Source organism: Tepidimonas thermarum (genome assembly GCF_007556705.1).
In the GTDB taxonomy this organism is placed as follows: Bacteria; Pseudomonadota; Gammaproteobacteria; order Burkholderiales; family Burkholderiaceae_C; genus Tepidimonas; species Tepidimonas thermarum.
Genome location: NZ_VJOL01000020.1, coordinates 1 through 43,025 on the forward strand (window position 1 = coordinate 1; position 43,025 = coordinate 43,025).

Here is a 43,025-nt window from a genome sequence, read left to right on the forward strand (position 1 = left end):
ACGGCCGCCAGCGCCTCGGCCAGCGTCTTGGCCGCAAAGCCTTCGCGGCCCGCCGCCAGCGCCTGCTCAGCCGTCACCACGCCCAGCGACACCAGCGTCGCCAGCGCCCCACCGGCCTTGAGCACGGCACGGCGGTTGGAAAGTTCAGTCATCATCGTGCGCTCCTTGGTGATGCGTTTCGGCAGCGGACCCCCACTTGTGTGGCCCGCCCATTCCAGGAACCGATTTTGGGCGTCAGACGCCCGAGGGGCATCGGTATTTCCCCTAAAAATTCAAATATTCTTTGGCTCTGATAGACAAGACCTATCACGAAGCCCTTTGCCCCACTACGCGTGGGGCCGCCCCCGTCACTTCAACAGCGCCAGTGCTTCCCGGAACCGCGGATGGTCCGCGTCGCGCAGCCACTCGAAGCCCACCATCTCGGTGGTGACCAGCTCCACACCATTGGCGGCGAGCCGGTCCAACGCCGCGTCGCGGTCGCGCTCGTGGCGTGACCCGCAGGCGTCCGTCACCACCCAGACATCGAAGTCGTGCTCCAGCAGGCCAAGCGCCGTCTGGAGCACGCAAACGTGCGCCTCGCAGCCCGCCAGCACGACGGTTTGGCGCGCCGGGGCTGGCGGTTTTTGCAAATGTTTGGGCAGGCTGCGGGCATTGCCCGCGGGACGGGCCGGCCCGCGCAGCGCCCCCAGCAGCCCACTGCCGCAGGCGTCAAACGCGGTTTTGGCAAAGACCTGCCGGCAGCGCGGGCGCAGCGCCGCCACCAACGGCCCAAGCCGTTGCGGGACCTGCTCGGTGCCCCAGACCGGCACCTCCAGCAGCGCGGCCAAACCTGCCAGCACGTGCGCACGCTGCAGCACCTGCGCGCCCTGTGCGATGGCCGGCATCAGCCGTTCCTGATAGTCCACCAGCACGAGCTGGCAGTCGTGTGCATCCAACAACATCCAAATGTTCGCTTCATTGTCGCCGCCGCCGGTTGACGCGGACCGACCAAAGTGCGTATCGTATCCGCTGTCATGATCGCGATGGCACGACTCGGGTCTGCAACGCGGGCTTTACGCGCCGCGGGGTTGGCCGCCACGCTCGTGGGGCTGGTCGGCTGCGCCAGTGCGCCCGTGGCGCACGATGCGGGGGCGCGCGCGGCACCGTCTGCGTCCGTCCGGCATCCGCTCCCGCAGGCCGCGGCGGCGGATGACCCGATCGCGCAATGGCTGGCCGGCCAGCACACCGCCCCCGCGCCGCCGGACGATGACAAGCGAACCGAGGTGCTGGCGGTGGCCTTGGCGTACGTCGGCGTGCCCTACCGGCGCGGTGGCAGCGATTACGCCGATGGCGTGGACTGCAGCGGCTTCGTGCAAGTGGCGTTTCGGGATGCCCTGGGTGTACGGCTGCCACGCACGGCGTCGGAGCAGGCCGAAGCCACGCGCCCGATCGACCCAGCGGCCCTTGCCGCGGGCGATCTGGTGTTTTTCAACACGCTGGGGCGCCCCTACAGCCACGTGGGGATTTACGTGGGCCAGGGCCGCTTCGTGCACTCACCGCGGGCGGGGGCACGGGTGCGTTTGGAACGCATGGACAGCGCCTACTGGCGTAACCGTTTCGACGGCGCGCGGCGCATCGATTTCGCGCCCAACGATCTGCAGGCGCGCGCCGACGGTGGTGGCCCAGGCACGGGCGGCGTGCAGCGCTGATCCGTCCCCCCGGGCGTGGCCACGCCACAGCGAGTGACCTCGCCCAGCTGATCAGGCGGTTGCCGCTTTGCGCAGGATGTCGTAGAGCTGGTCCTTGAGCAGCAGTTTTTCTTTTTTGAGCGTTTCGATCTGCTCGTGGCTGCCGGGCTCGATGCCCTGTTCCATGCGCTGGATGCGCTCATCGAGCTCGTTGTGCTTGTCGAACAGGCGCTGGAAATGATGGTCGCGGGTTTTGAGCTGGCTGATGAGGTCGCGATACTCGGGGAACATGGTCTCTCCTGTGCTAACGATGTCGTGACGACACCACCACTGTAACCGACGGCGTTGGCCGACCGCAGCGGCGCGCCGCCGCCAGCGGCCCGCGTTTGCGCTGGGTCAAACGCGGCATGTCGTGTTCAGCCGCGCTTGACGCAGTCGGCGTAGTAGCGCCGACTGCCATCGAGCCCCTCTTCCACCACCAGGCCGTGGATGTCGGTCTCGAAGCCGGGGCAACGGGCGTTGAACTCACGTGAAAACTTGAGGTAGTCCACGATCTTGCGGTTGAACACCTCACCGGGGATGAGCAGCGGAATGCCCGGCGGATACGGCGTGATGAGCGCGGTGGTGATGCGCCCTTCCAGCTCGTCGATGGGGACGCGCTCGGTGTTGTGACGCGCGATCTGCGCGAAAGCGTCGCTGGGCTTCATGGCCGGGGTCAGGTCGCTGAGGTAAATCTCGGTGCTCAGGCGCGCCACGTCGTACTTGGCGTACATCTCGTGCACGAACTGGCACAGATCGCGCAGGCCCATGCGCTCGTAGCGCGGCTGTTTGCGGCAGAACTCCGGCATCACGCGCCACATGGGCTGGTTGCGGTCGTAGTCGTCTTTGAACTGCTGCAACGCCGTCAGCAGCGTGTTCCAGCGGCCCTTGGTGATGCCGATGGTGAACATGATGAAAAACGAGTACAGGCCGGTCTTTTCGACCACCACGCCGTGCTCGGCCAAAAATTTGGTGACGATGCTGGCCGGAATGCCGGTGGGGGCGAAATCGCCCTTGAGGTTGAGGCCGGGCGTGATGATGGTGGCCTTGATCGGGTCGAGCATGTTGAAGCCCGGCGCCATGTCGCCAAAACCATGCCAGGCGTCTTCGCCATCGGCGGTTTGCACGCCGTCGGCATCGGTGCGTTTGAGCACCCAGTCGCTGGCACGGCCTATCCCCTCCTCGGCCAGCTCCTCGGGGCCCCAGACCTGAAACCACCACTCCTGGGGGCCAAATTCGGCGTCCACTTTGCGCATGGCGCGCCGAAAGTCCAGCGACTCGGCAATGCTTTCTTCCACCAGCGCGGTGCCGCCGGGCGGCTCCATCATCGCCGCCGCCACGTCGCAGCTGGCGATGATGCTGTACTGCGGGCTGGTCGAGGTGTGCATCAGGTACGCCTCGTTGAACAGATGCCGGTCGAGCGCCTGCGTCTGCGAATCCTGCACCAGCACCTGCGAGGCCTGGCTGATGCCTGCCAGCAGCTTGTGGATGGACTGCGTGGAATACACCACCGAATGACGCGGGCGTGCGCGTTTGCGCCCCATGGCGTGGAAGGTGCCATAGAACGGGTGGAACGCCGCGTGCGGCAGCCACGCCTCGTCGAAGTGCAGGTTGTCGACGTAGCCGTCGAGCAACTGCTTGATGGTTTCGGTGTTGTAGAGCACGCCGTCGTAGGTGGACTGCGTCAGCGTCAGGATTTTGGGCCGCACCGATGGCGCATCCACCCCCTGCAGCAACGGGTGCGCGGCGATTTTGGCGCGGATGCTGTCGGGCTCGAACTCGCTTTGCGGGATCGGGCCGATGATGCCGTAGTGGTTGCGCGTCGGCTTGAGGAAAACAGGAATCGCGCCCGTCATGATGATCGAGTGCAGGATGGACTTGTGGCAGTTGCGATCCACCACCACCACGTCCCCCGGCGCCACCGTGTGGTGCCAGACCATCTTGTTGCTGGTGCTGGTGCCGTTGGTGACGAAAAAGCAATGGTCGGCGTTGAAGATGCGCGCCGCGTTGCGCTCGCTCTCGCCGATGGCGCCGTTGTGGTCGAGCAGCTGCCCGAGCTCCTCCACCGCGTTGCAAACGTCGGCGCGCAGCATGTTCTCGCCAAAGAATTGGTGAAACATCTGGCCCACCGGCGTTTTGAGAAACGCCACCCCGCCCGAGTGACCAGGGCAGTGCCATGAGTAGGAGCCGTCTTCGGCATAGTCGAGCAGCGCCTTGAAAAACGGCGGCTGGATGTACTCCAGGTAGGCTTTGGCCTCGCGGATGATGTGGCGCGCCACGAACTCCGGCGTATCCTCGAACATGTGGATGAAGCCGTGCAGCTCGCGCAACACATCGTTGGGCAGGTGGCGGCTGGTGCGCGTCTCGCCATAGACGTAGATCGGCACCTCGGCGTTGCGCCGTCGCACCTCCTGCACGAAGGCGCGCAGGTTTTGCACCGCGGGGTCGTCTTCGGGATTGTCGCTGACCTCCTCGTCATCGATCGACAAGATGAACGCGCTGGCCCGGCTTTGCTGCTGGGCAAACTGCGACAAATCGCCGTAGCTGGTCACGCCAACGACCTCGAACCCCTCGTTCTGGATGGCCTGCGCCAGCGCCCGAATGCCCAGCCCAGAGGTGTTGTCGGAACGGTAATCTTCGTCGATGATGACGATGGGAAAGCGGAATTTCATGGTCCGCGAGTGTATGCCAAGGGGGTGAACCATGGATGACGCCACGCTGTGGTGGGTGCTGGCCGGGCTGGCCGTGGTGGCCGAACTGGCCAGCGGCACGTTTTTTCTGTTGATGCTGGCCGTGGGGGCCGCGGCAGGCGCGGTGGCGGCGCACGCCGGGTTGGCGCTGACGGGGCAGCTCGTGGCCGCCGCCGCGGTCGGCGGTGGCGCGGTGGCGCTGTGGGCGCGCTGGCGCCGCCACCACCCCAAGGCGCCGCCCCCGCAGGCCAACCCCGACGTGGTGCTGGACGTGGGACAGGTGCTGCACATTACCCAATGGGCGGCCGATGGCACGGCGCGGGTGCGCTACCGTGGCGCCGACTGGTTGGCCGAGGCGGCACCTGGCCAACCCCACACGGACGGCGCCTGGCGCATCACCGCCGTCGTGGGCAACCGCCTCATCGTCGAGCCCGCCCACGCCTGACACCCCGGTTTTTGATCCCCATTCGTCGCCACTGGAGCCACCATGGAAATCGCCTTTGTCCTGTTCGTCATCGCCGTCGTGTTCGTCGTCAAGTCCATCAAGGTGGTGCCCCAGCAAACCGCCTGGGTGGTCGAGCGCCTGGGCCGCTACGACCGCACCCTGGCGCCCGGGCTGAACTTCGTCGTCCCCTTCATCGAGAAGGTGGCCTACAAGCACAGCCTCAAGGAAATCCCGCTCGACGTGCCCGAGCAGATCTGCATCACCAAGGACAACACCCAGCTCAAGGTCGATGGCATCCTGTACTTTCAGGTCACCGACCCGATGCGCGCCAGCTACGGATCGTCCAACTACGTGCTGGCCATCACCCAGCTGGCCCAGACCACGCTGCGCAGCGTGATCGGCCGGCTGGAGCTGGACAAAACGTTCGAAGAACGCGAGATGATCAACGCGCAGGTGGTCAACGCCATCGACGAGGCGGCGCTGAACTGGGGCGTCAAGGTGCTGCGCTACGAAATCAAGGACTTGACGCCGCCGGCCGAAATCCTGCGCGCGATGCAGGCCCAGATCACCGCCGAGCGGGAAAAGCGCGCGCTCATCGCTGCCTCCGAGGGCAAGCGCCAGGAGCAGATCAACCTGGCCGAAGGCGAGCGCGCGGCGTTCATCGCCAAGAGCGAAGGGGAAAAGCAAGCCGCGATCAACCAGGCCCTGGGCGAAGCTGCCGCCATCCGCGAAGTGGCCGAAGCCACCGCGCAGGCGATCGAGCGGGTGGCTGCTGCCATCCGCCAGCCTGGCGGCGAGCAGGCGGTGCAGCTCAAGGTGGCCGAAAAGGCGGTCGAGGCCTACGCGCGCGTGGCCCACGACGCCACCACCACACTCATCGTGCCCAGCAACATGGCGGAAGTCTCGGCGCTGATCGGGTCGGCCATGCACATGATCGCCACGGCCAAGAAGGCGTGAACGGCGTTGTACAATGGCGTGCTCCCGGAGAGATGGATGAGTGGTTTAAGTCGCACGCCTGGAAAGCGTGTAGGGGTTAACAGCCCCTCGGGGGTTCGAATCCCCCTCTCTCCGCCACCATCGAGGGCCCCCCAAGGACCGGTCGCTGCTGCGCTGCGCTGACACCGTCGCCGGGCCGTGTCCCCGCAGGCACGCTGCACGAAGGCCAGCGGCCACTACGCCATTGGCAATGCCCGCTGCAAGATCGCGTCGGTGGCGTGGGTACGGGCGTCGAGCACGCCAAATGTCAGGCCAGGCGAGGGCCCCAAACGGCTGGCGATAAACGCATCCGCCACTGCCTGTGGCGAGCGGGTGCGCAAAAGCACCGCCTGTGCCAACAATGCCAGTTGCTGGGTTATCTCGCGGGCCTGCGCCTGCAGCGCGGCTGGGTCGCCCTCTTTTAGCGTCACCGCCAAACGTTGCAGGGCGTGCCGCGCAGGCGCGTCGTCGCGCAAAGTCTGCGCCCAGTCGCGTAACAAGGCCTGGGCGCCCTCTGGGTTGCTGCGCAACGCGCGCAGCACGTCCAGCGTCATCACATTGCCCGATCCCTCCCAGATGGCGTTGACGGGCGATTCCCGCAGCAGACGCGGCATGACACCCTCTACCACATAGCCATTGCCGCCGAGCACCTCCATGGCCTCGGCGGTGGCGGCGATGGTGCGCTTGCAGACCCAGAATTTGGCGGCCGGGGTCAGAATGCGCCGCCACGCCTGATCCAGCGGATCGTCGGATTCACACGCCTGCGCCAACCGCAGCCCAAGCTGCAGGGCGGCTTCGCTTTCCAACGCGAGGTCCAGCAGCACGCCGCGCATGACCGGTTGGTCTTGCAAGCGGCGCCCGAACGTGTGGCGGTGACGCGCCGCGTGGATGGCCTGGACCAGCGCGGCCCGCACAATCGCGGCGCTGCCAAGCACACAGTTGATGCGGGTGTAGCTGGCCATCTCGACCAGCGTGGCCAGGCCACGCTCTGGCGGGCCGATCAAAATGCCCCAGGCGTCCTCGAACTCGACCTCACCACTGGCGTTGCTGCGGTTGCCCATCTTGTCCTTGAGGCGCTGCAGACGCACGGCATTGCGCGTGCCGTCCATCCACCAGCGCGGCACAAAAAAGCAGCCAATGCCGTCTTCCCCGGCGATCCGGGCGCTGACCAGATGGGCGTCACTGGTGGGTGCGGAGTAAAACCATTTGTGCCCGCGCAGCCGGTAGACGGCACCGCGCCCCTGACCCTGCACGGGCCAAGCGGTGGTGGTGTTGGCGCGCACGTCCGATCCGCCTTGTTTTTCTGTCATGCCCATGCCGATCCAGACGGCGCGTTTGCGCGTCAGCGGTGCGTCTTGTGGGTCGTCGTCGAGGCAAAGCAACTGGCTTCCCAGTAGCGACCACAGCCCGGGTTCGCGCTGCAGAATCGGGATGGCCGCCTGCGTCATGGTGGCGGGGCACAGCGTGCCCTGCTCCACCTGCCCGTGCAGGTAAAACAGCGCGGCCCAAGCGGTCCAGCGCCCTGGCTGCGCGTCGCGCCACGGCCCGCTGACGCCGCCCGCGGCACGCAGCTGGCCCAGCAACCGGTGCCAGCCGGGATGAAAGACCACCGCATCGATGCGGTGCCCGCGCGCATCGAATGGCCGATGCCGTGGAGGATGCTCGTTGGCCGCCACCGCATCCGCACGCGCGTCGGCCGTTGCGATCGCGCGTCCATAGGCCTGCAGGGCCGGTACCGCCCACCCGGCGCCGGCATCCGCCACGGCCTGCTGCAAGGCTGCATCGGCCGCCCAAAGGTCTGGTCCCGCCCATTCCGGCACCTGGTTGAGCACCTCGTGGGTACGCCAGCCGGCGCCGGGCGACGATGGCACGTGGTCGGTGGCCGGTGTTTCGATGTTCATGGCTTTGCTCCCGATGCGGTCGCGGTGCGCCAGCGCTGCAGCACCGCGGGCGGCGCGGTGGGGTGTCCATCTGCCCAGTAACCCTGGTAGCGGTCGCACCCCATCGCGCGCAGGGCTTCGAGCTGGGCGGCCGTCTCCACCCCCTCGGCCACCACCGACAGCCCCAGGTGGTGGGCCATGGCGACGATGGCAGCACACAGCCGGTGGCTGTCGCCGCCGTTTTCGACGCCGCGCACGAAGCTGCGATCGATCTTGACCGTATCCACCGGCAGGCGCTGCAGATAGCCCAGCGACGAATACCTGACGCCAAAGTCGTCGATCGCCACCGCCACGCCATGGGCGCGCAAGCGGGCCAGCGCGCCGGCGGCATCGGCCCCTGGATCCAGCAAGGCCGACTCGGTCACCTCCAGCTCCAACGCCGCGCCCGGCAGCCCGCGTTGCGCAAGCGCCGCCAGCACCTGGTCGGCCCAATCGGCATGCGAAAACTGCCGCGCCGAGACGTTGACCGCGATGCAGGCATCGCGCCAACCGGCGGCCCGCCAGCCGGCCACGACGTCGAGCGCCTGCTCCAGCACCCAGCGGCCCATCGCCTCGATCAGGCCGCAGGACTCGGCCACCGGGATGAATTCACCCGGCGCCACCGGCCCCAATTGCGTGTCCTCCCAGCGCAGCAGGGCTTCGGCGCCGCAGGGGGCGGGCTGGCCAAAACCCAATTGCGGCTGGACCACGACCGACAACGCCTGCTGCCGCACCGCGTGCCGCAGCCGCGACTCGAGCTGCATGCGACGCGCCGCCATGTCGGTCAGATCCTGGCTGAAGAAGGCAAACGTCCCGCGCCCCAACGCTTTGGCCCGGTACAGCGCCGCGTCGGCCGCCCCCATCAGGGCCTGGGGGTCTGTCCCATGATGGGGCACGAGCGCGATGCCCACGCTGACGCCGATTTGCAATTCCTGCCCACTGGGGCTGGTCCATACGCCCGCGAGCGTTTCGATCAGCTCCCGCGCGAGTGCGGCGGCGTCCGATGCCGCACGTACGTGGCGCATCAGCACCACGAATTCGTCGCCGCCCAGCCGCGCCAGCGCATCGCCCTGGCGCAGACGTTGGCGCAACCGCTGTCCTACGCTGGCCAGCAGCGCATCGCCGGTGCTGTGGCCCAGGGTGTCGTTGACGTCCTTGAAGCGGTCCAGGTCCATCATCAGCAACGCCAGCTGCTCGCCGTGGCGCTGCGCTTCGGCCAGCGCGGCTTGCAGCCGCTCGTTCCACTGCAGGCGGTTGGGCAACCCGGTCAACGGGTCGTGGCGCGCCAAGTGCGCCATGCGCCGCTGGCTGCGCCGCAGCTGCAGCTGCTGACGGTACGCCTCCTGCCAGTCGAACAAGATACCGCTGAAATGGCGCGGCTTGCCTTGCACGTCGCCTATCGCCCGGCCACGCCCACGAAACCAATGCCAGCGCCCATCGAAGCAGCGCAGGCGGTAGGCTTCGTCGAACACCTCACCGCTGCTCAGCGCCTTGTGCACCGCCGCCAGCGTGCGCTTGCGGTCGGCCGGGTGCAGGCGATCGCGAAACGAGAAGTCGCGGTGAAAATCATCCCCCTGGTACCGCAGCAGACGCGCAAAACCGGCCGAATACTCGACGATGTCGGTCTGCAAGTTCCAGTCCCAGGTACCGGCGCGGCTGCCCTCGAGTGCCAGCTGCACCTGGCGCTCGCCGCGCTGCAAGGCCTCCAGCGCCGCGCTGTCGTGCCCCACCTCACGCGCGAGCACCAGCAGCCAGGGGGCCGGCACCGGCGTTGCGCTGCCCGGGTCCATCCAGGGCCGGTGCACGTTCAAACGCGCCCACACGATGCTGCCATCCGGGCGCACGAAGCGCTTGTCCACCTGCATCCAGCGCACCTCGGCCGCGATCAGGCGGCCGATGCGCTGGCGGTCACCTGCCTGATCGTCCGGGTGCGTCAGGGCCATGAAGGTCGAACGCAGCAGCGCCCCGGCCGGGCGGCCAAACAATGCCTCACAGGCGGCGTTGACCCAGACAAACCGGCCATCGAGCGCCAAGACGTAGGCGGCCTGGTCGGCACCGGTCATGGCGTCCACCCAGGCGGCCACGGGGGCGCACGCGCCCCACGCCGGCGCCCATTCCGGGGCGCCGGGTGTACCATCCATGCGGGTGTCGGCGTCCTCCATGGCGCTATCGTAGTCCATGGCGCCGGGTCTGGGCGCCGCAACCCGTTGGCCAGTGGGATCAGGTCAGGGCCGTGTCCACGTCGCGCCGCTGCAGCGCCAGGTATTCCTTGGACTGCATCTCCTGCAGGCGCGAGACCGTGCGGGGGAATTCGTGTGCCAGCGGCCCCTCGGTGTAGAGCCGCTCCGGGGGCACGGCGGCCGAGACGATGAGCTTGACCCGGCGGTCGTACAACACGTCCACCAGCCAGGTAAAGCGCCGCGCCGCGGACGCCATGTTGGGCGGCAGCTGCGGCACGTTGCTCAGCAGCACGGTGTGGAATTGGCTGGCCAGCTCCAAATAGTCGTTTTGCGAACGCGGCCCGCCGCACAGCGTGCGAAAGTCGAACCACACCACGCCGCCAGCACGGCGGATGGCGCGGATTTCTCGCCCCTCGATGCGCAGCACCGGGTCTTCATCCTGGGCTTCGGCCAATTGCCCAAAGATGGTCTCCATCTCCTGCTCGGTGGCCTCGCCCAACGGTGTCAGGTACAGGCGCACGTGCTCGAGCGCGCGGCGGCGGTAGTCCACCCCATGATCGACGTTGACCACCTCCATGGTGCGTTTGAGCAATTCGATCGCGGGCAGAATACGGTCCCGGTGCAGTCCGTCGGGGTAGAGCCCGTCCGGGTGGAAGTTGCTGGTCGTGACCATGCCGATGCCGTATCTCTGCATTGCCTCCAGCAGGCGGTGCAGAATCATGGCGTCGGTGACGTCGGCGACGTGAAACTCGTCGAAGCAAATCAGGCGAAAACGCTCGGCCATGCGCCGCGCCAGGGCGTCCAGCGGGTTGACCGTGCCCTGCAAAGCCGCCAGCTCGCGATGCACCTCACGCATGAATTCGTGAAAGTGCAGGCGCGTTTTGCGCCGCAGCGGGACGGCGTTGTAGAAGCAGTCCATCAAAAAGCTCTTGCCGCGCCCCACGCCCCCCCACAGGTACACCCCGCGCGGTATGGGCAAGCGATGGATGAGCTTTTTGAACGCGTTGGAGCGCCGTTGTTTGAAGTGCGACCACTCGGCAGCGCAGCGCTCCAGCGCTTCGACCCCGCGCAGCTGGGCGGGGTCACTGGCAAAGCCGTGGGCGGCCAGCGCGGCCTCGTAGGCGCGCCGCACCGGCCCCCACGCGGCATCGGCCGCTGCAGCGGCCGATGCCATCACCACGGTCGGCGGCGAAACGGTCACGGCATCAGAAGTTGAGCGTGCGCCTGTCCACCGCCAAGGCCGCCTCCTTGGTCGCCTCGGACAGCGACGGGTGGGCGTGGCAGATGCGCGCGATGTCCTCGGCGCTGGCCTTGAACTCCATGGCCATGACGGCTTCGGCGATCAGCTCGGACACCATCGGCCCGACCATGTGCACGCCCAACACCTGATCGGTTTGGGCGTCGGCCAAGATCTTGACCATGCCGGTGGTGTCGCCCAAGGCACGCGCACGGCCATTGGCCATGAACGGGAAGGTGCCCGCCTTGTAGGCGCGGCCGGCGGCCTTGAGCTGCTGCTCGGTCTGGCCAACCCAGGCGACCTCGGGGCTGGTGTAGATCACCCACGGGATGGTGTTGAAGTCCACGTGCGGGTGTTGGCCGGCGATGCGCTCGGCCACGGCCACGCCCTCCTCCTCGGCCTTGTGCGCCAGCATCGGGCCCCGCACCACGTCGCCCACCGCCCACACGCCGGGCAGGTTGGTGCGGCATGCGTCGTCCACCACGATGGCGCCGCGCTCGTCGAGCCGCAGGCCCACCGCCTCGGCGTTGAGCCCGGCGGTGTTGGGCACCCGTCCGATCGAGACGATGAGCTTGTCCGCCTCCAGCGTCACCGCCTCGCCCTTGGCACTGGTGTAGGCGATGCTGACGCCCTTCTTGGTGGTCTTGACCTCACCGACCTTGACGCCCAGCTCGATCTTCAGGCCCTGCTTGTCGAAGGCTTTTTTCGCCTCCTTGGCGATGTGCTCATCCACCGCGGCCAGGAACGTGGGCATCCCCTCGAGGATGGTGACGTCCGCCCCCAGGCGGCGCCAGACGGAACCCATTTCCAGCCCGATCACGCCGGCGCCGATGATGGCCAGTTTCTTGGGCACGGCGCCCAGGCGCAGCGCGCCGTCGTTGGAGAGCACCTTGTCTTCGTCAAAGGCCACGCCGGGCAACGCACGCGCCTGGGAGCCCGTGGCCACCACCACCTGCTTGCCCACCAGCGTCTCGGGTTTGTCGCCGCTGACGGCGATCTCGTAGCCGCCCTCCACCGCCTTGACGAACGAGCCGCGGCCATGGAAGAAGGTCACCTTGTTCTTCTTGAACAGGTAGAGGATGCCGTCGTTGTTTTGTTTGACCACCGCATCCTTGCGGGCGATCATCTTGGCCACGTCGATCTTGACGGTACCGGTGCTGATGCCGTGGTCGGCAAAGTGGTGTTGCGCGTGCTCGAAGTACTCGGACGACTGCAACAACGCCTTGGACGGGATGCAGCCCACGTTGGTGCAGGTGCCCCCCGGCGCCGGGCCACCGGCGGCGTTCTTCCATTCGTCGATGCAGGCGACCTTGAAGCCGAGCTGCGCCGCGCGGATGGCGGCGATGTAGCCACCCGGGCCGGCGCCAATGACGACGACGTCAAATGTTTGTGCCATGGGGTTGACTCCGTCGCCTCAGATGTTGAACAGCAGCCGCGCGGGGTCTTCCAGCGCTTCCTTCATCGCCACCAGGCCCAGCACCGCCTCCCGGCCGTCGATGATGCGGTGGTCGTACGACATCGCCAGGTAGTTGATCGGGCGAATGACGATCTGGCCGCTTTCCACCACGGGGCGCTCCTTGGTCGCGTGCACACCCAGGATGGCCGACTGCGGCGGGTTGATGATCGGGGTGGACAGCATGGAGCCGAACACGCCGCCGTTGGAGATGGAAAACGTCCCGCCGGTCATCTCGTCGATGCTGAGCTTGCCCTCCGCCGCGCGCTTGCCAAAGTCGGCAATCTTTTTCTCGATGTCGGCAAAGCTCATTTGGTCGGCGTTGCGCAGGATGGGCACGACCAGGCCACGCGGCGAGCCCACCGCGATGCCGATGTCGAAATAGCCGTGGTAGACGATGTCGTTGCCATCCACGCTGGCGTTGAGGATGGGGAACTTCTTGAGCGCGTGCACCGCCGCTTTGACGAAAAAGCTCATGAAGCCGAGCTTGACGCCATGCTCCTTCTCGAAGCGCTCTTGGTACTTCTTGCGCAGCTCCATGACCGGCGCCATGTTGACCTCGTTGAAGGTGGTCAGGATGGCATTGGTCGCCTGCGATTGCAGCAGCCGCTCCGCGATGCGGGCGCGCAGACGCGTCATGGGCACACGCTGTTCGGGCCGGTTGGCCAGCTCCGCCGGCAAACCGACGGGCGCGCTGACCTGCGGCAGCACGCGCGTGGGTGCCCCGGTCGGGATGGCGGCGGGCGCGCTCGCCGCGGGCTTGGGCGCGGCCACCGCCGCCAGCACATCGCCCTTGGTCACCCGGCCATCTTTGCCGGTGCCGGCCACCGACCCGGGCGCCAAGCCGTGGTCAGCCATGAGCTTGGCGGCCGCCGGCATGGCCACACCAGCCATGCTGCCCGCCGCCGGTGCCGGGGTTGCCACAGCCGGCGCGGTGGCGGGTGCGACGGGCGCAGCAGGCGCCGCCGCGGCCACGGCCTTGCCCTCGGTATCGACCTTGGCGATGACCTGCTCGGACACCACCGTCCCACCGTCGCCCACGACGATCTCGGCCAGCACGCCAGCGGCCGGCGCGGGCACTTCCAACACGACCTTGTCGGTCTCGATTTCGATCAGGATCTCGTCGGCGGCAACCGTGTCGCCGACCTTCTTTTTCCATTGCAGCAGCGTGGCTTCCGCCACCGACTCGGACAGCTGCGGCACTTTGACTTCAACGATGGCCATGGTGTGTTCTTCCTCAACGAATGCGTGAAAAGGGGGGTGCGGCACGGCGGGCGCACGGCCCATCGCGTGCGCCTACCGTGCACAGGTATCACTTGGACAGGATGAAACCCTTGAGCCGGCCGAAGGCAGCCTCCACCAGCGCCTTTTGCTGCTCCTGGTGCAGGTGCGCGTAGCCCACCGCCGGCGAGGCGGATGCGGCACGCCCGGCGTAACCCAAACGCTGGCCATCGAGCATGTTTTCGTGGATGTTGTGCTGGACGAAGAACCAGGGCCCCTGGTTTTGCGGTTCGTCCTGGCACCACACGATGTCGGTGGCGTTGGGGTAGCGCTTCATCTCAGCCGCAAAGGCCTTGTGCGGGAACGGATAGAGCTGCTCGATGCGCACGATGGCGACATCGTCGGCCCCCTTTTCCTCGCGCTTTTTCACGAGGTCGTAGTACACCTTGCCCGAGCACACGATGACGCGCTTGACGCGCTGGGCGTTTTTCACGACGTCGGCGTTTTGCTCCGGGATCACGGTCTGGAAGCTGCCCTTGGTGAATTCGGACAGCGGCGAGGTGGCATCCTTGTTGCGCAGCAGCGACTTCGGCGTGAAGACGATGAGCGGCTTGCGCAGGTTGCGCACCATCTGGCGGCGCAGCACGTGGAAGATCTGGCTGGCCGTCGTGGGCTGCACGATTTGCATGTTGGTGTCGGCCGCCAGCTGCATGAAGCGCTCGATGCGCGCCGACGAGTGCTCCGGCCCCTGCCCTTCGTAGCCATGGGGCAGGAACAGCGTGATGCCGTTGACACGGCCCCACTTGACCTCACCCGAGGCGATGAACTGGTCGATCACCACCTGCGCACCGTTGGCGAAGTCACCAAACTGGGCTTCCCAGATGACCAGGGTATTGGGGTCGCTCGAGGCGTAGCCGTACTCGAAGCCCAGCACCGCCTCCTCCGACAGGATGGAGTCGATGACGGTGAACGGCGCCTGGTTCTCCGCCACGTTCTGCAACGGGATGTAGGTGCCTTCGTCCCACTTCTCACGGTTCTGGTCGTGGATGACGGCGTGGCGGTGCGTGAAGGTGCCGCGGCCGCAGTCCTCACCCGACAGCCGCACCGCGTAGCCGCTGGCCACCAGCGACGCAAACGCCATGTGCTCGCCCATGCCCCAGTCGACGTTGAGCTCGCCACGGCCCATGGCGGCGCGGTCAGCCAGCACCTTTTTGACCAGTTGGTGTGGCGTGATGTTGTCCGGCACGGTGGTGATGCGCTCGGCCAGGCGCCGCCACTCGGTCAGCGGAATGGCGGTGTCGCCCGCATCGGTCCATTTTTTGCCGAGGAAAGGTGTCCAATCGACCGCGTACTTGCTCTTGTAGTCGGTGAGCACGGGCTCCACGGTGCGCCGCCCCTCCTCAAGCATGGCGCGATAGGCCTTGACCATGTCCTCCGGCCCTTCGGGCGGCAAAATGCCTTGCGCAATCAGCTTGTCGCCGTAGAGCTTGCGCGTACCTGGGTGCTGGGCGATTTTTTTGTACATCAGCGGCTGCGTCAGCGACGGCGTGTCCTGCTCGTTGTGGCCCAGCTTGCGGAAGCACACGATGTCGATGACCACGTCCTTTTTGAACGTCTGGCGGAACTCCACCGCCAGTTGCGTGGCCAGCACCACCGCTTCGGGATCGTCGCCGTTGACGTGCAACACCGGCGCTTCGATCATCTTGACCACGTCGGTGCAGTACAAGGTCGAGCGGCTGTCGCGCGGGTCGGACGTGGTAAAGCCGATCTGGTTGTTGATGACGATGTGCACCGTGCCGCCGGTGTAGTAACCGCGCGTCTGGGCCAGCGCCAGCGTTTCCATCACAACGCCCTGGCCGGCAAACGCCGCATCACCGTGCACCAGCACCGGCAGCACCTGCTCGCCCTTGCGGTCACCGCGGCGGTCCATACGCGCGCGCGCCGATCCTTCGACGACGGGGTTGACGATTTCCAGGTGCGAGGGGTTGAACGCCAGGCTCAGGTGCACCGGACCGCCCGGGGTGGACACGTCGGAGCTGAAGCCCTGGTGGTATTTGACGTCCCCTGCGGGCAGGTCTTCCGGCGCGGTGTGCTCGAACTCCGCGAACAAGTCCTTGGGCATCTTGCCCATGACGTTGACCAGCACGTTGAGGCGGCCGCGGTGCGCCATGCCGATGACGACCTCTTGCACGCCGCGCGCGCCGGCTTGCTGGATGAGCTCCTCCATCGAGGCGATGAAGCTCTCGCCCCCTTCCAGCGAGAAGCGCTTCTGCCCCACGTATTTGGTGTGCAGGTAGCGCTCCAGCCCCTCGGCCGCGGTCAGGTTTTCGAGGATGTGCTTCTTTTTGTCCGCGGTGAAGTTGGGTTTGCTGCGGATGCTCTCGAGTTTTTCCTGCCACCAGCGCTTTTGCTTTTGGTCGCTGATGTACATGTACTCGGCGCCGAGGGTGCCGCAGTAGGTCTCACGCAGCGCGTTGAGCAGCTCGCGCAGCGACATCGTCTCCTTGCCGAAGTAGGTGTTGCTGGTGTTGAACACCGTCTCCATGTCGGCATCGGTGAAGCCGTAGAACGCTGGGTCGAGCTCGGGGATGTTTTCGCGCTCGGTGCGCTTGAGCGGATCGAGGTTGGCCCAACGCACACCCAGGTTGCGGTAGGCCGCGATGAGCTGCTGGGCGGCCACGCGCTTGCGTCCCAGGTCGGAGTCGGCCCCATACGCCGCCACCACCTGCGTGGTGCCCTGCTTGGCCATTTCGGCAAAGGCGGCGATGACCGGCATGTGCGGGACATCGCGCGCATCGCTGCCGTCGACGGCGGGCACGTGCTGCAGCGCGTCGAAATAATCGCGCCACGAATCCGGTACGCTGGTGGGGTCGGTGAGGTATTTTTCGTACAACTCTTCGACGTATGGCGCATTGCCACCGAAGAGGTACGAGCTGCCATTGAAGGCCTGGTAGACGCTTGTGGTCTCGCTCATGGAATCGCTGACCTCCGTCTCCCTGCAGGAGACTTACGGGTTGGAACAACCTTCCGCGACACGGCTGAACCGGTTGGCGGACGCGACAGTGACACTGGAAGGGCCTGTGCAGGCCGCATTGTGCCACCAAAGTTCAGCGGCGGCACACTTTTTTGCCGGCCGATATCGGCCGCCGGCTGGCACGCTCCACGGGCGGACGCGCCCCGCCGTGGCTCAGGCGCGCCGTGGCGCCAAACGGCGCGCGAGCGGCACGTCGCCGGCGTCGTCCAATTCGATGGCGATTTGCGTGCACACCGTGCGACACAACGCCACCGCCTGCTCGCTTTGCACCCGGTAGTAGACCTGCGTGCCTTCCTTGCGCTTGGCCAAAACGCCCGCGCGGTAGAGCAAGTTCAAATGCTGCGACAAGTTGGGCTGCGTGGTGTCGATTTCCGCGAGCAGCTCGGAAACCGATTTTTCCTTGTCGCACAACGCATTGAGGATGCGCAGCCGGGTCGGGGTGGCCAAAATGCCAAACAGCTCCGCCGCCAGCTCAAAAACGCGGTCTTTGTCGGCGTGAGCCTCGTGATCAGACAGTGTTTGCATATATAAGCGCGCAGTCGTTGTGGGCCCATCATACCCACAAATCGACCGCGCGCCAAAACCGCCTGGCGGCTGGTGCACCCGCGGCTCAGGCGGCCGGCTGCACCAGGTCGCGGATCTGCTGCAAGGCGCTGGGATCGTCCAGCGTGGTCAAGTCGCCCGGGTCACGCCCCTCGCAGACCGCCTGGATGGCGCGCCGCAGCAGCTTGCCACTGCGCGTCTTGGGCAGCAACGATACGAAGCGCACGCGCGCCGGGCGCGCCACCGCACCCAGCTGCTCATCGACGAGCTTCATGATCTCGCCTTCCAGGCGCAACGCATCGGCCTCGGTGGCGGCGCGCGACGGGTCTTTGAGCACCGCAAACGCCATCGCCACCTGGCCCTTGAGCGCGTCGGCCACGCCCACCACGGCCACTTCGGCCACCGCCGGGTGGCTGGCAATGCTCTCCTCGATCTCGCGCGTGCCCAGGCGGTGGCTGGCGACGTTGATCACGTCGTCGGTGCGGCCGAGGATGGTGTAGTAGCCTTCTTCGTCGCGCACGCCCCAGTCGAAGGTGCTGTACATCTGGCGCCCGGGGATGCTGGACCAGTAGGTCTTGACGTAGCGCTCGTCATCACCCCAGACGGTTTGCAGGCAGCCCGGCGGCAGTGGGTACTGCACGGCGATGACGCCCTTGCGGCCGGGCTCGGTGATTTCCTCGCCGGTGTTTTCGTCGATCAGGCGCACGTCAAAGCCGTAGACCGCTTTGCCGGGGGAGCCGAATTGGGTTGGCGCGGGCTCGACCCCGTTGCAAATGGCCAAAATGGGCCAGCCGGTTTCGGTTTGCCAATAATTGTCGATGATGGGCTTGCCAATGGCCTGCGCCATCCAGGTCGCGGTGGGCTCGTCCAGCGGCTCACCGGCCAGGAACAAGGCGCGCAGGCTGCTCAGGTCGTACCGGGTGAGGTAGGCGGGATCCTGTTTTTTGAGCACGCGCGCCGCCGTCGGCGCCGTGAACATGATGCTGACGCGGTAGTCCTGCACCAGGCGCCACCAGATGCCGGCGTCGGGCCGTATCGGCGTGCCCTCGTACATGATGGTGGCCATGCCGTTGATGAGCGGCCCGTAAATGATGTAGCTGTGGCCGACGACCCAGCCAATGTCGCTGGTCGAGAAATAAGTCTCGCCGGGCTGCGCCATGTAGATGTGGCGCATGGATGCCGCCAACGCCACCGCGTAGCCGCCGGTGTCGCGCTGCACGCCTTTGGGGCGGCCCGTGGTGCCGCTGGTGTAGAGGATGTAGCTCGGGTGGGTGCTGTCCACCCATTCGCACGGCACCTGCGCATCCCGATGTTGCTCGCGCAGGGCGGCGTAGTCCACATCGCGCCCGGCTACGGGGTCCAGCGGTGCCAGGCCGCGGTTGACCATGAGCACCCGCTCGGGCTTGTGGTGGGACAGCCGGATCGCTTCGTCGAGCAGGTGCTTGTAGGGCACCACCTTGCCGGCGCGCATGCCCGCGTCGGCGCTGACGATGACCTTGGGCGTCGCGTCGTCGATGCGGGTGGCAAGGCTGTGGCTGGCAAAGCCGCCAAACACGACCGAGTGGATGGCCCCGATGCGCACGCAAGCCAGCATGGCAAAGGCCGCCTCCGGGATCATGGGCATGTAAATGAGCACGCGATCGCCCTTGCCCACGCCCAGCGCGCGCAGGATGGCGGCCATGCGCTGCACCTCGACGTGCAGCTCGCCGAAGGTGTAGGCGCGCTCGGTGTTGGTTTCCGTGGAGACGTAGATCAGCGCGTTTTGGTCGGCGCGCGTGGCCAAGTGCCGATCGACCGCGTTGTGGCACAGGTTGGTCAAGCCACCTTCGAACCAGCGCACAAAGGGTGGGCGCTCGGTGTTGCACACGCGATCGAAGGGCCGCTGCCAGTCGATCAGGCGCGCCTGTTCGCTCCAGAAGGCGTCGCGCTCATCGATCGAGCGGCGGTAGAACGAGGCGTAATCAGGGCTCATGGGGCTCTCCTCGGGATGCATCAAAACCCCGCCATTATGGAATGGGGCCTTGCGCCGTCCTGACAGCCGCGCGCGACACCGCCTGTCGCCATGAAAAAACCCCGCAGACCGTTGATCTGCGGGGCATGTATGGTGGGTGATCCAGGGTTCGAACCTGGGACCCCTGCCGTGTGAAGGCAGTGCTCTACCGCTGAGCTAATCACCCTGTCGCGATGAACGCTATTGTAGCCGATTTTTCGGGGCTATCCGGCGGCGTCGGGGGGCGTTTCGCAGCGGCGCCAGACGGTGCGGCCTTGGGACTCCTTGTCCAGCGCCGCCAGCAGCTCGGCGTGGGCCGCCAGCTCCGCTTCACTGGCACGCAGCACCGGCAGCTCGAAACCCGAGAGGTCGCGCCGCTCGACACGCCCGCGGGCGAGCGTCTCACCCTGCACGTCGATGACCAGCGACTCCTGGCCGCGTGTCATGTAGATGTAGACGTCGGCCAGCAGCTCGGCGTCGAGCAGCGCCCCGTGCAACTGCCGGCTGGAGTTGTCCACGCCCAGCCGGTCGCACAACGCGTCGAGCCCGTTGCGCTTGCCGGGCCAGAGTTCCTTGGCCATGACCAGCGTATCGATCACGCCGCGCACCACGCTGCGGGTGGGCCCCAGCCCCAGGCGGGCGAATTCCGCGTCCAAAAACCCCAGGTCGAACGGCGCGTTGTGGATGATCAGCTCGGCCCCCTGCAGGTAGTCGAGCAGCTCGGGCGCCACCTCGGCAAAACGCGGCTTGTCGGCCAAAAATTCCAGCGTGATGCCGTGCACGCGCAGCGCATCCTCGTGGATGTCGCGCTCGGGGTTGAGGTAGTAGTGCCGGTTGTTGCCGGTCAGCCGGCGGTTGACCAGTTCGACACAGCCGATTTCGATGATGCGGTCCCCGTCCTGCGGGGACAGCCCGGTGGTTTCGGTGTCGAGAACGATCTGGCGCATGGGACGCGCTCAATGCCGCTCACGGGCGTGGTTGATGGAGTAGCGCGGGATTTCGATGGTCACGTCGCGCGTGCCCAGCCGGGCCTGGCAACTCAGGCGTGACTGCGGCTCCAGCCCCCAGGCTTTGTCGAGCATGTCTTCTTCTTCCTCGCTGGCCTCGTTGAGCGACTCGAAGCCCTGCCGGACGATGACGTGGCAGGTGGTGCAAGCGCAGCTCATCTCGCACGCGTGCTCGATCTCGATGTCATGGTCGAGCAACGCCTCGCACAGCGACGTCCCGGTGGGCGCATGGATGGTGGCGCCTTGGGGGCAGTACTCGGGATGGGGCAAAACGGTGATGGCGGGCATTCAAAGATTCTCCACGTGCTGGCCTGCCAGGGCTTGGGCGATGCTGCGGTTCATGCGGCGGGCGGCAAAGTCCTCGGTGCCTTTGGCCAGCGCCTCGGTGGCCGCTTCGATGGCGGCGGCGTCCGTCCCGGCGCGCGCCGCTTCGACGGCGGCGATGAGCGCCTGCACCGCCTCATGCTCGGCGGCGGACAGCAGGTCGCCATCGGCGGCCAGCGCGCTGCGGGTGGCCTCGACCATGCGCTCGGCTTCGACGCGCGCCTCGATCAGGGCGCGCGCCCTCATGTCCTGCTCGGCCGTGGCAAAGCTGTCTTGCAACATGCGCGCGATTTGGTCGTCGGTCAGGCCATAGGCGGGTTTGACGTCGATGTGCGCCTCCACCCCGGTGCTTTGCTCGCGCGCGGTCACGGTCAGCAACCCATCCGCATCGACGCTGAAGGTGACGCGAATGCGCGCCGCCCCGGCCGCCATCGGCGGGATGCCACGCAGCTCAAAGCGCGCCAGGCTGCGGCAGTCCTTCACCAAGTCGCGCTCGCCCTGCACCACGTGCAACGCCATGGCGGTTTGCCCGTCGCGGTAGGTGGTGAAGTCCTGCGCCCGCGCGGTGGGGATGGGGGTGTTGCGCGGGATGATGCGCTCGACCAGGCCCCCCATGGTTTCCAGCCCCAGCGACAGCGGGATGACGTCGAGCAGCAGCAGCTCCCCGTTGGGGTCGTTGCCCGCGAGCTGGTTGGCCTGTATCGCAGCGCCGATGGCCACCACCTCGTCCGGGTTGAGGTTGGTCAAGGGCGCGCGGCCAAACAGCGCCGTGACGGCCTGCCGAATCACGGGCATGCGGGTGGAGCCCCCCACCAGCACCACACCCTGCACCTCATCGGGCTCGACACGGGCGTCGTGCAACACGCGGCGCACGGCGGCCAGCGTGCGCTCGGTCAGGTCGCGCGTCGCGGCCTCGAAATCGGCCGCGTGCACGGTCACCGGCACGGTGCCGCCGGGGCTTGGGACCGACAGCGTCGCGCGGTCCTGAGCGCTGAGCGCCTCTTTGGCGCGGCGCGCTTCGGCCAGCAGCCCCGCGCGCTCGCGCGCCGGCAGGGCGGCCACCTGGGCGCCAGCGGCGGCGCGGGCCAGCGCCCAGTCGGCCAGGGCGCGGTCGTAGTCATCACCGCCCAGGGCCGAATCCCCGCCCGTGGCCACCACCTCGAACACCCCGCGTGTCAGACGCAGCAGCGAGACATCGAACGTCCCACCACCCAGGTCGTACACCAGATAGAGCCCCTCGCTGGCGTTGTCCAGCCCGTAGGCGATGGCGGCGGCGGTGGGCTCGTTGAGCAGCCGCAGCACGTTGAGACCGGCGAGCCGCGCAGCGTCTTTGGTCGCCTGGCGCTGCGCGTCGTCGAAATAAGCCGGCACGGTGATCACCGCGCCGTACAGCTCTGCGTCGAACGTGTCTTCGGCGCGCTGGCGCAGCGCGGCCAGGATCTCGGCGCTGACCTCGACCGGCGTTTTGTCGCCCGCCACCGTGCGGACCACGACCCCGCCGGGCCCCTCGGCCACGGTGTAGGGCAGGCGCGCGGCCACGCCGTCGCGCTCGATGTCGGCCAGGGCCCGGCCCATCAGGCGTTTGACGGAGCTGATGGTGTTGGCCGGATCGTCCACCTGCGCCGCGAGCGCTTCGTGGCCGATCTGGCGCGACGGCCGCGCACCGGGGGGCAGGTAGCGCACGACGCTGGGCAGAATCACCCGTCCGTGCTCGTCGGGCAGGCATTCGGCCACCCCATGCCGGACGGCGGCCACCAGCGAGTGGGTGGTGCCCAGGTCGATGCCAACGGCAATGCGCCGCTGGTGCGGGTCGGGCGTTGCGCCCGGCTCGGAAATTTGCAACAAAGCCATGAATGTCAATGCGTGGCGCCGGACAACCGTGCGCGCACGGTGTCGGCAAAGCGTTCGATGAACATGAGCGCCCTGACCTGCGCGACCGCCGCCACGGCATCGCCACGCGCGTCGATGGCCTCCTGCAGCGCTTGCAGGCGCTCGTGCCGCTGCGCCTGCACCGCGTCGAGCAGCGCGCGCATGTCATCCGCCGTGCGTGCCTCGTCGAGCGCCTCGCGCCACTGCATCTGCTGCACCAGAAAATCCGCGGGCATGGCGGTGTTGGACTCGGCGCCAACCGGCACCCCGTGCAACTCGCACCAGTACGCCGCACGGCGCACCGGATCGCGCAAGCGCTGGTAGGCCTCGTTGATGCGGGCCGACCATTGCAGCGCCACGCGCTGGGCCGCGCCGCCCTGGTGGGCGTAGCGGTCCGGGTGCGCCAGGCGTTGCAGGTGCTTCCAGCGCTCCTGCAGCGCCGCGGGGTCCAGCGCAAAGCGCCGGGGCAGGCCAAACAGCGCGAAGTCGTCGGCCTGCAGCGACAGCGGCGCCTCAGACACGGAACGACTCGCCGCAGCCACAGCCGTCTCGCTCATTGGGGTTGTGGAATTTGAAGCCCTCGTTGAGGCCCTCGCGCACGAAATCGAGCTCCGTGCCGTCGATGTAGGGCAGGCTCTTGGGATCGACCAGCACTTTGACGCCGTGCGCTTCGAACACCACGTCCTCGGGCGCGATCTCGTCGGCGTACTCGAGCTTGTAGGCCAACCCGGAGCAGCCCGTGGTTTTGACGCCCAGGCGCACGCCCACGCCCTTGCCCCGGCGGGCCAGGTATTTTTGGACGTGTCGGGCGGCGGCTTCGGAAATCGTGACGGCCATATCGTGGTCAGAGCATGCGGCAAAGAGGAGGAACCGATGCCGGGCGGCCCGGGGCCGCCCGCGGCGACGGTGGACGGATGCGGCTTACGCCGGCGTCGTCGCGTGCTTTTTCTTGTAATCCTCGACCGCTGCCTTGATGGCGTCTTCGGCGAGGATGGAACAGTGTATCTTGACCGGCGGCAGGGCCAGCTCTTCGGCGATCTGGCTGTTCTTGATTTGCGTGGCTTCTTCAAGCGTCTTGCCCTTGACCCACTCGGTCACGAGCGAGCTCGATGCGATGGCCGAGCCACAGCCGTAGGTCTTGAAGCGCGCGTCCTCGATGATGCCGGTCTGCGGATTGACCTTGATTTGCAACTTCATGACGTCACCACAGGCCGGTGCGCCCACCATGCCGGTGCCGACGTTTTCCTCACTTTTGTCGAAGCTGCCGACGTTGCGCGGGTTTTCGTAGTGGTCGATGACCTTGTCGCTGTATGCCATGGTGCGTTCTCCTGGTGTGCGGGCGGGGTCAGTGGGCCGCCCATTGGATGCTGTTGAGATCGATGCCTTCCTGGTACATCTCCCACAGTGGGGAGAGCGCGCGCAGTTTCTCGACGTTGGTCTTGATGGCGTTGATCGCGTAGTCGATCTCGGCTTCGGTGGTCCAGCGGCCGATCGTCATGCGCAGGCTGCTGTGGGCCAGTTCGTCGCTGCGGCCCAGGGCGCGCAGCACATAGCTGGGCTCCAGGCTGGCCGATGTGCACGCCGAGCCGCTGGACACCGCCACACCCTTGATGCCCATGATGAGGGATTCACCCTCGACGTAATTGAAGCTCATGTTGAGGTTGTGCGGCACCCGGCGCGTGGGGTGGCCGTTGACGAAGGACTGCTCGATTTGGCTCAACCCCGCCAGCAGCCGGTCGTGCAGACGCTGGATGCGCGGCAGCTCGGTGGGCATTTCGGCCTTGGCGATGGCAAACGCCTCGCCCATGCCCACGCACTGGTGGGTGGCCAGCGTGCCCGAGCGCAGGCCGCGCTCGTGGCCGCCGCCGTGCATCTGCGCTTCCAGCCGCACGCGCGGCTTGCGCCGCACGTACAGCGCGCCGATGCCTTTGGGGCCATAGGTCTTGTGAGAGGCCAGGCTCATGAGGTCGATGGGCAGTTGGCGCAGGTCGATGTCGACCTTGCCCGTGGCCTGCGCCGCATCGCAATGGAAGATGACGCCTTTTTCGCGGCAGATGGCGCCGATGGCGGCCACATCCTGTATGACACCGATTTCGTTGTTGACCAGCATCACACTGGCCAGGATGGTGTCCGGCCGGATTGCGTCGCGGAACGCGTCGAGGTCCACCAGACCGTCTGCATCGACATCCAGGTAGGTGACCTCGAAGCCTTCGCGCTCCAGGTGGCGGCAGGTGTCGAGCACGGCCTTGTGCTCGGTCTTGACCGTGATGATGTGCCGCCCCTTGCCCTGGTAGAAATGCGCCGCCCCCTTGAGCGCCAGGTTGTTGGACTCGGTGGCGCCACTGGTCCAGACGATTTCGCGCGGGTCGGCGCCGATCAGATCGGCCACCTGTTCGCGCGCATGCTCGACGGCCTTTTCCGCCTCCCAGCCCCAGGCATGGCTGCGCGAGGCCGGGTTGCCGAAGTGCTCGTACAACCACGGCACCATTTTGTCCACCACGCGCGGATCGACCGGGGTGGTGGCGCTGTAGTCCAGGTAAATGGGAAAGTGCGGGGTGTGGCTCATCGAAGACTCCGGTCAGGGGTGTGGGGCAGGATCACTTGGCGAGCGCGGCGAGCGCGAACACCGAATTGGGCGCGTTGACGCGCACGGGCTTGACCACCGGCGTGGGCGAGATGGCCCGTTTGATCGAGGGCGCCGGCTCCACCACCACCCCCTTGGCCAGTTGATCGTCGACCAGCTTTTGCAGCGTGACCGAGCGCAAAAACTCCACCATGCGCTCGTTGAGCTCCGCCCACAGGTCATGCGTCATGCAGGGTTGCCCGTCGCCGTGGCAATTCTCCTTGCCGCCGCACTGGGTGGCGTCGATCGGCTCGTCCACCGACAGGATGATGTCGGCAACGGTGATCTCCGACGCGCGCCGCCCAAGCGTGTACCCGCCGCCCGGCCCGCGCGTGGATTCGACCAGCCGATGCCGGCGCAGCTTGCCAAAGAGCTGCTCCAGATAGGACAATGAAATATGTTGGCGCTGGCTGATGGCCGCCAGCGTCACGGGGCCGCTGGCCTGGCGCAGCGCCAGATCGATCATCGCCGTGACGGCGAACCGGCCTTTGGTGGTCAGGCGCATGGCAAACTCCTGGTAGACCCGACGACATGGGAATACCGGTGTATTCCCTACTGTTTTCGTCAAGTATACCAAAAGTTGAACGTTTTGCTCGGGTATCCGCAGCGGCGGCGCGGCTTTTGGCCGACATCACAGTTGCCGGCGCAACCAATCGGTGTCGGACTCCGGCGGTTGGCGGCCCGTGGTGAAGGCAAACTCGATGCCCGTGCCGGGATGCGCATCGTAGAACCGCACGCTGGCCCCCATTTTGGCCGCGCGTGTGAGCACATTGCGCAGCCCCCTGCCCTCCGCGGACCGGCGCTCGGGCGGCGGCAGGCCAACGCCGTCATCCTCGATGCTCAGCACGATGTGGTCGTCGCGCACCCAGGTGCTGACCGTGATGCGCTGCGCGTGCGCGTGCTTGACCACGTTGGCAAAAATCTCCTGCAGGCAGCGAAACAGGTGCATGACGCCGCGCGCGTCGAGCGCCTCCACCGGGGGCACGTCCTGCACCTCCCAGCGCAGCTCGATGCCCGCCGACTCGAGCGCCGGCCCCAGGCGCCGGCGCAACGTCCCCAGAATGGCCGGCAGATCGCCCTCCATCGGCTCCAGCGAATCGAGCGCCAGCCGCAGCTCATCCAGCGCGTGCGCCAACATCGTCTCGACCGAGCCGCGATCGACCCCTTCGGGGGCGCTGCGCACCAGGTTGAGCGTTTGCACCAGTTGGCTGCCCAGGCCGTCGTGCATGTCGCGCATCAGGCGGCGGCGCTCATCCTCGATGGCGCGCTGGCGCTCGGCGGCGCGCAGGCGCTGAAACGCCGCGCGCAATTCGCTTTCGCGCTGCGCCACGGTCTGCGCCAGCGTATCGTTGAGCCGGTGCACCGTGCGCGCCCACACCGTGGCGCGGTGCACCAGCACCCAGCCCATGGTGAGCGTGAGCGCCACACCCCCCAGCGGCATCCAGCGCATGTCACCATCGCCCGGCCAGCCGAGTTGCACCACCCCAAAGTCGCGCACCCCGGTGACCAAGGCAAACAGCGCGACCATGGTGACCAGCCGAGCCTCGTCGTGCCAGGCGCGCCGACGCCACAGGTCCCACACGGCCGCCGCCAACGCCACGGCGGCAAACCCGGTCAACCCACCGGCCCACAGGCGCACCAGGGCGTAGTCCTGCGCCCACTGGACCCAGGCGATCCACAGCGGCGTGCCGCCGATGATGGCCCAGGCGCCGCGCCGCACCCAGGTTCGTCGATGGCCCAACAACTCTTGCACCGCGAGGATGAAAAACCCCACAAACGCCCCCAGCGCGACCCGGTTGAGAAAAAAGACCAGCTCGTATCCCAGCGGTGGCTCCAACACCACCAGCATGACGGTGCGCACCGCGTGCGCCACGCTGGCCAGGGCGAAGAGGACGAACAAGCGCTCGCGCAGCGGCCGCCACAAAAACAGCGCCAGCACCGCGATGAACGACGATGTCGCGGCCATGACCCAGCCGGCCGTCACCTGCCACAGCGCCAGCAGCCGGTGCCGCCGCGACAACACATCGTGATCACCCAGTTGCACCGGCGACAGCCCGCTGCGCTCCAGCACCCGCGCGCGCACCTCGATGCGCAGAAGGTTGTCGCCGGACCGCGCTGTCAGCAGCGCCGACGGCAGGGGCACCAGATGGGGCTGGGCGGCTGCCAGCACCGTGTGGTCGGCCGGCGTGTACCACCCCATCTGGGCGACTTCGTGGCCGTTGAGCAACACACGAAAGCGCGTGCCCACGCGTGGCAGCAGCAGGGCCAGCCGGACGTCATCGGGCCGTTCGTAGGCCAACGCCTGGGGCCACGGCAGCTCATAGTCCACCCGGTCCCACCAGGCCGGCCCCTCGTCATCCAGCACATGGGGCAAGGCCACCACGCGCGCGCCGGCCTGTGGATCCAGCGGCAAATGGGCGGTGGCGCGCTGCACGGTGTACACCCCTGGCAACGGGCGCGGCAGGGACACCGCGTGCAACAGGACCAACAGCCCCAGCAGCAGCACCGCCACCCACGGCGACGCCACGGCACGCAGCCGGTCGCGGGGACGCGGCGGCAAGTCGATGGGGTCTGTCACAGCAGACCCCGGGCCTGGGCCGCGCGCACCACCTGGACGCGCGTGCGCACGGCCAGCTTGCGGTAGAGGTTTTTGATGTGGGTGCTGACCGTGGCCACCCCGATGCCCAGGCGCTGCGCAATCTCCTTGTTCACGTATCCCTGGGCGACCAGCCGCAGCACGTCGGTTTCGCGCTCGGACAGCACCGGGGTGGGCCCATCGGCCGCGGCGCTGCCAGGCTCCGTCGCGCGGAATTGCTTGAGCAACATGCGCGCCAGCAGCGGGGAGATCGGTGCCCCGCCGTCGCGTATCTGCTCGATGGCTTCGATCAGTTCATCGGCGGTGCAGCCTTTGAGCACGTAGCCGGTGGCGCCCATCTGCAGCGCGCGGATCAGGCGCGATTCGTCGCCAAAGACCGTAAAGACCAACAGCTCGGCCTCCGGCTTGGCCTCGGCGAGCAGGCGCAGCATGTCCTCGCCGCGCCCGTCGGGCAGCCCCAGATCGACGAGGAACACATCCGCCAGGCTGATGGGGGCCATGACCTCGGCGTGTGCAAAGGTGTCGGAGTAACCGACGAGCCGCCAGCCGGGACGGCGTTTGACGGCTTCCTCCACGAAGCGCAGGATGGTGCGGTCGTCCTCGATCAGATAGATGCGCGTGATGTCTCGCTCTTCTGACATAGATGATATTGTGGCGAATCTGGCCGCCCCCACCACTCCCCCAAATGGGGGAGCGCGCTTCAGCCTGCGATGGCTTCGCTGCCATGCGCCCCCAGCACCCGTTCCTTGAGCCGGGCGAGCTGGTCGCGCACGCGCGCCGCGGCTTCGAACTCCAGGTTGCGCGCGTGTTCGAGCATTTGCTTTTCCAACCGCTTGATCTCACGCGCCAGGTCCTTTTCGTCCATGGTCTCCACCCAGGCGGCGGCCTCGCGCGCCGCGGCCAGGCGTTGGGCGGCCTCGGCTGCCTTGTCGCTGACCACGCCATCGATGAGGTCTTTGATGCGCTTGGTCACCCCGCGTGGCGTCACGCCGTGCGCCGCGTTGTAGGCCAGCTGCTTGGCGCGCCGGCGCTCGGTCTCGTCGATGGCGCGCCGCATGGAGTCGGTGATGGTGTCGGCGTACAAAATCGCCATGCCGTGGAGGTTACGCGCCGCACGGCCGATGGTTTGAATGAGGCTGCGTTCGGCGCGCAAAAAACCCTCTTTGTCGGCGTCGAGGATGGCCACCAGCGACACCTCGGGAATGTCGAGCCCCTCGCGCAACAGGTTGATGCCCACCAGCACGTCGAAGGCGCCCAACCGCAGGTCGCGGATGATTTCCACGCGCTCGACGGTGTCCACGTCCGAGTGCAAATAGCGCACGCGCACGCCGTTTTCGTTCAGGTAGTCGGTGAGTTGTTCGGCCATGCGCTTGGTGAGCGTGGTCACCAGCACGCGCTCGTCGCGCTGCACGCGCAGGCGGATTTCCTGCAGCACGTCGTCCACCTGGTGGGTGGCCGGGCGCACCTCCACCACCGGATCGACCAATCCGGTGGGCCGCACCACCTGCTCCACCACCTGCGAGGATCGGCGCAGCTCGTACTCGCCCGGGGTGGCCGACACGAAGATGACCTGCCGCATGCGCTGCTCGAACTCCTCGAACGTCAGCGGCCGGTTGTCCAGCGCACTGGGCAGGCGAAAGCCATACTCCACCAGCGTCGTCTTGCGCGCCCGGTCGCCGTTGTACATGCCGGCCAGTTGGCCGATCATGACGTGGCTTTCGTCCAAAAACATCAGCGCGTCGCGCGGCAGGTAGTCCGTCAGTGTGCTGGGGGGCTCGCCGGGCGCGGCACCCGAGAGGTGGCGGGTGTAGTTTTCGATCCCCTTGCAGTGCCCCACCTCGACCAGCATCTCCAGGTCGAAGCGGGTGCGCTGCTCCAGCCGCTGCGCCTCCAGCAGCTTGCCCATGGCCACGAGCTCCTTCAAGCGCGCCTCCAGCTCGAGCTTGATGCCCTCCACCGCGCGCAGCACCTGCTCGCGCGGTGTGACGTAGTGGCTGCTGGGATAGACGGTAAAGCGCGCCAGCCGGTGCTGCACGCGCCCGGTCAGCGGGTCGAACAGCGCCAGCGATTCGACCTCGTCGTCGAACAGCTCGATGCGCAGCGCCAGCTCCGAGTGCTCGGCGGGAAAGACATCGATCGTGTCACCGCGCACGCGGAACTTGCCGCGCACGAACTCCTGCTCGTTGCGCTGGTACTGCATGCGCACCAACTGGGCGATGATGTCGCGCTGGCCGATGCGGTCGCCCGTGCGCAGCGTCAGGATCATGCGGTGGTAGTGCTCGGGCTTGCCGATGCCGTAGATGGCGCTGACGGTGGCGACGATAACCACGTCACGCCGCTCCAGCAGGCTCTTGGTGCACGACAGGCGCAGCTGCTCGATGTGCTCGTTGATCGCGCTGTCCTTCTCGATGTAGAGGTCGCGCTGCGGGACGTAGGCCTCGGGCTGGTAATAGTCGTAATAGCTGACAAAGTACTCGACGGCGTTCTTGGGAAAGAACTCGCGAAATTCGCTGTAGAGCTGTGCCGCCAACGTCTTGTTGGGCGCAAAGACGATCGCCGGCCGCCCCAGCCGGGCAATCACATTGGCCATGGTGAAGGTTTTGCCCGAGCCGGTCACGCCCAGCAGGGTCTGGAACACCTCACCATCACGCACCCCTTCGACCAGGCGCTCGATCGCCTCCGGCTGGTCGCCAGCCGGCGGGTACGGCTGGAAAAGCTCGAAGGGCGAGCCGGGAAAGCGCACAAAGGCACCGGCAGCGCCAGGCGCTGCCGCTGGGGCGGATGCCACGGGCATGGGGGTTGACATGGCGGCGGTCGCAGCGGGTGACCCCGCTAAAATGGGGGGAATCTGCGATTATCCAACCGCCCCCAAAGGATTGCACACATGACGCTCTTTTCCGCCGTCGAGATGGCCCCCCGCGACCCGATTCTGGGCCTCAACGAGCAGTTTGCCGCCGATCCCCGCCCCAACAAGGTCAACCTGGGGGTCGGCGTGTACTACGACGACGACGGCAAGCTGCCCTTGCTCAAGTGCGTGCAGGCGGCGGAGCAGCGCCTGATGGAAAAACCCACCCCGCGCGGCTATTTGCCCATCGACGGCATCCCGGCCTACGACAGCGCCGTCAAGGCGCTGGTGTTCGGCGCCGACAGCGCCGTGGTGCGCGAGGGCCGCGTGGCCACCGTGCAGGCGCTGGGTGGCACCGGCGGCCTCAAGATCGGCGCCGACTTCCTGCGCAAGCTCAACCCGGGCGCGCAGGTGCTCATCAGCGACCCGAGTTGGGAAAACCACCGCGCCCTGTTCAGCAACGCCGGTTTTGCCGTCGACACCTACGCCTACTACGATGCCGCCAAGCGCGGCGTGAACCTCGACGGCATGCTGGCCAGCCTGCGTGCCGCCCCGGCGGGCACCATCGTCGTGCTGCACGCCTGCTGCCACAACCCGACGGGCTACGACCTCACCCCCGCCCAATGGGATCAGGTGATCGCCGTGGTGCGCGAGCGCGGCCTGGTGCCGTTCCTCGACATGGCCTACCAAGGCTTTGGCCACGGCATCGCCGAGGATGGCGCGGTGGTGGGCAAGTTCGTCGCCGCGGGGCTGGACGTGTTCGTCGCCACCTCGTTTTCCAAGAGCTTTAGCCTCTACGGCGAGCGCGTGGGCGCGCTGTCGGTGGTCTGCGCCAACCAGGACGAAGCCAACCGCGTGCTGTCCCAGCTCAAGATCGTGGTGCGCACCAACTACTCCAACCCGCCCACGCACGGCGCGGCAATCGTGGCCATGGTGCTCAACACGCCCGAGCTGCGCGCCCTGTGGGAGCAGGAGCTGGGCGAGATGCGCACCCGCATCAAAGCCATGCGCCAGCGCCTCGTCGATGGCCTCAAAGCCGCCGGCGTGCAGCAAGACATGTCTTTCATCACGCAGCAAATCGGCATGTTCAGCTACTCCGGGCTGAGCAAGGAGCAGATGCAGCGCCTGCGCACGGAGTTTGGCGTCTACGGCACCGACACCGGACGCATGTGCGTGGCCGCGCTCAACAGCCGCAACATCGACTACGTCTGCCGGTCGATCGCCGCCGTGCTCTGAACGCGGCCGCGCTGTCCCCGAGGCGACCGCGCTTCGGGGTTGTGCCGCATGGCGGAGCGGGCCACTTCCTGTTATATTTGCTGCACTGCAACATAAAACCGGAGCGACGTCCATGCTGTATCACTTGTACGAGGCCCAACGCGCCCTGATGGAGCCGTTCTCGGACTTCGCGCTGGTCACCGCCAAGCTGTTTTCCAACCCCACGTCGCCGCTGGCGCAGACCCCGTTTTCGCAGCGCATCGCTGCCTCATACAACCTGCTGCACCGCTTGGGCAAGGACTACGAAAAGCCCGAGTTCGGCATCCGCAGCGTGGACATCGAGGGCGTGCATGTTGCCATCCACGAGCGCGTGGAGATCGACAAGCCGTTTTGCGAGCTGCGGCGCTTCAAGCGCTACGCCGACGATCCCCAAACGCTGCTGCGCCTGAAGGAGCAGCCCGTGGTGCTGATCGTGGCGCCGCTGTCGGGCCACTACGCGACGCTGCTGCGTGACACGGTGCGCACCATGCTGCGCGACCACAAGGTCTACATCACCGACTGGAAAAACGCGCGCACCGTGCCGTTGTCGCAGGGGGACTTCCACCTCGACGACTATGTGAACTACGTGCAGGAGTTCATCCGCTACCTGCAACGGCAATACGGCAACTGCCACGTCATGAGCGTGTGCCAGCCCACCGTCCCGGTGCTGGCGGCGGTGTCGCTGATGGCCAGCCGCGGCGAGCGCACCCCGTTGTCGATGACCATGATGGGCGGCCCGATCGACGCCCGCCGCTCACCGACCGCGGTCAACAACCTGGCCGTGCAGCGCAGCTACGAGTGGTTCGAAAACAACGTGATCTACCGCGTGCCGGCGGGCTTCCCTGGCGAGGGGCGGCGTGTGTACCCCGGCTTTTTGCAGCACGCCGGCTTCATCGCCATGAACCCGGACCGGCACGTCAACAGCCACTACGACTACTTCCTGCACCTCATCCAGGGCGACAACGAAAGCGCCGAGGCACACCGCCAGTTCTATGACGAGTACAACGCCGTGCTCGACATGGACGCCAACTATTACCTGGAGACGATACGCACGGTGTTTCAGGAATTCAAGCTGGTGCACGGTACCTGGGACGTGCGCGCGCCCGACGGCAGCCTGGAGCGGGTGCGCCCGCAGGATATCCGCAACGTCGGGCTGCTGACGGTCGAAGGCGAGCTCGACGACATTTCCGGCAGCGGCCAGACGCGCGCGGCGCACGACCTGTGCACCGGGATTGCGCCACAGGCCCGCCAGCATTTCGAGGTCGAGGGCGCTGGTCACTACGGCATTTTCAGCGGCCGGCGCTGGCGCGAAAAGGTCTACCCGGTGGTGCGCGATTTCATCCGTTCCCACCAACCGCATGCGGGGGGCGGCGACTTGGCATCGGCGCAGGCCGAGGCCGACCTGCTGGCATCGGCCATCCAGCGCGACGACACGGTGGATACGCGCCACCGTCGGCGTCGCGCAGCCCCGGACGCATGAGCCAGCGCGCCGAGCCCGACGCCACGGCGGCACTGGCGCAGCGCATCGACGACGCGCTGCCGCAAACGCAGTGCACCCGCTGCGGCTACCCGGATTGCCACCACTACGCGGAGGCCGTTGCGCGCGGCGACGCCGACATCAACCAGTGCCCGCCCGGTGGTGAGGCGGGGGTACGGCGTTTGGCGGCGCTTACCGGGCGCCCCTACCAGCCGCTCAACCCCGCGCACGGCACGGAAGGCCCGCTGCGCGTGGCGGTGATCGATGAAACCTGGTGCATAGGCTGCACGCTGTGCCTCAAGGCCTGCCCCACCGATGCCATCGTGGGCGCCCACAAACGCATGCACACGGTGATCGAGGCGTACTGCACCGGCTGCGACTTGTGCGTGCCGGTTTGCCCCGTGGACTGCATAGCGATGGTGGACGTCAGCGACGGCCGCACCGGCTGGGCGGCCTGGTCCCCCGCGCAGGCCCAACAGGCGCGCCAGCGCTACCAGGCCCGGCAGCAGCGCCTGGCGCGCGCCGCCGACGAACATGCCGAGCGCCGCCTGGCCCAAGCCGAAGCCAAGCTGGCCGATCTGGCCGCCCACTCCAAGCACACCGACGCGGCCGTGCTCGAGCGCAAGCGGGCGTTGGTCGAAGCCGCGATCGCCAAGGCGCGCGCGGCCCGCGCAGCCGCACCACGCCCCTGACGGCGCACACGCGCGGGCCCACTCAAGCGCGGGCCGCTTGGTCGGCCAGCGCGCGGAAGGCCTGAACGACTTCGGGCGGCGCTTGCACCAGCTCAATCAACACCCCTTCGCCGCCGATCGGGAAGTCATCGTTGCCCTTGGGGTGGATGAAGCAGATGTCAAACCCGGCCGCGCCCTTGCGGATGCCCCCGGGGGCAAAGCGCACCCCCTGCGCACCCAACCATTCGACGGCGCGCGGCAAATCGTCCACCCACAGGCCGACATGGTTGAGCGGGGTGGCGTGCACCGCGGGCTTTTTTTCCGGGTCGAGCGGCTGCATCAGGTCCACCTCGACTTTGAACGGCCCCGCGCCGGTGGCGCAGATGTCCTCGTCGACGTTTTCGCGCTCGCTCACGAAGGTGCCCGTCACCTCCAGCCCGAACAGCTCCACCCACAGCCGGCGCAGCCGCGCCTTGTCAGGGCCACCGATGGCAATCTGCTGCACCCCCAGCACCTGAAACGGCCGCGCGCTCATCGTTCGAACTCCACGATCGGCTGGTCCACCACCAGCGATTCGCCTTTTTGGGCCAGCACCTTGGCCACCACGCCATCGGCGGCGGCAAACAGCACGTTTTCCATCTTCATGGCTTCGATGACGGCCACGCGCTCGCCCGCCTGCACGCGCTGGCCGGGCTGGACGGCCACGTCCACCAGCAGCCCCGGCATGGGCGACAGCACGTAGCGGCTCATGTCCGGCGGCGCCTTGTAGGGCATCAGGCGGTAGAGCTCGGCCATGCGCGGCGAGACGACCAGGCACTCCATCCGGGTGCCGTTGTGCTGCACCACCAGGGCCAGCGGATTTTTGCTCGTGCCGCGTTCCACCTGCGCGGTAAAGGGCGTGCCGTTGACTTCGCCCGTGATGACGATGTCGTTGAGGCGCGAGGTGGAGGTGATTTTGTAGCGCCGCGCCGCGTCGCCCTGCCCCACCAGCACGCTGGCGTAGCCGGTCTCGCCGACGAATTCGTCCACGTGCACCGGGATGTAGCCGTGGTGCCCGTTGGCCGCCAGACGTATGACGGTGTAGTCCTTGCCAACCTTGACCCCGTAGCCCGGCAGTTGGCCGCTGATGGAGGCGGCGCGCTCGCGCGATTTGCGCCGCACGAAGGCCGCCAGCGCCACGAGGAAGTGCTCGTCGGCGTGTGGCACGTCTTCGGCGCGAAAGCCGCTGCCGTAGTGCTGCGCGATGAAGCCGGTGTTGAAACGCCCGGCGACGAAATCGGGGTGCGCCAGCAGCGCGGCCTGAAACGGGATGTTGCTGTTGATGCCACGGATGACGAAGCCGTTGAGCGCCTCACGCATCTTGGCAATCGCATCCATGCGATCCTTGCCGTGCACGATGAGCTTGGCGATCATCGAGTCGTAGTACATCGGGATTTCGCCGCCCTCGAACACGCCCGTGTCCACGCGCACGCCGTAGCGGTGCGCGGTGTCGGCCTGCCACATGGTTTCGGTCGGCGGCTTGAAGTGCACCAATCGGCCCGTGGAGGGCAAAAAGTTGCGAAACGGGTCCTCGGCGTTGATGCGGCACTCGATCGCCCAGCCCTCGCGCTTGACATCGGCCTGCGTCAGCGGCAGCGGCTCACCGGCGGCGATGCGGATCATCAGCTCCACCAGGTCCAACCCGGTGATGCACTCGGTCACCGGGTGCTCCACCTGCAAGCGGGTGTTCATTTCCAGGAAGTAAAAGCTCTGGTCCTTGCCGACCACGAACTCCACCGTGCCCGCGCTTTGGTACTGCACCGCTTTGGCCAGCGCGACGGCCTGCTCGCCCATGGCGCGGCGCGTGGCGTCGCTGATGAACGGGCTGGGGGCCTCCTCGATCACCTTTTGGTGGCGGCGCTGGATCGAGCACTCGCGCTCGTTGAGGTAGATGACGTTGCCGTGGGCGTCGCCCAACACCTGGATTTCGATGTGGCGCGGCTCCTCGACGAACTTCTCGATGAACACACGATCGTCGCCAAAGCTGTTGCGCGCCTCGTTGCGGCAGGAGGTAAAGCCCTCCAGCGCCTCCTTGTCGTTGTAGGCCACGCGCAGGCCCTTGCCACCGCCGCCGGCGCTGGCTTTGATCATCACGGGATAGCCGATGCCGCGCGCAATCTCCACCGCCTGCTCGGCCGACTCGATGGGGTCGTTCCAGCCCGGGATGGTGTTGACGCCGGCCTCCTGGGCGAGCTTTTTGGAGGCGATTTTGTCGCCCATGGCCGCGATGCTGTGGTGCTTGGGGCCGATGAACACCAGCCCCTCCTCCTCGACGCGGCGGGCGAAATCCTCGTTTTCCGACAAAAAGCCGTAGCCGGGGTGGATGGCCTGCGCGCCGGTTTGCTTGGCCGCGGCAATGATCTTGTCGGCCACCAGGTAGCTCTCGCGGCTGGGCGCCGGGCCGATGCACACCGCCTCGTCGGCCAGGCGCACGTGACGGGCCTCGCGGTCGGCCTCGGAATACACCGCCACGGTGGCGATGCCCATTTTGCGTGCGGTGGCGATGACGCGGCAAGCGATTTCGCCGCGGTTGGCAATCAGGATCTTGTTGAACATGGTGCGTGTCCCCCTCGGCGTCACAGCGGAATGTTGCCGTGCTTGCGCCACGGGTTTTCCAACTTCTTGTCTTTGAGCATGACCAGCGAGCGGCAGATGCGCTTGCGGGTTTCGTGCGGCAGGATCACGTCGTCGATGTAGCCGCGCTCGGCCGCGACGAAGGGGTTGGCAAAGCGCCGCTTGTATTCCGCCTCGCGCTCGGCCAGCTTGGCCGGGTCCTTCTTGTCTTCGCGGAAGATGATTTCCACCGCGCCCTTGGCGCCCATGACGGCGATTTCCGCGTTGGGCCAGGCCAGGTTGACGTCACCGCGCAGGTGCTTGGAGGCCATCACGTCGTACGCGCCGCCATAGGCCTTGCGCGTGATGACGGTGATTTTGGGCACCGTGGCCTCGGCGTAGGCATACAGCAGCTTGGCGCCGTGCTTGATGATGCCGCCGTACTCCTGCGCCGTACCGGGCATGAAGCCCGGCACGTCCACGAAGGTGATGACCGGAATGTGAAAGGCGTCGCAAAAGCGCACGAAGCGCGCGGCCTTGATGCTGCTCTTAATGTCCAGGCAGCCCGCCAGCACCAGCGGCTGGTTGGCCACGATGCCGACCGTCTGCCCGTCCATGCGCGCAAAGCCGACGATGATGTTTTTGGCGTAGTCGGGCTGGATCTCGAAGAAGTCGCCGTCATCGACGGTCTTGAGGATCAGCTCCTTCATGTCGTACGGCTTGTTGGGGTTGTCCGGCACCAGGGTGTCCAGACTGAGCTCCATGCGGTCGATGGGGTCGCCGCTTGGGCGCACCGGCGCCTTCTCGCGGTTGGACAGCGGCAGGTAGTTGAACAGACGGCGCACCATCAGCAGCGCTTCGACGTCGTTGTCGAAGGCGCGGTCGGCCACGCCGCTCTTGGTGGTGTGGGTCAGTGCCCCACCCAGTTCCTCGGCGGTCACTTCCTCGTGCGTCACGGTCTTGACCACCTCGGGGCCGGTGACGAACATGTAGGAGGTGTCCTGCACCATGAAGATGAAGTCCGTCATCGCCGGCGAATAGACCGCCCCGCCCGCGCACGGCCCCATGATGACGCTGATCTGCGGAATGACGCCGGAGGCCAGCACATTGCGCTGGAACACCTCGGCATAGCCACCGAGTGACGCCACCCCTTCCTGGATGCGCGCACCGCCCGAGTCGTTGAGACCGATGACCGGCGCGCCGACCTTCATCGCCTGGTCCATGATCTTGCAGATCTTCTCGGCGTGCGCCTCGGACAGGGCACCGCCGAAGACGGTGAAATCCTGGCTGAACACGAACACCAGCCGCCCATTGATCATGCCGTAGCCGGTGACCACGCCGTCACCCGGGATTTTTTGCTCCGCCATGCCAAAGTCGGTGCAGCGGTGCTCGACGAACATGTCCCACTCTTCGAAGGTGCCTTCGTCGAGCAGCACTTCGATGCGCTCACGCGCCGTGAGCTTGCCTTTGGCGTGCTGGGCGTCGATGCGCTTTTGTCCGCCGCCCAGGCGGGCAGCGGCGCGCTTGCGCTCGAGCTGTTCGAGAATTTCGTGCATGGTCACAGGCTCCGATCGTTCAGACAGAGGGGTTCAGGGACGTCGCCGCCTGCCGGCGGCGGCGCGGAAAGAAACGCACCGAGCAGTTCACGCGCGGCGGCCGAGGCCACGACCTGGCCCGCCAATACCGCGTCCAGCAGGGCGGGCAGGCGCTGCCGAACCGCCGGGTGCTGGGCAAAGGCCTCGCGCAGGCCGCTGTCGATGCGATCCCACATCCAGGCGCGCGCCTGGCGCTGGCGTCGGGCGGCCAAGCGCCCGTTGGCCGTTTGCAGGCGCCGGTAGTCGCTGACCGCCTGCCAGAAGGCATCCACCCCGCGGCCCTGCAGCGCGCTGAGCTGGATCACGCGCGGATGCCACAACGTGTCGTCGTGGTGGGCGGTGTCAGGGCGGCCATGCAGGCCCAGCAGGCGCAGCGCCGAGGTGATTTGCGCCTGCGCGCGCGTGGCGGCGTCCGGGTCGAGGTCGGCCTTGTTGATGACGACCAGGTCCGCCAGCTCCATGATGCCCTTTTTGATGGCCTGCAAGTCATCGCCGGCATTGGGCAGCTGCAGCACGCAAAACATATCGGTCATGTCGGCCACCGCGGTTTCGCTTTGGCCAACGCCGACGGTCTCGACGATGACGATGTCGTAGCCGGCGGCCTCGCACACCAACATGGCCTCGCGCGTCTTGGCCGCGACCCCGCCGAGGTTGCCGCTGCTTGGACTTGGGCGGATGTAGGCACGCTCGTGCACGGACAGCTTTTCCATGCGCGTCTTGTCGCCCAGGATCGAGCCGCCCGAGACGCTGCTGCTGGGATCGACCGCCAGCACGGCCACGCGGTGCCCCTGGCCGATCAGGTACAAGCCCAGCGCCTCGATGAAGGTGCTCTTGCCCACCCCGGGCACGCCGCTGATGCCCAGGCGAAACGCCTGCCCGGTGTGCGGCAACAGGGCGTTGAGCAGCGCATCCGCATCGCGCCGATGGTCGGGCCGGGTGGACTCGAGCAGCGTGATGGCCTTGGCCATCGCCCGCCGCTGTTGGGGGGGCGTGCCGTGCAGCACGTCGGCCAGGAGGCGGGAGGCTTGCAGCGCGCTCATGCCGCCCAGTTCTCCAGCTTCAGGCCGTCGATGCGCTCGAACTCCCGGGTGTTGTGGGTGACCAGCACCGCATCCAAAGCCAGTGCCGAGATGGCCAACTCATGGGGCTCAACGGCGCGAAACCTGGCCGTGACCGCGGGGTAGCGCCTCGAAATGAAGTAGGCGCAGATGTTGGTGTCCAGGAAATACATGCCTATCAGTCCAGGCGCACCGGATCACCCAGGCCTGCGCGGTCGCGCTCGATGTGCTCGGGCATGCCCTCAAAACCGTCGAGCACCCTTTCCATCATGGCTCGCCCTTTTTGATTGAGTACATATCAAAAATGTATACCCAATCCACCCATCACGCCGCACCCGCTGAGGCCACGGCCTTTTTGATGTGCTCCAGCACATCTTTGGCGCTGGCCGGGATGGGGGTGCCGGGCCCGTAGATGCCCTTGACGCCGGTTTGGTACAGAAATTCGTAATCCTGGCGCGGAATGACGCCACCGACGAAGACGATGATGTCATCCGCCCCCTGCTTGCGCAGTTCCTCGATGATGGCGGGCACCAGGGTTTTGTGCCCGGCGGCAAGCGTGCTGATGCCCACGGCGTGGACGTCGTTTTCGATCGCCTGGCGCGCACACTCCTCCGGGGTCTGGAACAGCGGGCCCATGTCCACGTCGAAGCCCAGGTCGGCGTAGGCCGTGGCCACCACTTTGGCGCCGCGGTCGTGCCCGTCCTGGCCCAGCTTGGCGATCATCACGCGCGGGCGCCGGCCGTGCTGTTCGGCAAAGGCGGCGATCTCCTGCTGGAGCTTGGCCCACCCTTCGGCGGAATCGTAGGCAGCGGCGTACACCCCGGTCACCTTTTGCGTATCGGCGCGGTGGCGCCCAAACACCTTTTCGAGTGCGTCCGACACCTCGCCCACCGTGGCGCGCAGCCGCATGGCTTCGATCGACAGGGCCAGCAAATTGCCCTGCCCGGACGCAGCGCAGGCGGTCAGCGCATCGAGCGCGCGCTGCACGGCCGCTTGATCGCGCGTGGCACGAATGCGCTGCAGGCGCGCGATCTGCGCTTCGCGCACTTTGAGGTTGTCCACCTCCAGGATTTCGACCGGGTCTTCCTTGTCGAGCCGGTATTTGTTGACCCCGACGATGACGTCCTTACCCGAGTCGATGCGCGCCTGCTTTTCGGCGGCGCTGGCTTCGATTTTGAGCTTGGCCCAACCGCTGGACACCGCCTGCGTCATGCCGCCCATGGCGTCCACCTCTTCGATGATGGCCCAAGCTTTGTCCGCCATCTCCTGCGTGAGCTTTTCCATCATGTAGGAGCCCGCCCAGGGGTCGATGACGCGGGTGATGTGCGTCTCCTCCTGCAAAATCAACTGTGTGTTGCGCGCAATGCGCGCGGAAAACTCGGTCGGCAGCGCAATCGCCTCGTCGAACGAATTGGTGTGCAGGGACTGCGTGCCGCCAAACACCGCGGCCATGGCCTCGATGGTGGTGCGCACGATGTTGTTGTAGGGGTCTTGCTCGGTCAGGGACCAGCCGCTGGTCTGGCAGTGGGTGCGCAGCATCAGGCTCTTGGGGTTCTTGGCGCCAAAGCCCTTCATGATGCGGCACCACAGCAGCCGCGCCGCACGCATCTTGGCGATCTCCAGGTAAAAGTTCATCCCGATCGCCCAGAAGAAACTCAGGCGCCCGGCGAACTCGTCCACATCCAGCCCCTTGGCCAGCGCCGTCTTGACGTACTCCTTGCCGTCGGCCAGCGTGAAGGCCAGCTCCAGCGCCTGGTTGGCGCCGGCCTCCTGCATGTGGTAGCCGGAGATCGAGATCGAGTTGAACTTGGGCATGTGCCGGCTCGTGTACTCGATGATGTCGCCGATGATGCGCATCGAGGGCTCGGGCGGGTAGATGTAGGTGTTGCGGACCATGAACTCCTTGAGGATGTCGTTCTGGATGGTCCCCGAGAGCTGCTCCTGGCGCACGCCCTGCTCTTCCGCCGCCACCACATAGCCGGCCAGCACCGGCAACACGGCGCCATTCATCGTCATCGAGACGCTGACCTTGTCCAGCGGAATGCCCTCAAAGAGGATCTTCATGTCCTCCACGCTGTCGATGGCCACGCCGGCCTTGCCCACGTCGCCGACCACGCGCGGGTTGTCGCTGTCATAGCCGCGGTGCGTGGCCAGGTCGAAGGCCACGCTCACCCCTTGGGCACCGGCCGCGAGCGCCTTGCGGTAGAAGGCGTTGGACTCCTCGGCCGTGGAAAAACCCGCGTACTGGCGGATGGTCCAGGGCCGCACCGTGTACATCGTGGCCTGCGGGCCGCGGATGAACGGCTCGAACCCTGGCAAGGTGTTGGTGTAGGGCAAGCCCTGCAGATCTTCGGCGGTGTAGAGCGGCTTGACCGCAATGCCTTCGGGCGTATGCCAGATCAGCGCATCGACGTCGCCCCCAGGCGCGGATTTGGCGGCCGCTTTGCGCCAGTCATCCAGGGTCGCGGGCTTGAACTCGGGGCTGTTGGTGGTCATGACGCGCTCTCTCCAGACATCGGTTTCCAGTATACATCATTCATAATTATGGAATCGCCGAGGTGACGCCGCGATGCAGCGGCGTCACCGGCCCGCGTCAGTGCGGCGCATCGCAGGCGGGGCCAAACGGGGCGCGCATGACCTGCAGCGTCACGTGCGTGATCTCGAAGTGCTCGTGCAGCGCATCGGTCGCGTGCTGCAAAAAGGCGTCGTCGCCGCCACCGTCGGGCATCACGAGGTGCGCGCTCAAGGCCACGCGCCCGGTGCCGGGCGCCCAGATGTGCAGGTCGCGCACCTCCGCCACACCCGGCAAATCCGCCAGCAGCGCGCGCACGGCCGCCGGGTCCACGCTTGCCGGCACACCGTCGAACAGCAGGTGCAGCGACTGCCGAAACAGCCCCCAGGTGCCCACCAGAATGACCGCAGCGATCACAAGGCTCACCACCGGGTCGAGCCAGCGCCAGCCCATCCAGAGCGTGAGCGCGCCCGCGACGACCACGCCGAGCGACACCAGCGCATCGGCCGCCATGTGCAAAAACGCGCCGCGGATGTTGAGATCCGATGCGCCGCCGCGCATGAACAGCAAGGCGGTGGCCGTGTTGATGACGATGCCCACCCCGGCCACCGCCATGATGGTCACGCCCTGCGCTTGCGCCACGCCCTCACCGGCCAGCAGCCGGCCGGTGGCCTCCCACGCCAGGCCGCCGATGGCCGCAAGCAGCAACACCGCGTTGGCAAAGGCCGCCAGCACCGAGGCCCGCTGCCACCCCCAGGTGTGGCGCGCATTGGGCTTGAGGCGCGCGGCAAACGCGCCCGCCCAGGCCAGCACCAGGCCGGCGACATCGCTGAGGTTGTGCCCGGCGTCGGCCAGCAGCGCCAGTGAATCGACCTTCCAGCCGTAAAACGCCTCGATCAGCACGAAGCCGATGTTGAGACCGATGCCGATGGCAAACGCCCGGTCGAAATGGGCTGGTGCGTGGCTGTGGGCGTGGGCGTGAGCATGGGTGTGGACTTCGGACATGGAACGGGTCAGGAAGGGCAGGCTCATTCCGCGCGGCGCAGAACGCCGTGCAGATCGGTGCCGGGGGCCACCGTGTTGATTGTGCAACCTCTTTTCTGTAAATTTCCGGTTGGGTGGTCATGACAACCGGGTTACAGGTTGAAGTTGAGATAGACCTTGCCGGTCAGCCACTCGTCGTCGAGTTCGGCGAGCATTGCGGAAACC

The 43,025-nt window shown here is 66.9% G+C and carries 35 protein-coding genes and 2 tRNA genes; 7 read left to right on the plus strand and 30 right to left on the minus strand.

The features are described from left to right. Positions 1–347 precede the first annotated feature (347 nt). Positions 348–941: an isochorismatase family protein gene (locus Tther_RS06465; RefSeq protein WP_143902099.1), complete on the minus strand. Its 594-nt coding sequence runs from the start codon at positions 939–941 to the stop codon at positions 348–350. Positions 942–1,013: 72 nt separating this feature from the next. Between Tther_RS06465 and Tther_RS06470 the strand changes: the two genes are divergently transcribed. After that, complete coding sequence (locus Tther_RS06470; RefSeq protein ID WP_143902101.1) at positions 1,014–1,688, plus strand: C40 family peptidase; 675 nt, start codon at positions 1,014–1,016, stop codon at positions 1,686–1,688. Between the two features lie 51 nt (positions 1,689–1,739). Here the strand turns inward: Tther_RS06470 and Tther_RS06475 are convergent, their stop codons facing one another. Then, on the minus strand, positions 1,740–1,958 hold the full coding sequence (locus Tther_RS06475; RefSeq protein WP_143902103.1) for an HP1242/YdcH family protein: 219 nt from the start codon (positions 1,956–1,958) through the stop codon (positions 1,740–1,742). A 125-nt stretch (positions 1,959–2,083) separates the two neighbouring features. Continuing rightward, positions 2,084–4,378 (minus strand): arginine/lysine/ornithine decarboxylase, encoded by a 2,295-nt coding sequence (locus tag Tther_RS06480; protein WP_143902105.1) that lies wholly within the window; start codon positions 4,376–4,378, stop codon positions 2,084–2,086. A gap of 31 nt (positions 4,379–4,409) precedes the next feature. Here Tther_RS06480 and Tther_RS06485 point away from each other — a divergent pair, with 31 nt between their 5' ends. The 3 genes from Tther_RS06485 to Tther_RS06495 all read left to right on the plus strand — a co-directional run bounded on the left by Tther_RS06485 (position 4,410) and on the right by Tther_RS06495 (position 5,915). Then, a complete protein-coding gene (locus Tther_RS06485; RefSeq protein ID WP_143902106.1) occupies positions 4,410–4,841 on the plus strand; it encodes an NfeD family protein in 432 nt (143 codons plus the stop codon). A gap of 42 nt (positions 4,842–4,883) precedes the next feature. Next, positions 4,884–5,798, plus strand: a complete 915-nt coding sequence (locus tag Tther_RS06490) for an SPFH domain-containing protein (RefSeq protein WP_143902108.1) — start codon at positions 4,884–4,886, stop codon at positions 5,796–5,798. Positions 5,799–5,824: 26 nt separating this feature from the next. Further along, a tRNA-Ser gene (locus Tther_RS06495) sits at positions 5,825–5,915 on the plus strand. 98 nt (positions 5,916–6,013) lie between these two features. Here Tther_RS06495 and Tther_RS06500 read toward each other — a convergent pair. The 20 genes from Tther_RS06500 to uvrB form a co-directional block, all read right to left on the minus strand. After that, a complete protein-coding gene (locus Tther_RS06500; protein WP_143902110.1) occupies positions 6,014–7,717 on the minus strand; it encodes an acyl-CoA dehydrogenase family protein in 1,704 nt (567 codons plus the stop codon). Further along, positions 7,714–9,915 carry a putative bifunctional diguanylate cyclase/phosphodiesterase gene (locus Tther_RS06505; RefSeq protein ID WP_143902112.1) on the minus strand — a complete coding sequence of 734 codons (2,202 nt, stop codon included), beginning with the start codon at positions 9,913–9,915 and terminating at the stop codon, positions 7,714–7,716. The genes Tther_RS06500 and Tther_RS06505 overlap by 4 nt, the downstream gene beginning before the upstream one ends. Positions 9,916–9,955: 40 nt before the next feature. Next, a complete protein-coding gene (zapE, locus tag Tther_RS06510; RefSeq protein ID WP_143902160.1) occupies positions 9,956–11,089 on the minus strand; it encodes a cell division protein ZapE in 1,134 nt (377 codons plus the stop codon). 31 nt (positions 11,090–11,120) lie between these two features. Then, positions 11,121–12,548 carry a dihydrolipoyl dehydrogenase gene (lpdA, locus tag Tther_RS06515; protein ID WP_143902114.1) on the minus strand — a complete coding sequence of 476 codons (1,428 nt, stop codon included), beginning with the start codon at positions 12,546–12,548 and terminating at the stop codon, positions 11,121–11,123. An 18-nt stretch (positions 12,549–12,566) separates the two neighbouring features. Continuing rightward, positions 12,567–13,829 (minus strand): 2-oxoglutarate dehydrogenase complex dihydrolipoyllysine-residue succinyltransferase, encoded by a 1,263-nt coding sequence (odhB, locus tag Tther_RS06520; RefSeq protein ID WP_143902116.1) that lies wholly within the window; start codon positions 13,827–13,829, stop codon positions 12,567–12,569. Positions 13,830–13,917: 88 nt separating this feature from the next. Continuing rightward, positions 13,918–16,800 (minus strand): 2-oxoglutarate dehydrogenase E1 component, encoded by a 2,883-nt coding sequence (locus Tther_RS06525; RefSeq protein WP_143902118.1) that lies wholly within the window; start codon positions 16,798–16,800, stop codon positions 13,918–13,920. A gap of 213 nt (positions 16,801–17,013) precedes the next feature. Further along, positions 17,014–17,385 carry an ArsR/SmtB family transcription factor gene (locus Tther_RS06530; protein WP_143902120.1) on the minus strand — a complete coding sequence of 124 codons (372 nt, stop codon included), beginning with the start codon at positions 17,383–17,385 and terminating at the stop codon, positions 17,014–17,016. An 85-nt stretch (positions 17,386–17,470) separates the two neighbouring features. Further along, positions 17,471–19,375: a propionate--CoA ligase gene (locus Tther_RS06535; protein ID WP_143902122.1), complete on the minus strand. Its 1,905-nt coding sequence runs from the start codon at positions 19,373–19,375 to the stop codon at positions 17,471–17,473. 130 nt (positions 19,376–19,505) lie between these two features. After that, positions 19,506–19,580, minus strand: a tRNA-Val gene (locus Tther_RS06540). A gap of 37 nt (positions 19,581–19,617) precedes the next feature. Further along, positions 19,618–20,340 (minus strand): DNA polymerase III subunit epsilon, encoded by a 723-nt coding sequence (dnaQ, locus tag Tther_RS06545; RefSeq protein ID WP_143902124.1) that lies wholly within the window; start codon positions 20,338–20,340, stop codon positions 19,618–19,620. Positions 20,341–20,349: 9 nt separating this feature from the next. Then, complete coding sequence (gene fdx, locus Tther_RS06550; protein ID WP_143902126.1) at positions 20,350–20,688, minus strand: ISC system 2Fe-2S type ferredoxin; 339 nt, start codon at positions 20,686–20,688, stop codon at positions 20,350–20,352. Next, a complete protein-coding gene (gene hscA, locus Tther_RS06555) occupies positions 20,689–22,575 on the minus strand; it encodes a Fe-S protein assembly chaperone HscA (RefSeq protein ID WP_143902128.1) in 1,887 nt (628 codons plus the stop codon). A 5-nt stretch (positions 22,576–22,580) separates the two neighbouring features. Continuing rightward, the gene (gene hscB / locus Tther_RS06560; protein WP_143902162.1) at positions 22,581–23,099 is read right to left on the minus strand and encodes a Fe-S protein assembly co-chaperone HscB; all 519 of its coding nucleotides are present in this window, start codon (positions 23,097–23,099) and stop codon (positions 22,581–22,583) included. 7 nt (positions 23,100–23,106) lie between these two features. Further along, positions 23,107–23,430: an iron-sulfur cluster assembly protein IscA gene (gene iscA, locus Tther_RS06565; RefSeq protein WP_143902130.1), complete on the minus strand. Its 324-nt coding sequence runs from the start codon at positions 23,428–23,430 to the stop codon at positions 23,107–23,109. Between the two features lie 84 nt (positions 23,431–23,514). Next, positions 23,515–23,910, minus strand: a complete 396-nt coding sequence (gene iscU / locus Tther_RS06570; protein ID WP_143902132.1) for a Fe-S cluster assembly scaffold IscU — start codon at positions 23,908–23,910, stop codon at positions 23,515–23,517. A 28-nt stretch (positions 23,911–23,938) separates the two neighbouring features. After that, entirely contained in the window at positions 23,939–25,159 is a 1,221-nt protein-coding gene (locus tag Tther_RS06575; RefSeq protein WP_143902134.1) for an IscS subfamily cysteine desulfurase, read from the minus strand. A 31-nt stretch (positions 25,160–25,190) separates the two neighbouring features. Beyond that, positions 25,191–25,721, minus strand: coding sequence for a Fe-S cluster assembly transcriptional regulator IscR (gene iscR, locus Tther_RS06580; protein WP_143902136.1), 531 nt, complete (start codon positions 25,719–25,721; stop codon positions 25,191–25,193). A 126-nt stretch (positions 25,722–25,847) separates the two neighbouring features. Then, on the minus strand, positions 25,848–27,794 hold the full coding sequence (locus Tther_RS06585) for a sensor histidine kinase (RefSeq protein WP_143902138.1): 1,947 nt from the start codon (positions 27,792–27,794) through the stop codon (positions 25,848–25,850). Continuing rightward, the gene (locus Tther_RS06590) at positions 27,791–28,453 is read right to left on the minus strand and encodes a LuxR C-terminal-related transcriptional regulator (RefSeq protein WP_143902140.1); all 663 of its coding nucleotides are present in this window, start codon (positions 28,451–28,453) and stop codon (positions 27,791–27,793) included. Before Tther_RS06590 ends, Tther_RS06585 begins: the two co-directional genes overlap by 4 nt. Positions 28,454–28,512: 59 nt before the next feature. Continuing rightward, positions 28,513–30,618, minus strand: coding sequence for an excinuclease ABC subunit UvrB (gene uvrB, locus Tther_RS06595; protein WP_185975025.1), 2,106 nt, complete (start codon positions 30,616–30,618; stop codon positions 28,513–28,515). Positions 30,619–30,696: 78 nt separating this feature from the next. Between uvrB and Tther_RS06600 the strand changes: the two genes are divergently transcribed. The 3 genes from Tther_RS06600 (at position 30,697) to rsxB (ending at position 34,080) form a co-directional block, all read left to right on the plus strand. Further along, a complete protein-coding gene (locus Tther_RS06600; RefSeq protein ID WP_143902142.1) occupies positions 30,697–31,893 on the plus strand; it encodes an amino acid aminotransferase in 1,197 nt (398 codons plus the stop codon). A 112-nt stretch (positions 31,894–32,005) separates the two neighbouring features. Further along, positions 32,006–33,391 carry a polyhydroxyalkanoate depolymerase gene (locus tag Tther_RS06605; protein WP_143902144.1) on the plus strand — a complete coding sequence of 462 codons (1,386 nt, stop codon included), beginning with the start codon at positions 32,006–32,008 and terminating at the stop codon, positions 33,389–33,391. Beyond that, positions 33,388–34,080 (plus strand): electron transport complex subunit RsxB, encoded by a 693-nt coding sequence (rsxB, locus tag Tther_RS06610; RefSeq protein ID WP_143902146.1) that lies wholly within the window; start codon positions 33,388–33,390, stop codon positions 34,078–34,080. Before Tther_RS06605 ends, rsxB begins: the two co-directional genes overlap by 4 nt. A 22-nt stretch (positions 34,081–34,102) precedes the next feature. Here the strand turns inward: rsxB and Tther_RS06615 are convergent, their stop codons facing one another. The 7 genes from Tther_RS06615 to Tther_RS06645 all read right to left on the minus strand — a co-directional run bounded on the left by Tther_RS06615 (position 34,103) and on the right by Tther_RS06645 (position 42,821). Further along, positions 34,103–34,594, minus strand: coding sequence for a VOC family protein (locus tag Tther_RS06615; protein WP_143902148.1), 492 nt, complete (start codon positions 34,592–34,594; stop codon positions 34,103–34,105). Continuing rightward, a complete protein-coding gene (gene accC, locus Tther_RS06620) occupies positions 34,591–36,654 on the minus strand; it encodes an acetyl-CoA carboxylase biotin carboxylase subunit (protein ID WP_143902150.1) in 2,064 nt (687 codons plus the stop codon). Before accC ends, Tther_RS06615 begins: the two co-directional genes overlap by 4 nt. Before the next feature lie 20 nt (positions 36,655–36,674). Further along, positions 36,675–38,207 carry an acyl-CoA carboxylase subunit beta gene (locus tag Tther_RS06625; protein ID WP_143902152.1) on the minus strand — a complete coding sequence of 511 codons (1,533 nt, stop codon included), beginning with the start codon at positions 38,205–38,207 and terminating at the stop codon, positions 36,675–36,677. Between the two features lie 2 nt (positions 38,208–38,209). Next, complete coding sequence (meaB, locus tag Tther_RS06630) at positions 38,210–39,286, minus strand: methylmalonyl Co-A mutase-associated GTPase MeaB (protein WP_143902153.1); 1,077 nt, start codon at positions 39,284–39,286, stop codon at positions 38,210–38,212. After that, positions 39,283–39,477, minus strand: a complete 195-nt coding sequence (locus tag Tther_RS06635) for a PIN domain-containing protein (RefSeq protein WP_143902154.1) — start codon at positions 39,475–39,477, stop codon at positions 39,283–39,285. Before Tther_RS06635 ends, meaB begins: the two co-directional genes overlap by 4 nt. Positions 39,478–39,628: 151 nt before the next feature. Continuing rightward, complete coding sequence (gene scpA, locus Tther_RS06640; RefSeq protein WP_143902156.1) at positions 39,629–41,800, minus strand: methylmalonyl-CoA mutase; 2,172 nt, start codon at positions 41,798–41,800, stop codon at positions 39,629–39,631. 97 nt (positions 41,801–41,897) lie between these two features. After that, positions 41,898–42,821, minus strand: coding sequence for a cation diffusion facilitator family transporter (locus Tther_RS06645; protein ID WP_143902158.1), 924 nt, complete (start codon positions 42,819–42,821; stop codon positions 41,898–41,900). Positions 42,822–43,025 lie beyond the last annotated feature (204 nt).

Coding starts and splice junctions, on each gene's coding strand:
- Tther_RS06465 (WP_143902099.1), bottom strand. CDS start 941: ATGTTGTTGGATGCACACGACTGCCAGCTCGTGCTGGTGGACTATCAG.
- Tther_RS06470 (WP_143902101.1), top strand. CDS start 1,014: ATGATCGCGATGGCACGACTCGGGTCTGCAACGCGGGCTTTACGCGCC.
- Tther_RS06475 (WP_143902103.1), bottom strand. CDS start 1,958: ATGTTCCCCGAGTATCGCGACCTCATCAGCCAGCTCAAAACCCGCGAC.
- Tther_RS06480 (WP_143902105.1), bottom strand. CDS start 4,378: ATGAAATTCCGCTTTCCCATCGTCATCATCGACGAAGATTACCGTTCC.
- Tther_RS06485 (WP_143902106.1), top strand. CDS start 4,410: ATGGATGACGCCACGCTGTGGTGGGTGCTGGCCGGGCTGGCCGTGGTG.
- Tther_RS06490 (WP_143902108.1), top strand. CDS start 4,884: ATGGAAATCGCCTTTGTCCTGTTCGTCATCGCCGTCGTGTTCGTCGTC.
- Tther_RS06500 (WP_143902110.1), bottom strand. CDS start 7,717: ATGAACATCGAAACACCGGCCACCGACCACGTGCCATCGTCGCCCGGC.
- Tther_RS06505 (WP_143902112.1), bottom strand. CDS start 9,915: ATGGACTACGATAGCGCCATGGAGGACGCCGACACCCGCATGGATGGT.
- zapE (WP_143902160.1), bottom strand. CDS start 11,089: ATGGCATCGGCCGCTGCAGCGGCCGATGCCGCGTGGGGGCCGGTGCGG.
- lpdA (WP_143902114.1), bottom strand. CDS start 12,548: ATGGCACAAACATTTGACGTCGTCGTCATTGGCGCCGGCCCGGGTGGC.
- odhB (WP_143902116.1), bottom strand. CDS start 13,829: ATGGCCATCGTTGAAGTCAAAGTGCCGCAGCTGTCCGAGTCGGTGGCG.
- Tther_RS06525 (WP_143902118.1), bottom strand. CDS start 16,800: ATGAGCGAGACCACAAGCGTCTACCAGGCCTTCAATGGCAGCTCGTAC.
- Tther_RS06530 (WP_143902120.1), bottom strand. CDS start 17,385: ATGCAAACACTGTCTGATCACGAGGCTCACGCCGACAAAGACCGCGTT.
- Tther_RS06535 (WP_143902122.1), bottom strand. CDS start 19,375: ATGAGCCCTGATTACGCCTCGTTCTACCGCCGCTCGATCGATGAGCGC.
- dnaQ (WP_143902124.1), bottom strand. CDS start 20,340: ATGCGCCAGATCGTTCTCGACACCGAAACCACCGGGCTGTCCCCGCAG.
- fdx (WP_143902126.1), bottom strand. CDS start 20,688: ATGCCCGCCATCACCGTTTTGCCCCATCCCGAGTACTGCCCCCAAGGC.
- hscA (WP_143902128.1), bottom strand. CDS start 22,575: ATGGCTTTGTTGCAAATTTCCGAGCCGGGCGCAACGCCCGACCCGCAC.
- iscA (WP_143902130.1), bottom strand. CDS start 23,430: ATGGCCGTCACGATTTCCGAAGCCGCCGCCCGACACGTCCAAAAATAC.
- iscU (WP_143902132.1), bottom strand. CDS start 23,910: ATGGCATACAGCGACAAGGTCATCGACCACTACGAAAACCCGCGCAAC.
- Tther_RS06575 (WP_143902134.1), bottom strand. CDS start 25,159: ATGAGCCACACCCCGCACTTTCCCATTTACCTGGACTACAGCGCCACC.
- iscR (WP_143902136.1), bottom strand. CDS start 25,721: ATGCGCCTGACCACCAAAGGCCGGTTCGCCGTCACGGCGATGATCGAT.
- Tther_RS06590 (WP_143902140.1), bottom strand. CDS start 28,453: ATGTCAGAAGAGCGAGACATCACGCGCATCTATCTGATCGAGGACGAC.
- uvrB (WP_185975025.1), bottom strand. CDS start 30,618: ATGTCAACCCCCATGCCCGTGGCATCCGCCCCAGCGGCAGCGCCTGGC.
- Tther_RS06600 (WP_143902142.1), top strand. CDS start 30,697: ATGACGCTCTTTTCCGCCGTCGAGATGGCCCCCCGCGACCCGATTCTG.
- Tther_RS06605 (WP_143902144.1), top strand. CDS start 32,006: ATGCTGTATCACTTGTACGAGGCCCAACGCGCCCTGATGGAGCCGTTC.
- rsxB (WP_143902146.1), top strand. CDS start 33,388: ATGAGCCAGCGCGCCGAGCCCGACGCCACGGCGGCACTGGCGCAGCGC.
- Tther_RS06615 (WP_143902148.1), bottom strand. CDS start 34,594: ATGAGCGCGCGGCCGTTTCAGGTGCTGGGGGTGCAGCAGATTGCCATC.
- accC (WP_143902150.1), bottom strand. CDS start 36,654: ATGTTCAACAAGATCCTGATTGCCAACCGCGGCGAAATCGCTTGCCGC.
- Tther_RS06625 (WP_143902152.1), bottom strand. CDS start 38,207: ATGCACGAAATTCTCGAACAGCTCGAGCGCAAGCGCGCCGCTGCCCGC.
- meaB (WP_143902153.1), bottom strand. CDS start 39,286: ATGAGCGCGCTGCAAGCCTCCCGCCTCCTGGCCGACGTGCTGCACGGC.
- Tther_RS06635 (WP_143902154.1), bottom strand. CDS start 39,477: ATGTATTTCCTGGACACCAACATCTGCGCCTACTTCATTTCGAGGCGC.
- scpA (WP_143902156.1), bottom strand. CDS start 41,800: ATGACCACCAACAGCCCCGAGTTCAAGCCCGCGACCCTGGATGACTGG.
- Tther_RS06645 (WP_143902158.1), bottom strand. CDS start 42,821: ATGTCCGAAGTCCACACCCATGCTCACGCCCACGCCCACAGCCACGCA.